55 protein-coding genes, 8 tRNA genes and 1 other RNA gene (2 of these 64 running past the window's edge) are annotated in these 57671 nt (G+C 40.2%); 19 read left to right on the top strand and 45 right to left on the bottom strand.

The window, feature by feature from the left end; all coding sequences use genetic code 11:
* A tRNA-Arg gene (locus tag A9479_RS00885) sits at positions 1–30 on the bottom strand; it reaches 45 nt to the left of the window's first position.
* A 237-nt stretch (positions 31–267) separates the two neighbouring features.
* Between A9479_RS00885 and A9479_RS00880 the strand changes: the two genes are divergently transcribed.
* On the top strand, positions 268–450 hold the full coding sequence (locus A9479_RS00880) for a hypothetical protein (protein ID WP_008110377.1): 183 nt from the start codon (positions 268–270) through the stop codon (positions 448–450).
* On the opposite strand, the gene A9479_RS00875 is transcribed toward A9479_RS00880, so the two are convergent.
* The 3 genes from A9479_RS00875 to A9479_RS00865 are packed head-to-tail and all read right to left on the bottom strand — an operon-like array spanning position 447 to position 2159.
* The gene (locus A9479_RS00875; protein WP_028834365.1) at positions 447–1250 is read right to left on the bottom strand and encodes a phosphotransferase family protein; all 804 of its coding nucleotides are present in this window, start codon (positions 1248–1250) and stop codon (positions 447–449) included. The two genes, A9479_RS00880 and A9479_RS00875, sit on opposite strands and share 4 nt — an antisense overlap.
* A gap of 3 nt (positions 1251–1253) precedes the next feature.
* Positions 1254–1877 carry a nicotinamide riboside transporter PnuC gene (gene pnuC / locus A9479_RS00870; RefSeq protein ID WP_013464158.1) on the bottom strand — a complete coding sequence of 208 codons (624 nt, stop codon included), beginning with the start codon at positions 1875–1877 and terminating at the stop codon, positions 1254–1256.
* A 30-nt stretch (positions 1878–1907) separates the two neighbouring features.
* A complete protein-coding gene (locus tag A9479_RS00865) occupies positions 1908–2159 on the bottom strand; it encodes a hypothetical protein (RefSeq protein WP_008110382.1) in 252 nt (83 codons plus the stop codon).
* 100 nt (positions 2160–2259) lie between these two features.
* On the opposite strand from A9479_RS00865, the gene A9479_RS00860 reads away from it, so the two are divergent.
* Positions 2260–2499: a DUF2960 domain-containing protein gene (locus tag A9479_RS00860; protein ID WP_004588463.1), complete on the top strand. Its 240-nt coding sequence runs from the start codon at positions 2260–2262 to the stop codon at positions 2497–2499.
* A gap of 70 nt (positions 2500–2569) precedes the next feature.
* Here A9479_RS00860 and alr read toward each other — a convergent pair whose 3' ends face one another.
* The 9 genes from alr to rpsF form a co-directional block, all read right to left on the bottom strand.
* Positions 2570–3649 (bottom strand): alanine racemase, encoded by a 1080-nt coding sequence (gene alr / locus A9479_RS00855; RefSeq protein WP_016900131.1) that lies wholly within the window; start codon positions 3647–3649, stop codon positions 2570–2572.
* Positions 3649–5028, bottom strand: a complete 1380-nt coding sequence (gene dnaB, locus A9479_RS00850; RefSeq protein WP_016900130.1) for a replicative DNA helicase — start codon at positions 5026–5028, stop codon at positions 3649–3651. Before dnaB ends, alr begins: the two co-directional genes overlap by 1 nt.
* Before the next feature lie 112 nt (positions 5029–5140).
* The gene (locus A9479_RS00845; RefSeq protein ID WP_024601519.1) at positions 5141–6079 is read right to left on the bottom strand and encodes a DUF4097 family beta strand repeat-containing protein; all 939 of its coding nucleotides are present in this window, start codon (positions 6077–6079) and stop codon (positions 5141–5143) included.
* A 9-nt stretch (positions 6080–6088) separates the two neighbouring features.
* Complete coding sequence (locus A9479_RS00840) at positions 6089–6568, bottom strand: hypothetical protein (RefSeq protein WP_064662461.1); 480 nt, start codon at positions 6566–6568, stop codon at positions 6089–6091.
* Positions 6561–7112 carry an RNA polymerase sigma factor gene (locus A9479_RS00835; RefSeq protein WP_016900127.1) on the bottom strand — a complete coding sequence of 184 codons (552 nt, stop codon included), beginning with the start codon at positions 7110–7112 and terminating at the stop codon, positions 6561–6563. Before A9479_RS00835 ends, A9479_RS00840 begins: the two co-directional genes overlap by 8 nt.
* A 226-nt stretch (positions 7113–7338) precedes the next feature.
* The gene (gene rplI, locus A9479_RS00830) at positions 7339–7791 is read right to left on the bottom strand and encodes a 50S ribosomal protein L9 (protein ID WP_008110407.1); all 453 of its coding nucleotides are present in this window, start codon (positions 7789–7791) and stop codon (positions 7339–7341) included.
* Positions 7792–7827: 36 nt separating this feature from the next.
* Positions 7828–8055, bottom strand: coding sequence for a 30S ribosomal protein S18 (gene rpsR, locus A9479_RS00825; protein ID WP_002962753.1), 228 nt, complete (start codon positions 8053–8055; stop codon positions 7828–7830).
* 12 nt (positions 8056–8067) lie between these two features.
* Positions 8068–8385, bottom strand: coding sequence for a primosomal replication protein N (gene priB, locus A9479_RS00820; protein WP_008466122.1), 318 nt, complete (start codon positions 8383–8385; stop codon positions 8068–8070).
* 43 nt (positions 8386–8428) lie between these two features.
* Positions 8429–8770, bottom strand: a complete 342-nt coding sequence (gene rpsF, locus A9479_RS00815) for a 30S ribosomal protein S6 (RefSeq protein ID WP_008110420.1) — start codon at positions 8768–8770, stop codon at positions 8429–8431.
* A 415-nt stretch (positions 8771–9185) separates the two neighbouring features.
* Between rpsF and A9479_RS00810 the strand changes: the two genes are divergently transcribed.
* Positions 9186–10385, top strand: coding sequence for an alpha/beta hydrolase-fold protein (locus A9479_RS00810; protein WP_064662460.1), 1200 nt, complete (start codon positions 9186–9188; stop codon positions 10383–10385).
* A 160-nt stretch (positions 10386–10545) separates the two neighbouring features.
* Here the strand turns inward: A9479_RS00810 and A9479_RS00805 are convergent, their stop codons facing one another.
* From A9479_RS00805 to A9479_RS00790, 4 genes are read right to left on the bottom strand one after another with little or no spacing between them, the layout of a single operon-like run.
* Positions 10546–11712: an FAD-dependent monooxygenase gene (locus A9479_RS00805; RefSeq protein ID WP_064662459.1), complete on the bottom strand. Its 1167-nt coding sequence runs from the start codon at positions 11710–11712 to the stop codon at positions 10546–10548.
* Entirely contained in the window at positions 11709–12896 is a 1188-nt protein-coding gene (ubiH, locus tag A9479_RS00800) for a 2-octaprenyl-6-methoxyphenyl hydroxylase (protein ID WP_064662458.1), read from the bottom strand. The genes A9479_RS00805 and ubiH overlap by 4 nt, the downstream gene beginning before the upstream one ends.
* A gap of 14 nt (positions 12897–12910) precedes the next feature.
* Complete coding sequence (gene pepP / locus A9479_RS00795) at positions 12911–14233, bottom strand: Xaa-Pro aminopeptidase (protein WP_064662457.1); 1323 nt, start codon at positions 14231–14233, stop codon at positions 12911–12913.
* 36 nt (positions 14234–14269) lie between these two features.
* Positions 14270–14833: a UPF0149 family protein gene (locus tag A9479_RS00790; protein ID WP_024600851.1), complete on the bottom strand. Its 564-nt coding sequence runs from the start codon at positions 14831–14833 to the stop codon at positions 14270–14272.
* Positions 14834–15371: 538 nt separating this feature from the next.
* Here A9479_RS00790 and ssrS point away from each other — a divergent pair.
* Positions 15372–15555, top strand: a non-coding RNA gene (ssrS, locus tag A9479_RS00785) — 6S RNA.
* Between the two features lie 163 nt (positions 15556–15718).
* Here ssrS and A9479_RS00780 read toward each other — a convergent pair.
* The 10 genes from A9479_RS00780 to A9479_RS00735 form a co-directional block, all read right to left on the bottom strand.
* On the bottom strand, positions 15719–18802 hold the full coding sequence (locus A9479_RS00780; protein ID WP_064662456.1) for an efflux RND transporter permease subunit: 3084 nt from the start codon (positions 18800–18802) through the stop codon (positions 15719–15721).
* Complete coding sequence (locus A9479_RS00775; protein ID WP_024600853.1) at positions 18799–19995, bottom strand: efflux RND transporter periplasmic adaptor subunit; 1197 nt, start codon at positions 19993–19995, stop codon at positions 18799–18801. The genes A9479_RS00780 and A9479_RS00775 overlap by 4 nt, the downstream gene beginning before the upstream one ends.
* A complete protein-coding gene (locus tag A9479_RS00770) occupies positions 19992–21401 on the bottom strand; it encodes a TolC family protein (protein WP_058154219.1) in 1410 nt (469 codons plus the stop codon). The genes A9479_RS00775 and A9479_RS00770 overlap by 4 nt, the downstream gene beginning before the upstream one ends.
* A 306-nt stretch (positions 21402–21707) precedes the next feature.
* Positions 21708–21783: transfer RNA gene (locus A9479_RS00765), tRNA-Phe, on the bottom strand.
* Between the two features lie 40 nt (positions 21784–21823).
* Positions 21824–21899 (bottom strand) — tRNA-Thr (locus A9479_RS00760).
* A 59-nt stretch (positions 21900–21958) separates the two neighbouring features.
* Positions 21959–22034 (bottom strand) — tRNA-Phe (locus A9479_RS00755).
* Positions 22035–22074: 40 nt separating this feature from the next.
* Positions 22075–22150 (bottom strand) — tRNA-Thr (locus A9479_RS00750).
* Positions 22151–22209: 59 nt separating this feature from the next.
* Positions 22210–22285: transfer RNA gene (locus A9479_RS00745), tRNA-Phe, on the bottom strand.
* Positions 22286–22334: 49 nt separating this feature from the next.
* A tRNA-Thr gene (locus A9479_RS00740) sits at positions 22335–22410 on the bottom strand.
* A 72-nt stretch (positions 22411–22482) separates the two neighbouring features.
* Positions 22483–22558 (bottom strand) — tRNA-Phe (locus tag A9479_RS00735).
* A gap of 306 nt (positions 22559–22864) precedes the next feature.
* On the opposite strand from A9479_RS00735, the gene A9479_RS00730 reads away from it, so the two are divergent.
* Positions 22865–25648, top strand: coding sequence for an ATP-binding protein (locus A9479_RS00730; RefSeq protein WP_064662454.1), 2784 nt, complete (start codon positions 22865–22867; stop codon positions 25646–25648).
* Between the two features lie 58 nt (positions 25649–25706).
* Here A9479_RS00730 and A9479_RS00725 read toward each other — a convergent pair whose 3' ends face one another.
* On the bottom strand, positions 25707–25979 hold the full coding sequence (locus A9479_RS00725) for an oxidative damage protection protein (RefSeq protein WP_013464143.1): 273 nt from the start codon (positions 25977–25979) through the stop codon (positions 25707–25709).
* Positions 25980–26012: 33 nt separating this feature from the next.
* Complete coding sequence (gene mutY, locus A9479_RS00720) at positions 26013–27074, bottom strand: A/G-specific adenine glycosylase (RefSeq protein WP_064662453.1); 1062 nt, start codon at positions 27072–27074, stop codon at positions 26013–26015.
* Between the two features lie 150 nt (positions 27075–27224).
* Here mutY and trmB point away from each other — a divergent pair, with 150 nt between their 5' ends.
* The 4 genes from trmB to arcA all read left to right on the top strand — a co-directional run bounded on the left by trmB (position 27225) and on the right by arcA (position 31976).
* Positions 27225–27950: a tRNA (guanosine(46)-N7)-methyltransferase TrmB gene (gene trmB / locus A9479_RS00715; protein WP_016900625.1), complete on the top strand. Its 726-nt coding sequence runs from the start codon at positions 27225–27227 to the stop codon at positions 27948–27950.
* A gap of 36 nt (positions 27951–27986) precedes the next feature.
* On the top strand, positions 27987–29012 hold the full coding sequence (locus A9479_RS00710) for a methyltransferase (RefSeq protein ID WP_064662452.1): 1026 nt from the start codon (positions 27987–27989) through the stop codon (positions 29010–29012).
* Between the two features lie 183 nt (positions 29013–29195).
* Entirely contained in the window at positions 29196–30800 is a 1605-nt protein-coding gene (locus A9479_RS00705; RefSeq protein WP_028834378.1) for an ATP-binding protein, read from the top strand.
* A gap of 459 nt (positions 30801–31259) precedes the next feature.
* Positions 31260–31976, top strand: a complete 717-nt coding sequence (arcA, locus tag A9479_RS00700; protein WP_008110444.1) for a two-component system response regulator ArcA — start codon at positions 31260–31262, stop codon at positions 31974–31976.
* 7 nt (positions 31977–31983) lie between these two features.
* On the opposite strand, the gene arcB is transcribed toward arcA, so the two are convergent.
* A complete protein-coding gene (gene arcB / locus A9479_RS00695) occupies positions 31984–34302 on the bottom strand; it encodes an aerobic respiration two-component sensor histidine kinase ArcB (RefSeq protein ID WP_013464139.1) in 2319 nt (772 codons plus the stop codon).
* Positions 34303–34509: 207 nt separating this feature from the next.
* Between arcB and folE2 the strand changes: the two genes are divergently transcribed.
* The 4 genes from folE2 to A9479_RS00675 all read left to right on the top strand — a co-directional run bounded on the left by folE2 (position 34510) and on the right by A9479_RS00675 (position 37909).
* Positions 34510–35430 (top strand): GTP cyclohydrolase FolE2, encoded by a 921-nt coding sequence (gene folE2, locus A9479_RS00690; RefSeq protein WP_016900622.1) that lies wholly within the window; start codon positions 34510–34512, stop codon positions 35428–35430.
* A gap of 102 nt (positions 35431–35532) precedes the next feature.
* Positions 35533–36129 (top strand): DUF2726 domain-containing protein, encoded by a 597-nt coding sequence (locus A9479_RS00685; RefSeq protein ID WP_013464137.1) that lies wholly within the window; start codon positions 35533–35535, stop codon positions 36127–36129.
* 109 nt (positions 36130–36238) lie between these two features.
* Positions 36239–36946, top strand: coding sequence for a 5'-methylthioadenosine/S-adenosylhomocysteine nucleosidase (mtnN, locus tag A9479_RS00680; protein ID WP_016900621.1), 708 nt, complete (start codon positions 36239–36241; stop codon positions 36944–36946).
* Positions 36947–37909 (top strand): cobalamin biosynthesis protein, encoded by a 963-nt coding sequence (locus tag A9479_RS00675; protein WP_028834381.1) that lies wholly within the window; start codon positions 36947–36949, stop codon positions 37907–37909.
* 38 nt (positions 37910–37947) lie between these two features.
* Here A9479_RS00675 and tyrS read toward each other — a convergent pair whose 3' ends face one another.
* On the bottom strand, positions 37948–39147 hold the full coding sequence (gene tyrS, locus A9479_RS00670; RefSeq protein ID WP_064662451.1) for a tyrosine--tRNA ligase: 1200 nt from the start codon (positions 39145–39147) through the stop codon (positions 37948–37950).
* 490 nt (positions 39148–39637) lie between these two features.
* On the opposite strand from tyrS, the gene A9479_RS00665 reads away from it, so the two are divergent.
* Positions 39638–40951, top strand: a complete 1314-nt coding sequence (locus A9479_RS00665) for a peptidoglycan DD-metalloendopeptidase family protein (RefSeq protein ID WP_013464133.1) — start codon at positions 39638–39640, stop codon at positions 40949–40951.
* A gap of 81 nt (positions 40952–41032) precedes the next feature.
* Here A9479_RS00665 and A9479_RS19900 read toward each other — a convergent pair whose 3' ends face one another.
* The 5 genes from A9479_RS19900 to A9479_RS00645 form a co-directional block, all read right to left on the bottom strand.
* Positions 41033–41209 carry a hypothetical protein gene (locus tag A9479_RS19900; RefSeq protein ID WP_197019864.1) on the bottom strand — a complete coding sequence of 59 codons (177 nt, stop codon included), beginning with the start codon at positions 41207–41209 and terminating at the stop codon, positions 41033–41035.
* Between the two features lie 19 nt (positions 41210–41228).
* On the bottom strand, positions 41229–42200 hold the full coding sequence (locus A9479_RS00660; protein WP_064662450.1) for an aldo/keto reductase family oxidoreductase: 972 nt from the start codon (positions 42198–42200) through the stop codon (positions 41229–41231).
* Between the two features lie 143 nt (positions 42201–42343).
* Positions 42344–43474 (bottom strand): sodium ion-translocating decarboxylase subunit beta, encoded by a 1131-nt coding sequence (locus A9479_RS00655; protein WP_064662449.1) that lies wholly within the window; start codon positions 43472–43474, stop codon positions 42344–42346.
* A gap of 14 nt (positions 43475–43488) precedes the next feature.
* Complete coding sequence (gene oadA / locus A9479_RS00650; RefSeq protein WP_064662448.1) at positions 43489–45270, bottom strand: sodium-extruding oxaloacetate decarboxylase subunit alpha; 1782 nt, start codon at positions 45268–45270, stop codon at positions 43489–43491.
* A gap of 12 nt (positions 45271–45282) precedes the next feature.
* Positions 45283–45528: an OadG family protein gene (locus tag A9479_RS00645; protein ID WP_013464128.1), complete on the bottom strand. Its 246-nt coding sequence runs from the start codon at positions 45526–45528 to the stop codon at positions 45283–45285.
* 522 nt (positions 45529–46050) lie between these two features.
* On the opposite strand from A9479_RS00645, the gene A9479_RS00640 reads away from it, so the two are divergent.
* From A9479_RS00640 to A9479_RS00630, 3 genes are all read left to right on the top strand, one after another.
* Entirely contained in the window at positions 46051–46224 is a 174-nt protein-coding gene (locus tag A9479_RS00640) for a DUF1328 domain-containing protein (protein WP_002961939.1), read from the top strand.
* Between the two features lie 46 nt (positions 46225–46270).
* Positions 46271–46462 (top strand): hypothetical protein, encoded by a 192-nt coding sequence (locus tag A9479_RS00635; protein WP_013464127.1) that lies wholly within the window; start codon positions 46271–46273, stop codon positions 46460–46462.
* 172 nt (positions 46463–46634) lie between these two features.
* Positions 46635–47102 carry a YcxB family protein gene (locus tag A9479_RS00630; protein ID WP_008115132.1) on the top strand — a complete coding sequence of 156 codons (468 nt, stop codon included), beginning with the start codon at positions 46635–46637 and terminating at the stop codon, positions 47100–47102.
* A 55-nt stretch (positions 47103–47157) separates the two neighbouring features.
* Here the strand turns inward: A9479_RS00630 and csrA are convergent, their stop codons facing one another.
* From csrA to ribA, 6 genes are all read right to left on the bottom strand, one after another.
* Entirely contained in the window at positions 47158–47349 is a 192-nt protein-coding gene (gene csrA, locus A9479_RS00625; RefSeq protein ID WP_004587515.1) for a carbon storage regulator CsrA, read from the bottom strand.
* Positions 47350–47439: 90 nt separating this feature from the next.
* The gene (locus tag A9479_RS00620) at positions 47440–48657 is read right to left on the bottom strand and encodes an aspartate kinase (RefSeq protein WP_013464126.1); all 1218 of its coding nucleotides are present in this window, start codon (positions 48655–48657) and stop codon (positions 47440–47442) included.
* Positions 48658–48663: 6 nt separating this feature from the next.
* Positions 48664–51264 carry an alanine--tRNA ligase gene (alaS, locus tag A9479_RS00615; RefSeq protein ID WP_013464125.1) on the bottom strand — a complete coding sequence of 867 codons (2601 nt, stop codon included), beginning with the start codon at positions 51262–51264 and terminating at the stop codon, positions 48664–48666.
* 19 nt (positions 51265–51283) lie between these two features.
* Positions 51284–51736: a regulatory protein RecX gene (locus A9479_RS00610; protein WP_028834383.1), complete on the bottom strand. Its 453-nt coding sequence runs from the start codon at positions 51734–51736 to the stop codon at positions 51284–51286.
* Complete coding sequence (locus A9479_RS00605) at positions 51736–52524, bottom strand: BPSS1780 family membrane protein (protein ID WP_008465956.1); 789 nt, start codon at positions 52522–52524, stop codon at positions 51736–51738. Before A9479_RS00605 ends, A9479_RS00610 begins: the two co-directional genes overlap by 1 nt.
* A gap of 353 nt (positions 52525–52877) precedes the next feature.
* The gene (gene ribA, locus A9479_RS00600) at positions 52878–53501 is read right to left on the bottom strand and encodes a GTP cyclohydrolase II (protein ID WP_008465954.1); all 624 of its coding nucleotides are present in this window, start codon (positions 53499–53501) and stop codon (positions 52878–52880) included.
* Between the two features lie 232 nt (positions 53502–53733).
* Here ribA and A9479_RS00595 point away from each other — a divergent pair, with 232 nt between their 5' ends.
* Entirely contained in the window at positions 53734–54831 is a 1098-nt protein-coding gene (locus A9479_RS00595; RefSeq protein WP_064662447.1) for a TonB family protein, read from the top strand.
* Positions 54832–54871: 40 nt separating this feature from the next.
* On the opposite strand, the gene A9479_RS00590 is transcribed toward A9479_RS00595, so the two are convergent.
* From A9479_RS00590 to A9479_RS00580, 3 genes are all read right to left on the bottom strand, one after another.
* The gene (locus tag A9479_RS00590; protein ID WP_064662446.1) at positions 54872–55324 is read right to left on the bottom strand and encodes a low molecular weight protein-tyrosine-phosphatase; all 453 of its coding nucleotides are present in this window, start codon (positions 55322–55324) and stop codon (positions 54872–54874) included.
* A 66-nt stretch (positions 55325–55390) separates the two neighbouring features.
* The gene (locus A9479_RS00585; RefSeq protein WP_064662445.1) at positions 55391–56044 is read right to left on the bottom strand and encodes a glutathione S-transferase family protein; all 654 of its coding nucleotides are present in this window, start codon (positions 56042–56044) and stop codon (positions 55391–55393) included.
* A 15-nt stretch (positions 56045–56059) separates the two neighbouring features.
* Positions 56060–56566, bottom strand: coding sequence for a DUF3087 domain-containing protein (locus A9479_RS00580; protein ID WP_064662444.1), 507 nt, complete (start codon positions 56564–56566; stop codon positions 56060–56062).
* A gap of 214 nt (positions 56567–56780) precedes the next feature.
* On the opposite strand from A9479_RS00580, the gene A9479_RS00575 reads away from it, so the two are divergent.
* Positions 56781–57671: the 5' portion of a hypothetical protein gene (locus A9479_RS00575; protein ID WP_064662443.1), read on the top strand. Its footprint extends 267 nt past the window's final position; the window shows 891 of its 1158 coding nt (coding positions 1–891); it begins with the start codon at positions 56781–56783; the stop codon falls past the right edge of the window.

Here is a 57671-nt window from a genome sequence, read left to right as displayed (position 1 = left end):
GCCACGTGATATCCATTTCACCACGAGAGCACATTTGTTGCCGCCACATCAACTCGCGATATCAATGCTTTAGCATTCGCAATAATAAAGGCATCTTTGTATAAATGCCAGCATGATTCGTTTACATGTCTATAATTTAAACTAATCACTTCACAAAAGGTAAAAAAAGCGCTATTTGTTTATATTCTATAAAAAAACAGTAACGCTTTAGACACATATTATCTATTATTGTCACTGAACGGAAAGATTAAACACGAGGAAGTAATTATGAAGTTAATGTCAACAGAGCAAGTTGCTGAATTTTTAGGTGTAAAAGCAGAGCGCGTTAAACGCCTTGCTCGAGAAAGCCTATTAATCGCTAAATCAGAAGATGATAACGGCGAAATGCAATTTGACGCTGATGAAGTAGCAAAATACAAAGAGCTTGCGGAACGCTTTGGCGGACTTTAACCCTCCATTAAAGCAATAAGCTCATCCAGTTGCGCGCGCAATACAACAACCTGATTGTTTATAGCGCGTTGCTCATACCAACCTATACATAACAGTAAGTAAACTAACTGATAGCAATTGAGTTTATGCATAGATAAATAAAATTGTTCTGATAGGGTGTGCGTTTTGTAATTGTTAAGCAGAGCCTGCTTGCCTGAAGCATCTAATTTAAAACTAACCGCTAACGCAGCAAGATCAAAATACACATCATTTGTTTGAGCATACTCAAAATCGATTAAATAAACGCCTTGCGGGTTTACCACGATATTTTCTTTGACTAAGTCGTTATGGCAAAAGCCGCTATCTACGGGCATGTTGGCTATGCTTTTTAATGTCTTGTTTATGAGCTTTTCATACTGTTTAAACACTAATAAATGCTGATAGGCTTGCAATTCCAAAGCTATATTCATTGCCTCATTATTAGTTGTATACGCATGAAGCTTAACAAGTTTAGTCAGTAGCGGCATCGCCAAATAAGACTGCGCGACGTCGCCATCAATATAGTTAAAAGCTGCGCGCTTATTTTGCTTATCAAGCCAGATGGGAGCAGAGCAAACTTGTTGTTTACTGAGCTCATACTGGGCATGTAACCCTACTTGTGGCCAATACGATTTATAACACTTTAATAAATAAGCTTGGCTGTCAGTACGGATCAAAAAGTTATCGTTGCTTAAACCGTTAACCAAATACTCTGTTGAGGTTATTGTGCTCGGTACTAAAAACGCGCTACAAATATTAACTAACTGAGAATGCTGATTCATAGATTAAAGTTGCGCCATGGGCTTGGCTTGGCTTTGCTCGTATTCTTCGTACCACGTTTTAAATCCCCATGCTGCCATAACGGTATAAAATACAAATAAAACAAGGGTTGGGTAATAGCCTTTTTCATAGTACAAATACATAGAGGCCGCATCAATGACTATCCAATAGAGCCAATTTTCTAGTACTTTTTTAGCTACCAGATACGTAGTAACCACAGCAAAGCAAGTTGTGAAACTATCAAGATACGCAAAATCTGCATGCGTATAGTTTTGCATTACATAGCCAATTGCTAATGACACTAATGTAGTCAGTACAATTAAAATAATATGTCGGTTTACCGGCCAGGATGTAATTAGTCGCTGCGCTTGATTAGCCTTGCCTTTGCGCCACACGACCCAACCAAACACCGCCATATACATATAATAAAAGTTTAGTAACGACTCCATTAGCAGCGCGCCATTCCAATACATAATGGTATAAATAAGCGTACTAAAAAAAGCCGCAGGCCAGCACCATAAGTTCTCTTTAATGGCCAGTAATAAATACGCCATCGACAAAGCAACCGCAATATATTCCCAATGCGACATAGCAGTAAAACCACTGAGTATTTGCGTTACAAAATCCATCATTATAAAACGACCGTGTTTGTTAAGAGGTTATTCGGGAGATAAATCGCCCGAAATAAATTTACACACAAATATAGCTTTACCAAATTGCTCATATGAATGTTTAATTTCTGTGCTGATCACTTGCATAACTAGATCATAATCACCAAATATTTGGGTCGACATCGTATTAGTGATCACTTTGAGTTCTTCGTAGGCATTAACTCTGTCGATAAAGCCTTTAATAAAAGGAATGTAATCTTGGTGGAGCGGGTATTTACTGATCTCTACTGATAACTTCATTTCAAACTCACCTTTTTAATTATTTGATTTCAACTAATCATTCAACGCAACTTAAATACAGTGTAAAATTACACTAACACTCAACTTAAATGAGCTCATTATGGCACGCAGAATTACCTACACTTTTAAAAATCAACCGCGCGAAATTAACTTCGCCAAAGATAAATACCACGATATGTATCAGGCTATTGCGGCTGCCGAAGGTATCGATTTAACTAACTACTTAAACATGGTACGCCAAATTGAAATGACCTCTAAAGGGTCATCGGCAGTGCGTAACTTTCGTGATCAAGAATTTGCTCGCATGGGCTTTAGCGATATTTACTTTATAAAAGAGTAACGATACCGATTAAGTGAGCATCACGATCATTCTAGCAATGTAAACTTAATGGGTATTTTTAAAATAAATATTAGCGCTGGTACTCATAACTTACGCGCGGTGTAATATTACACAATAACTCGTAAGATATAGTATCAGCACATTGTGCAATTTCTTCTACCGGCAACTCAGGGCCCCACATTACTACCTCATCGCCGACTTTGATGCCATCAGCATTTTCACCAATATCAACACTGATCATATCCATAGAGATGTTGCCAGCAATACCATAACGTTTGCCAGCAATCACTACTGGGGTACCATGTTTAGCATGACGCGGATAACCATCACCATAGCCCATAGCAACCACTGCAAGCTTAGTCGGCTGAGCACTTTGCCAACTGCCACCATAACCAACACCTTGCGCAGCATCAACATCGCGAATTGCAATAACCTTAGTAGTTAAGCGCATCACCGGCTTAAGCTGATGATCTTTGCCTGAAGTGTTAAGCATTGGTGATACACCATACATCATCAAGCCTGGACGCACCCACTCGCCATGACCGGCAGGCCAAGCAATAATACCGGCCGAATTTGCTAAACAATGTGCTTGTTGTTTGCCTTGCACTAATGAATCAAACAAAGCAATTTGCTCAGCTGTTTTGGGATCATTAACATCATCGGCACTGGAAAAGTGCGTCATTAAATTGATTGTATCTTTAGCGTTATTAGTCGCTTGCAAGCGCTGATAAAAATCATTCAATTGCGTCGGTGCAACCCCTAAACGATGCATACCCGTATTGATTTTTAACCAGCAACTGATTGGTGCATCGAGCTTTGCATTTTCAAGTGCTCTGAGCTGGTTTTCATCATGGATTATGGTTTGAAAGTTATTGGCTAATAAAATCGGCAAGTCATCTTGATGGAAAAAACCTTCCAACAACACAATAGGCTTGGTCAGCCCGCCTGCTCGAAGTGCGAGCGCTTCATCTATTCGTGCCACTGCAAATGCGTCGGCATCATTAAGGTGCTGCGCTATTTTAACTAAACCATGGCCATAAGCATTGGCTTTTAATACCGCCATAACTTTACTGTTAGGCGCAAACTGTCGCACTTGCGCTAAATTATGAGCAAGTGCTTGTAAGTTAATTTCGGCAATAGCTAAGCGCATTAGTAATCATCATCTACAGCAGGCCCCGCATAATTATCAAAGCGAGAGAATTGACCTTGGAAGGTTAGGCGCACTTTACCAATCGGACCGTTACGCTGTTTACCGATGATAATTTCTGCAACACCTTTATCAGTACTGTCTTCGTTGTATACTTCGTCACGATAAATAAACATGATTAAATCGGCATCTTGCTCAATAGAGCCCGACTCACGCAAATCTGAGTTAATTGGGCGTTTATCAGCACGTTGCTCTAGGGTACGGTTAAGCTGCGATAGTGCAACAACCGGACACTGTAATTCTTTTGCTAATGCTTTAAGTGAACGTGAAATTTCGGCAATTTCTAAGGTACGATTATCTGACAAGCTAGGTACGCGCATTAATTGTAGGTAATCGACCATGATCATACTAATACCACCATGATCGCGGGCAATACGACGTGCACGTGAACGTACATCAGTGGGTGTTAAGCCTGAGGCGTCATCAACATACATTTTGCCTTTTTCCATGAGTAACCCCATGGTTGATGAAAGGCGCGCCCAGTCATCGTCATCTAGCTGACCAGTACGTACTTTGGTTTGGTTAATTCGGCCAAGGGACGCCAGCATCCTCATCATAATTTGTTCAGAGGGCATCTCTAGTGAGTAGATAAGTACAGGCTTGTCTTGGGTCATTGCTGCATGCTCAGCAAGGTTCATCGCAAAGGTAGTTTTACCCATCGATGGACGTGCTGCTACAATAATTAAATCTGAGGGCTGCAGACCAGTCGTCATTTTATCTAAATCAGCGTAACCTGTGCTTACACCGGTAACACCATCTTGTGGTGACTGATAAAGCTCTTCTATTTTATCAACGGTTTTTTCAAGTATATTGTGAATGCTTTGCGGGCCATCACTACTTTTTGTACGTTGCTCAGCAATTTTAAATACTTTGCTCTCAGCAAAGTCGAGTAAATCGTGACTTGTGCGCCCTTCTGGGTTAAAGCCTGCCTCAGCAATTTCATTGGCGACACCAATCATTTCACGCACAACTGCACGCTCGCGTACAATGCTAGCGTAAGCATCAATATTAGCAGCACTTGGGGTGTTTTTAGCTATTTCGGCTAAATACGCAAAGCCGCCAATCCCTGAAAGCTGATTATTTTTTTCTAAACTTTCAGAAATAGTAATTAAATCAATCGGATCGCCAATTTCAGCCAGTGCTGTCATTGCCTCAAAAATAAGCTTATGGGTACGGGTATAAAAGTCCTGTGACACAACAAGTTCAGCTACGCGATCAAATGCTTGATTATCAAGCATTAAACCACCTAAAACAGATTGTTCAGCTTCTATTGAATGGGGAGGAACTTTAAGAGTGTCGACTTGCTTATCTGGTTTGGCCATAACTTCACAGTACTAAAATTGAATGGCTCTATTCTATCGACTTGGCGGGGCTGTGCAAATAGCAAAGCAGGAAATCTTTCCTGCTTTTTGTAACTTAAAATAAAATGGATGATTATTGACGCTTAAGTCCAATCGTCCCACTTATGGTATTCATTTCTACACTGGCATCGGTGCCATTAGTATTAAACTTAATTCCGCTTGCTGGGCCATATTTGGCTTTTTGCACTTGGTCGCTCGTTAGCTGGTTGTCAATTTTACCGCCGGCATGGGCTTGCACTTCAAATTGTGCCGATAAATCAGCTGGAAAGTAAAACTCAGCATTGCCACTTACAGATTCAAAACTTACATCAGCATCACTTAAAAGGCGATTAATACGCACTTCAACTTCGCCATTTACGGTGCTTATTTGTAACTCTTTGATTGCATCGAAGGTAAGATTGATATCACCGTTTACGTTTTCTAAGCGAATATCATTGGCAGTCGAGTTTGATTTTATATTCCCATTAACCGCATTAAAACGAACTTCTCCGTTAGATTGCTGATCATCAATTGCGCCATTTACAGTTTCAAATTGCACTTTACCACTGAGGTTTTTTGCGTTGATGTCACCGTTAACACTAGTAAGCTTAATATCGCCGTTAAGATCATTTACTGTAATGGCGCCATTGACTACATCAATTTCAGTGCCTCTTTTTAACTCTTTTGCAGTTACTGAAGCGTTAACCCCAACATACTCCAGCGCACTGCTTTGCGGCATGAAAATAGTTAGCGTTGAGCCATTATTGTTATTATCCCAGTTTGAAAGATCAGGCATTTTTACAATAAACTGAGTTTTATTACCTTGTGTTTTAAGAGTGTAGCCTTGTGCTTTATCATCAAGCTCGCCGCTCACTTTAAATTGATTTTTCTCCCAGCCCATAATATTTACATTGCCGCGCTGATTTTCTATATGAATAACGCCACCGTTTGGTACTTCAATTTGTTGTTCTATTTTTTCACCGGCAAATACAGCCATTGGTAATAAAGCGATTCCAAGTATTATTGCTTTCATTTATTTCTCCTAGATTTTTTGCCAACGCGGTGCATGCACCTTGTTAATTAAGTCGAGTTGTTGTTGATATACTTGCGCTAACATAGACAGTAGCGCCTTATTTTGTGGTTCATTTTCAAGTGTTTGCTTTATAGCCTGCTCAGCATCTTCAAGTTCTTGTAGCTGCACTTGCCAGTTATCTGTTAGTGCCGCTTGGCTTTGGTATTGAACAAGTAAACTTTGTTTTTGCTTAGTAAAAAAATCACTCATCGCCACAGCGGTATTTGTCTCTGGAGATGTAAAAAACACCATAGTGCTAACCAAAGCAGCCACACAACATGCCGCAATAGCAGTTAGCTTCGGCCAAACTACACTCTTAACTGTACTTGCCTGCTTATTAGTCATTATGGCGCGCTCAATCCCATCCCAGAGCTCTTTATCGGGTGTTATATTTTTATTTAATTGTGTTAGCGACTCATTTAAGTAGTCATCAAAATTTGTTTTACTCATTTTCGTACCACTGTTTTAATAATTGCCTTGCACGATGATATTGCGCCTTACTAGAGCCTACAGCCATGCCTAGCAAGGTTGCTATTTCTTCATGCCTATAACCTTCAACGGCATACAGTACAAATACCATTCTTGCGCGCTCAGGCAGCCTAACGATTAATTTATCTAAGCCATTTAAGCCATTGCAGTCATTTGCAGATTGCTCATCCATACCGCTTTGTTCAAAGCTAATAACTTTATTAAGCCAATGTTTTTGCTTACGCACATAGCTAATAGCAATATTACTGGTGACACTGTAAAGCCAGGTAGAAAATTGCGAACGCCCATCAAATTGCGCTATTTTGTGCCATACCTGTACAAATACTTCTTGAGTTGCATCTTGCGCATGCCCCTCATCGGCAATTAGCCTCAGGCATAAGCCATAAACTTTTGCTTTATGCATGTCATAGAGCGCTTTATAGGCTAACTGGTCGCCGTTTTTAACTTGATCAATAAGCATTTGCTGCACTTGATCAGTTATTGGCTGATTAGCGTCCATTAACATCGCAAATTTTTCCTGTTTATAATTATGTAATTGCAATTTAACTTATTAGACGCGAGGAGAAATAGAAAGGTTTAAATGAAATAGAAAATATTTGTAGAAAATGAAGCTTTATTTTAGAAAAGTGTTTGATTTAATCCACAGCAAACAATTTATTGTTTTGAATTACAAATTTTAGATACAAAAAAACCGTGCAAAGCACGGTTTTTTTTTAACTTAATTTTAAAAATTAAGCTTCAGCAATAACGATTACTTTAATAGTAGCTGTTACGTCTGAGTGTACTGCGATTGCAACGTCAAATTCGCCAGTCTCACGGATAGTACCTAGAGGTAAACGAACTTCTGATTTAGCAACTTCAACACCAACAGCTGAGATAGCGTCAGCGATGTCACGAGTACCGATTGAACCGAATAATTTACCTTCGTCACCAGCTTTAGATACTAATGTAACTTCTGCTAATGCTTCAAGTTTGTCAGCGCGTGCTTGTGCTGCAGTTAACTGTTCAGCGATTTTTGCTTCTAGTTCTGCGCGACGTGCGTCAAACGTTTCAATGTTTGCTTTAGTTGCAGGAACTGCCTTACCTTGTGGGAAAAGGAAGTTACGTGCGAAGCCAGATTTAACAACAACCTGGTCACCTAGGCCACCTAGGTTAGCGATCTTATCTAGTAGAATAACTTGCATGTTTCTACACCTTTTAAAAACGTGTTAATCCGCTGCTTACTTATGTAAGTCAGTGTATGGAAGAAGGGCTAAGTAGCGAGCACGCTTAATAGCAGTTGCTAGCTGGCGCTGGTATTTAGCGCTAGTACCTGTGATACGGCTAGGTACGATTTTGCCACTTTCTGTAACATAGTTTCTAAGAGTAGCTAGATCTTTGTAATCGATTTGTTGTACGCCTTCCGCTTTAAAGCGGCAGAACTTACGACGTCTGAAATAACGTGCCATGAGATTAATTCCTCAAATAATTCTTTCTATATGCTGAGCATGCAAAACCAATTGGCTAAGGCCGTTACGACCTTCGTGGCGATTTAAAAAACCACTCACTTGCAATGCCTGCCCAACGTGCAAATGTTGAGTCTGTTGTTGCATTTGCTTACCACTGGCAACTACCTGAAGCCTCACATAACTATTACGGTTAAGATCTGCTTCAACTTGCATTGATTTATGTTCTACAACAAAAATACAATGCGGTATGCCCGCGGGGCTTTGGCTAAACTTAGGTGTTTTACAAACAACCCCCGATATAACCAGCTGATTCGTATATGGGCTAACCATTATAGTAACTGCTGACTACGTGCCATGCTAGGACTCAAAACAATTAAGCAGCTGGTGCTTCTTTCTTCTCTTCTCTTACAAGAGGAGACGCTTCAGTTACAGCGTTTTTAGTACGCATAACTAAGTTACGAAGCACTGCATCGTTGTAGCGGAAAGTAGTTTCTAGCTCGCTGATTACTTCAGTTGGTGCTTCAACGTTCATAAGAACATAATGAGCTTTATGAAGCTTGTTGATTGGGTAAGCCAGTTGACGACGGCCCCAGTCTTCAAGACGGTGGATAGTACCACCTGCTTCAGTGATAGAACCAGTATAACGTTCGATCATACCAGATACTTGCTCACTCTGATCAGGGTGAACCATGAATACGATTTCGTAATGACGCATGGATATTCCTTACGGTTAATAGAGCCTTCTACCGTTTCGGCCGGTCGGTTTAAGGCAAGGAATTAATAGTTTAAAAGCCGAAATGAGCGCGCATTTTACGCTTAGTAGGATAATTAAGCAAGCAGGTTTTTAAGCTTTAATAGATAAGGGTTCGGGCTTCGGGGGTCGGGCTTCGGGCTTCGGGCTTCGGGCTTCGGGCTTCGGGCTTCGGGAAGACATTATTGGATGCTCCCTTTATATCAATAAGTAAAATAAAGATAAGTGTTTAATATTTACTAGGTAAGCGCGAGCTTGCTCGCTTGAAAAGTGGAGCTTTTAATTACTTAAGCCCTACATTTGCCCCTAAAATATAAACATTTACTCAAATCTAAAGCCGTGCAATTATTAAACAACACATTATTTAATAAGGATATTTATGAAGCTCTTACTATCGCTTGTGTTAATACTTACTTTTAGTACACCTGTTTTAAGCTATGCAGACACCGCTACAACCGACATAACCGTGGGTAAAAAGGTCATTCTACAATCAAAAATACTTAACGAAGACAGACCTATCAGAATATTCATACCTGACAATGTAAAAGACGATCAGCCGCTCTATGTTATTTATTTACTTGATGGTGTTGAGCACTTTCATACGGCGTCTGGCGTTATAAAATCTCTTGTTGATTACGAGCAGATACCTAATGCAATGCTTGTTGCTATTGATACAACCAACCGTGTTCGTGATTACTTACCTAAAGTACAAAGTGAGCCTAAAACGGAGTTTCAAACCTTTGTTAAAAATAAATGGCCTGACGCAGGGCAAACCGATAATTTTTTAAAGTTTGTGTCTGATGAGCTCATGCCCTATATAAATAGCAACTACCCAACTAATGGTTACAACACCTTAATTGGTCATTCTAATGCTGGTACATTAGCGCTTTATACTTTAGTTAATCAGCCGGAATTATTTAACAACTATATAGCCATAAGCCCAAATAGTTGGTGGAGTGATGAAGAGTTAAAAAGTAATATCACTAAATACACTAAAAACCCTAAAGGCGCTCAAGCGTTATTTATTAGTGTAGCAAGTGAAGGCGCACGCTTTTATACAGGTGCATTAAATACTTTAGTAAATTTAGAGCAACAAATGCCCACGCAGCTAAAATGGGAATATAAGCATTACCCCTCTTTTACTCATATGGGCACCATACTTCCAGCACTTAGCGATAGCCTAATTCACTTATTTAGCGACCTAATATTTAAAGTGACTGACGAGCACGGAAAATTTGCGGATGTATCATTGATTACCGGTTATTACCAAGCACTTAGTGATAAGTACGGATTTGAGCTTAAAATTCCACAAGATGTGTACGTAGAATTTGCTCATAGCCAGCAGAAATTTGGCAACACTAAAAAAGCGATAACTACGCTTAAACACTTTACTCGCGATTATCCTAATGCCGCATACTCCCACATGAGATTATCGCAAGGTTACACGGCTGACAAACAGTTTAAAGAAGCCGTAACCACTATGAAACATGCACTAAAACTTGCTAAACAAAACTCGCGAGATCCACTGTTAGTTGATGCACTACAAGATATGGTGAATGAAGCAAAAGAGAATTTGTAGCTCATTAATTTAAAAGCATTACGAGCTTCGATCGTCGCGTCAGCAAGCTGTACGCCTACACTAAAGAAAGCATTAGCCTATAAAAAAACCGATGCTTAAACTAAACATCGGTTTTTCTTTGGCTGAAAGCTGACAGCTAAAAACTGACCGCTTGTCTTTATCACTTCCCTATCGCTTCTTTGGCGAATAGGTGTTTGATTGGGCCTAGGTTATCAACGAGTGAAAGCCCTACTCCCCGAATCAGCTTTTTAACTGGATTGGCACCTTCAAATAACTCTTTTAGCCCTTGCATCATGGCTATGTGTTTTTGTGCGTCGAGCTTGCGAGTGCGCTCGTAATCACGCAATGTTCGCGTACTGGCAAATTCGTTGGTGTCTTGACTTAGTAGCTCGATTAAATAAGCCGCATCTTTTAGACCTAGGTTCATACCCAGCCCTGCTAATGGATGAATGGTATGCGCTGCATCGCCCATTAGCACCACCTTGCCATTTACCCATTGCTGGGCATAACGCATTTTAAGTGGGAACGCGACGCGCTTACTTTGCACTTCACATAAACCGCATTGGCCATCTATTGCAGCCATAACTGTTTTATTAAAAGTGGTGTCGTCCATTGCTAACAATTCATCACAATGATTAGGGCTGGTAGACCACACAATTGAATGAGTATGCTCATCGCTCAATGGCAAGAACGCTAGCGGCCCTGTAGGTAAAAACACTTGGCGTGCGGTATTTGCATGTGACTCTTTGGTTTTAACTGTCGCTACTAACGCATGGTGATCGTAATCTTTAAAGCTCAGCGCCATATTAAACTGTTTACGAATCGCTGAATTTGCACCATCAGCCGCCACCAGCAACTTAGCAATAATAGGTTCGCCAGTTTTTAAATTAATAAATACATCAGACTCGCTTTGGTGTATTTGCTGATACTCGGTATTAAACATGAGTGTGGCATTACTTTGCTGCTCAAGCTCTTTTATTAGTGCAAAGCGAATAATATCGTTTTCAACAATGTGGCCTAAATGCTCAAGCTCAAGTTGCTCGTTATTAAAGGCTATTTTTCCAAAGCTGTCGGCATCGCGTACATCCATGTGCGTATAAGCACAAGCACGCTCAGCTATTATGTGTGGCCATACATTTAACTGCTCAAGCAAAGTTTGGCTGGCAATACTCAATGCGCTTACACGTAAACCATAGTCATCGCTCGGTGGAGCTTGAGTTGGCGCTGCATCTAACACAACCACACTGATATTCGCTTTAGCAAGCCCTAGCGCCAGCGTTAAACCTACGCAGCCACCACCCACTATACAAACCTGTACTTGTTTCATAAACGTGTACCTTGTTTAACTTGTCCCATTAACTGTTTAGCCAATGGGGCTTTAAATGCGGGGAATAAATCCATTGAAAATAGCCCAATACTACGACCAAGCGCTAACACCCGTGATGAGTTTGAAAAAAGTCGAACCAGTGCATCGGTCAATGTCATTACGGTGTTTATATCATCACTGCGCTTAATTGAATATTGACGAGTAAAGGCATAACTACCTAAATCGTGTTCACTGTTTGCTATTAAGTCACTAAGCACTTGTACGTCGCGCAGCCCTAAATTAAAGCCTTGACCTGCAATTGGGTGAATGGCATGTGCCGCGTTACCTATTACCACAGTACGGTGCGCTGTTAACGATTCTATTTGCCCATAAACCAGCGGATAACTGGCGCGCATACCGACTTTTATAAATTGCCCTGCACGATAACCAAAGGTGGTTTGCAGTACGCTTAAAAAGTCTGACTCACTTAATGCCATATGCTGCTCAATATGCTCTTGACGCATACACCATACTAACGAATAACGGTTATTACTCATGGGTAATAAGGCCATTGGGCCGTTTTGAGTAAAACGCTCAAACGCATGATGGTTATGTCCACCAGCCACTTCTATATTGGCAATAATCGCGCCTTGTTCATAAGGCTGGGTATTGAAACCTAAGCCTAGCAAGTGACGGGTTGGCGATTGTGCACCGTCGGCAATCACTAACAGCTTAGCACTTAGTTTTTCGCTGCTTTGTAATGTCAGTTCATTACTTTCGGCATTTTGTTTTATCGCCGTTACGCTATTAGGGCAAAAAAGCGATATATTTGATTGCGTTAAACGTTGATGCAGCGCTCTGCCAAATGGGTTTACCTCTACCACATAGCCTAATGAGGGTTTTGCAAACTCATCACACTGTATGTGGGTTTTACCAAAGTGCCCTTTGTCTGACACACTTACTTTTTTTATGGCTGCCGCATAGGGAGCGTTTATTTCAAATAAACTGAGGCTTTGTAAATACTCCACCGACTGCTGTGCAAGTGCGATGCTTCTGTCGTCAAAACTTGGGTGATAATCTGTGGTTACTTGATTTGCTTCAACCACGGCAATATTTAGGCTGGGATTTTTTTTACTTATACTCAGTGCGCAACTTGCGCCAACTAAACCACCGCCAATAACTACAACATCAAACTGCTTAGCCACTTTTATCTCCAAGCTTATGCGTTTTTAGCGCTTTGCATTAACGCTTCTATTTCGCTAATTTTTTTAGGCACGGTAATCGTTAAGTTTTCGTGACCAGACTCAGCTACTAATAAGTTATCTTCAATACGAATACCTATGCCTTGGTATTTTTTGGGTGCGTTTGAATCTTTATTAATATAAAGCCCAGGTTCAATGGTCAGTACCATACCAGGTTCAAAAGCACGCTCTTGGTTATTAACCTTGTAACCACCTACATCGTGAACATCGAGTCCTAACCAATGGCCAAGACCATGCATGTAATATTCTTTACAGGCTCCTTGCGCCATTAGCTCATCAAAGTCGCCGGTTAAAATACCTAAATCGAGTAACCCTTGGGTTAGCACTTGCATAGCTAATTTATTAGCCTGCGATAAGTAGCCACCGGGCTTTACTTCGCTAAATGCGACTTCTTGCGCTTTAAGCACAATATTATAAAGCGCAGCTTGCTCGGTGCTAAATTTACCATTAACGGGGAAAGTACGGGTAATGTCGGCTGCGTAACCTTGTAGCTCACAACCTGAATCAATCAGCACTAGGTCGCCATTGTTTAATACATCGCTGTTTTGGGTGTAGTGCAAAATATTAGCGTTATCGCCACTACCGACAATGGTGCCATAAGCTGGATGTGGCGCCCCATTCATCGCATAGTGATGATGAAGTTCTGCTTCTAATTGAAACTCGGTTGCGCCAACGTGGGAAAAGCGCATGGCACGCATGTGTGCTCGGGCACTTATTTCGCAGCCTTCACGCATAATGTTAATTTCGCTTGGCGATTTAAATAGGCGCATTTCATGTAATAACGGGCGAAGATCTTTAATTGTACTCGGTGCTGTATCGCCTTTTTTGAGGGCACTGCGCAAAGTATTGAGCATTGAAAATACTTTGCCGTCAAAGGTAGGATACGTCCCTTGTGCATAAAATAAAATCTGTTGGCCGTTCACCAAATTCAATAATTGTTCGTTTAGTTCACTTAATGCATAAGTTTTGTCGAATAAGTATTCACTTTGCGCTTTTTCAAAACCAATGCGCCTGCCGTGCCATATCTCTGCAAGTTTATCTTTATCTAAACAAAACAATATAGAAGGCGTATCACTGTCTTTGCATAACACCAATACCGCATCGGGTTCGTTAAAACCAGTTAAGTAAAAAAAGTCACTGTCTTGTCTAAACGGATAATGAGTATCTCGGCTACGTGTGAGCTCGGTTGCAGCAGGAATTATCGCAATACTGTTGCTATCCATTGCCGCCAATAAACGCTCGCGGCGCGCTTTAAACTCTGACTTTTGTATTTCAACCATTAATAACTAACCCATTACTTTTGTTGTATTACTAAATTAATGCAGTGTTTTTTTGTTGCTTTGTGGGTTTTGCTCTTTGCCAAGTTCAGCAAAACACAGTAACGCCGATACGCGTACGTACTCAATCACTTCATGCAGTGCTTGGCTATCTTCTTCGGTTTCTTCAAAGGTTGTATCAAGGCGCGTAATTTCGCTAAAGTCGCTAATCACTTCTTTTACATCTGCCGACAGCTTGCCATAGTCTTTTTGCTTTAAGCCAAAGCCCAGCATAAACCCAGCTACCCATGATACGAGCCCATTGGCTTGATCGATGAGTGTTTCGTCATCACTCGGTAAAAACAAATCAAATTGAAACTCTTCATTGTTAAAGCTTTCAACAACTTGTTGATAAACTTTACCAAAAAACTGTTTTAAATCGTTGCTAAACGACTCGCCATCATTAAATACGTCGCTCAGTAAGCCTAAGTATTCTTTATCGTCAATGCTTAGCCCACAAGCAAGTAAACCGCTAATAACGCCATGCGCTTCAGCAGGTGATACAAATATTTCGTTTTTCTCTAAAAGAAGTTGGGCTTTTTCGTAATCTGGTAAGTTATTCATAATGACGTCTTCGCTTTGCTAATTAAAGCAATGCTACCACTCGATAAAAAGCAACTCCAATGAATTCTATGACTGAGGTCAAAAGCAAGCGATTGAAAAGCAAATTGAGTTCAAAAAGCAATCTTAAAAGTAAATACAAGATTAGGGCCTGTTGACCCTTCAAGGTTAAATTTGCAGCAGTCTGTTTGGTATTTAGGCAAGGCAGAGCCTATGTGGTGTGGTTATTCCCCATAAATAGGCGATAACGTAGCATTAATGCCAAACAGGCGCTGCCCGAAGGGTTCTGCCTAGAAACGATTTACTCTTTGTTGCCTACATGGATGTAGGTAAGGGGCGTGAGCAGGACGCGGAAGCTTTGCTTGGTTTTTACTTAGCCCACTAGGTTACAAACCTCGCGCCGCGATTAAACCGCCCCTAGTTTGAACAAATTTTAATCCGCAAAGGTCAACAGACCCTAAATTTGCAGGAAAACTGAGCGAACGGTTTAATTTTTTGCGTTTGGGGTTTAAGGATTGGAATATGTCTTATATACTAAATTTGTTCCCTGGGGTGCAGGAGCTTGGTTAAGTCCCTGAGCCGATAAATTTTATACCAGGATTTTTGTTCGTCTACTATTGTGCAAGCTCGGCATGTACCGAGAAGCCTACGGTAAACCGCAGATTTCCGCCCTGAAACCTCAAGGTTTCAGGACTGACACCGGGCACCGCATTCTCGGGGAACACCTCCAATAACTTTAATTCCCCAGCAATTACTTTTATATCCTTATTTTATTAATCACCTAGTTATTATAAAAAACACCGAACTGAATTTTTACAGTCCGATGCTTTACTTACTAGTACCTGAAACTTAGTGCCTGAAACCTCTACTTATCTATGTAGTCTGCACTTACTTAAACCAGCCTTGAAAGCGCTCCATCAGCATATAGTTAACCGGAACGAGTAATAAGGTTATAAAGGTCGCAAATATAATCCCAAAACCTAGGCTTACTGCCATAGGAATTAAAAACTGCGCCTGAGTCGCCTTTTCAAACAGCAGCGGCATTAAGCCTATAAAGGTGGTTAAACTAGTTAGCATAACCGGTCGAAAACGCGCTACGCCGGCGGTTTTAACAGCTTCCATTAAATCGAGCCCTTCACTGCGCTTTTTATTAATAAAATCAACCAATACTAACGAGTCGTTCACCACGACCCCAATTAACGCGAGCATTCCCAGCAAACTCATAATGGTAAGCTCCATAGCCATGATCCAATGGCCAATTACTGCGCCAATCATGCCAAAAGGAATAATGCTCATCACCACCAGTGGCTGTAAGTACGATTTAAAGGGAATTGCGAGCAACCCATAAATTACAAAAAATACAAATACCATTCCCCACAATAATGAACCAAACGATTCGCGCTGCTCTTTGGCTTCACCTTCTAATGAATGGCTTACACCTGGGTATTGTTGCACAAGTTCATCTAAGTAGGTTTTTAAATCAGCTTGAAGCACGGTCATATTGGTATCGGTTTTTTCTACATCCGCCGACACATTAAGAGTACGGTAACGATCAATACGGGTAATGGTTGATGGGCTTTGACCCGGTACTAAAGTGGCCACGTGTGACAGCGGCACTCGCCCACCATTAGGCGTTTGTATTAATATATCTTTTAAATCAGCAACTGAGCGCCTTTCATCTATAGGTAAGCGCACCATAACGCGCACATCATCACGCCCGCGTTGAATGCGCTGTACTTGTACACCAAAAAACGAGTTACGCACTTGTCTTGATACATCAACTCTATTTAATCCAAGTGCAAGCCCTTGCTCTGTTAGCTCTATTTGTAGCTCTTCTTTACCATCAGACATGCTATCGGCAATATCAAACACGCTTGGATAAGTGGCCAATCGTTGTTTAATTTGCTCAGCCACTGTTTGCAGTGTGCTAATAGAATTACCCGATAATTGAATATCAATTGGGTTTGAGCTTCTACCTATTTCTGCTCTAAATGTGAGACTTTCAGCCCCTGGGATCACCCCTATTAATTGCCGCCACTCTTTTACCAACTCACGCGAACCAATATCAGACTCACGTTGTTCTGCTGGGGTGATTTCAAAGCGCACACTACCCGAATTAGCCGCACCGCCTCGCCCGCCAGTGCTGGCTAAAATATTAAGGATAATACTTTGCCCTGTTTCTTCATCTTGATACTTACGCTGAAGCTCTCTGGCTTTATCTGACATATCAATAATGTATTTATTCGTGACTTCAAACGGTGTTCCCGCAGGAAAAGTTAAATTAACCCGAACTGTTTCACTGGGAATACGTGGGAAGAAAATAAACTTAGTCCAACCACTGGTTATCATGGTTAAAATAATTAAAAACACGCCCATAAATAAACTGACTGTGGCCAGTTTGTTGCGTAGCGCTAGCCCTAATACGGGTTGGTAATATTTTAAAATGGCATGCTCAAAACCATCTGCAAAACGTTGTTGGAGTTGCTCTAATTTAGAACCTTTGCCTTTTTGCTGGCGCAGTTTGATATATTTTAAATGCGCTGGCAGCACAAATTTAGATTCAATCAATGAAAACAATAATACCGGAATAACCACCACCGGAATTTGCGCAAAAATAGCGCCTCGTGCGCCTTCTATAAAACCTAACGGTAAAAAAGCGGCCACGGTGGTTAACACGCCAAATGTAACTGGCGTGGCTACTTCTTGAGTTCCTTTTATAGCAGCCTCTTCGCCCGATTTGGCGGTTTTTAAATGGGTATACACGTTTTCACCGGTAACAATGGCATCGTCCACCACAATCCCTAGCACCAATATAAAACCAAATAAGCTGATCACATTTATGGTCACGCCAAAGGCGGCCATTGCCATAAACGCACCCATAAATGAAACTGGAATACCAATAAATACCCAAAACGCGATGGCAGGTCTTAAAAATAATGTCAGTAACCCCAGTACCAAAATACCGCCCTGTAAAGCATTGCTAGTTAGGGTAGCAATACGGCTTTTTACTACCTCAGAGTCATCATCCCAATAGCTTAAATAAAACCCTTGCGGTAAATTAGCTTGCTCACTGGTAATATAGTTTTTAACTGCATCGGCCACTTCTATCGCACTTTGCGGACCAATGCGGTACACATCGATAAATGCGGCTTGTTTGCCATTAAAGCGGGTGCGCACGGGGGTTTCTTCAAAATCATCGTTAATGGTTGCAATATCACTTAAGCGAATAATAGTGCCATCGGCTTGATTTTTTATCACAATGCTTGCAAATTCATCTTTGCGGTAAGCTTGCCCTTTAGAGCGAATAAGTACATCGCCGCCCTCTGTTTTAAGGTTTCCTGCTGAAATATCAGAACTTGAATTGGCAATGGCACTGGATATTTGCGCCAAGGTTAAATCGTATTGGCGCAGCGTATCTTGGCTTACTTCGATTGCCAGCTCATAATTACGTACGCCACTAAGTTCAACTTGGGTAATCGCCGGAATACGCAGCAATTCATCACGGACTTGCTCTGCATATTCTAGGGTTTCTTTTTCGTTGTAGTCACTTGAAACAGTGACTGCTATTACTTCACGCTTACGCTGGATTAACCCTATTACTGGTTTTTCTGCATCGGCTGGAAAGGTATTAATGGCATCGACACGGCTCTTTATATCCGCTAACAATTCACGCTCGTCGTAGCCAGTGTCAACCTCAACGCTCACTTGTGATGACCCCTCAGAAGAGCGGCTCGATATTTGTTTAATACCTTCGAGATCTTGTAATGCTTCTTCTATTCGTATGGTGACCCCTTTTTCAGCATCTTCTGGGGTTGAACCACGTAAACTCACACTAATATTTATACGATCAGAAACAAACGAGGGAAACACCTCTAACGGTAACTTAGAAGACAGGCTGAATAGGCCGCCCAACACAATACTAATTAGCAGTAAGTTGGCAGCCACATGGTTACGTGTAAACCAAGCTATCATGGCTGCTCTCCTGGTTTTTGTGCTTTAAGAGTCGCATCCATTATCTGCACTGGCGTACCTGAACTCACTTGACCCAGTGGCGTCAGCACTAATTGACTACCCGCTTCAAGACCTTTACTCACAATGCCTTGCAGCGCATTTTGCCACGCTAAAGCAATATTTTTACGCTGTAGTGTGCCATTTTCAACCACATAAACATAACTGCCTTGATATATCGCACTATTGGGAATAACGAGTACCTGAGAGGCGACTTTACCATTAATTTTAGCTTTAACGTATTGCCCTATTTTTACTGGGTATTGATTATCACTGGTTGATTTATAAGGGTCATTAATTTTAGCCACCACATACAATTGCTGAGCACTTTCATCTATTGCGCCCTCAGTACGAATAAGTTGGCCTTGCCATTGTTGCTCGCCAATTAAATCTGAAGTGAAATTAACCGCTGAGCCACGCTGATTTTTAGCACCATCTCGATATTGCTCAGGTAAATTAATAAAAGGCAGATCTTTATTCTTTATCGGTAAGCGTATTTCAACACTGTCGGTTGCATAAATTGTCGCCAACTGCATATTGTTAGATACCACCTGACCTAAATCAACGCTGCGGTTTAATACTCGCCCAGCATAAGGGGCTTTAATTTTAGTACGTTCAAGATTTAGTTGCGCTTTTTCCAATTGTGCTTGTGCTGACAAAACCTGTGCTTGCGCTGCAGCTAGCTGTGGCTTTCTAAGTACTAAAATACTCGGTTCAGACTCATTGCCTAAACGTTGCCAATCAGTAAGCGCTTGTCGGCCTCGCGCTTGCTCTTCTAATAAGTTTTGCTCGGCATTGAGCAAATTAGCTTGTGCTGATTTAACTTCTGCTTTTAAATCGCGATCATCTAACTGAAGTAACACATCGCCTTTTTCAAAAAAGCCGCCTTCGCGGAACTGCTCATTTATATCAATAATCAGTCCAGAAACCTGAGCCACCAACATACTTTGAGTTCGTGGTTTAACCGTGCCAAAGCTATCAATTTCAACGGGGTAGTCAATTAACTGCAATGGTTTTACCGCTACATTAATTTTTGCTTTTGGCGGTGCTGAAAAACGTGATGCTTTAGGCGGGTTTCCTTTAATAAACATCACCAAAAAAATGGTCGCTATAATGATAGCTGCGGGAACAATTATTTTTTGTTTATTGAGTTTCATAGTGCTTGCTCATCCTGTGCGGATCTTGATTTTGCAAAGTCGCCCCCAAGAGCAACATGTAATTTAATGCGATTTGTGAGTAATTGGTTTTTAATTTCAATCAGTGAACTTTGTGCATCAAACGACCGTGCTTGTGCATCTAATACGGTGGTGTAGCTCACTAAACCACTTTGATATTGTTCAAACGATAATTGCTCTGCTGCTAAGGCATTTTCTTGTGCCTGCAAGGTGCTTTGGTAGCGTGCCTTTAAAGATTGTTGTTGGGTAATAGCATTTTCAACATCACCAAATGCATCATATAAAGATTGCAGATAGGCTTGCTCTTGCTTTTGCGTTTGTAAACTGGCTATTTCCTCGTTCGCAGCGAGTCGCCCAGCGTCAAAAATAGGCGCTGAAATACTACCAATAAGTGACCACGCAAGACTTGAAGCAGAAAATAAGTCGCTTACCCTGTTAGTGCTATCGCTTAAACCTGCCGCTAAATTTAAACTCGGAAAACGCTGTTTATGCGCATACGCAAGCGAAGCGTCGCTGGCTAATAACTGATACCAACTAGCACGCAACGCAGGTTTGCGAGTAATAAGCTCCGACGGTAAACCAAGAGGAATGTCGTCATTAATTACAGGTAGGTCGTTATTCGCTGCTATCAATCCTTTTGGATACTCCCCCAATAAACGCTCAAGACTACGTGCAGCTTGAGTCAAATTTGCTTTTTGGGTTGCTATACGGGAGCGTTCATTGTTTAACTCATTGCGAGCTAAATAAACATCTAACGCTTCATTTAAACCTTGGCGATAACCCGACTCAATAATCTCAAGGTTTTGCTGGGCGTTAGCTTCTCTGCGCTTAAACAAATCAAGTAATTGCTCTGCACTGATTAAGTTAAACCAATTTGTTATAACATCTGCAATAAGCTGTTGTTTAGTTTGCTCATAGCGAGCTTGCTGAGCAAGGTAGTTGAGGTTGTCTCTGCGCTTTGCATCAGAGAGTTTACCCCATAAATCAATTTCATAGCCTAACTCTAACGATACAGAGCTTGAGTTATTATAACTAACCGGACGATTATCTTTGCTCCGTCCTACTCGCGTTGAAATATCTAAACTGGGCCATAAAGCGGCACCGGTGACAATTAATTGCTGTTTTTGTATTTCTACATCAAAACGGTTTTGCAATAGTTGCTGATTGTTTTTTAGCGCTTGAGTAACTAGCTGCTTTACTGTTGGTGAAGCAAGTTTATTAAACCATGTGTCGTTGACAGCAACTACTGATTCAACAGCTGTTTGTTGCCACTGTTCTGGGAGTGTATTCGGTGCTTGCTCACGTAGTTGCGGGTTTAAGTTACTCGCACAACCACTTAGCAGCATAATACTTATTGCCAATAAAGATGGCTTATATTGCCACATTATGTTTAAACCTGATTAATGCTATTTATGAATGTTATTCAAGCACTTTAGCAAACTTTGCTCAATTGACTTTACATAACATTACATACTTTGCGATGAAATTATAAGTGCCGTAGATACGCCAAGTATTAACATATTGATCACAAATTAATAAACAACCTAATTTTTAGCCAAAAAAGCTGAATAAAGTTCTCAAAGAGGTACGAAAAGGACAGAGGGACTTACTGTTTATGACGTGCTGGAAAAATAGAGCAGGATAGAAAAAACTTAGAAACAAAAAAGCCCCGCATATGCGAGGCTTTGTATAAATGGTGCCTCGACCCGGAATCGAACCAGGGACACGAGGATTTTCAATCCTCTGCTCTACCAACTGAGCTATCGAGGCACTTAAACAGTGCAATAGTTAAATTAACTATTTAAATAAATGGTGCCGACTAACCGAGTCGAACGGTTGACCTACTGATTACAAGTCAGTTGCTCTACCAGCTGAGCTAAGTCGGCACACTAAACTGTGTGCTAAGGCACTTTATCAATTTTAAAGATTGATAACTTTTAATAAATGGTGCCTCGACCCGGAATCGAACCAGGGACACGAGGATTTTCAATCCTCTGCTCTACCAACTGAGCTATCGAGGCACTTAAACAGTGCAATAGTTAAATTAACTATTTAAATAAATGGTGCCGACTAACCGAGTCGAACGGTTGACCTACTGATTACAAGTCAGTTGCTCTACCAGCTGAGCTAAGTCGGCACACTAAACTGTGTGCTAAGGCACTTTATCAATTTTAAAGATTGATAACTTTTAATAAATGGTGCCTCGACCCGGAATCGAACCAGGGACACGAGGATTTTCAATCCTCTGCTCTACCAACTGAGCTATCGAGGCACTTTAAACAGTGCTAGTGAACTGCTTTAAGCAATTTCACTTTTATAAATGGTGCCGACTAACCGAGTCGAACGGTTGACCTACTGATTACAAGTCAGTTGCTCTACCAGCTGAGCTAAGTCGGCACACTAAACTGTGTGCTAAGGCACGTGTAATAACGTTTAATCTTATGATTTGAAACACTATTACTTTAATAATGGTGCCTCGACCCGGAATCGAACCAGGGACACGAGGATTTTCAATCCTCTGCTCTACCAACTGAGCTATCGAGGCACTTAAACAGTGCTAATTAAAAATCTTAACGGATTTTCAATGCAATTCCCAGCTAGCTCTACTGACTGGCTATCTGGGCGTGCGGCGTATTAAACGAGTTTTGCCCCTACAAGTCAACTTTTTTTTTATTCTTTATAATCGTTTGAACGGTTTTCAAACAACTCGAGGCTATTTTCGTTAATACAGTGTATTTATCCAACAAAAGAGTTTAAAAAACGTAGTGAATTATTTTTTTTAGGTGTTACGATTGAATAATAACTTTCGGTACAGGCTTACCGTTTTAATAATAAGACCACAGGAAAACTCATGCAGAGTAAGCTCTCTTCAGCAATAAAAGGCCTACTACCTTTATTCTTAGTTAGTAACCTTATAATAACCGCATTATTTGTAGTCGCCTTTGCGCTTTATTCACAAAGCAATGCTGATAACAATGCATCTGCTCCAGCCTCTAGTGTATCGTTAACAAAACTTGCTGAACGTCTTGAGCAGCCTTTAGTAGAAGCATTAACAATATACGGGCAAGACAAGGTCACACAATTACTCGATATCACCACCTTACTCAATGATGATTATAAATATACGCTCCACCGTTTTAATGCCAATAATCAAGCCGAGTTAGTTTATAGCAATAACAGTAAAGCAATTGCGCCTTTAGCTGTTAATAAACATATTAAAGAACAAAATACTCTTCATCATTTAATCTCATCAGAGGGACAGGTAATTGGAGAGCTTATTATTGAGCAAACACAGCCCTCAGTTGCACCATCAAATCAACACTCACCACTAAATGCCTATTTTGTTGCCTTTGCTGCACTGGTAGTGCTGTTTGTATTAGCACTCATGTTGAATAAGTACATTAACAAGCGATTACATAAAAATACTGATTCACTCACTCAAGAACTAAAAGAAATTACGCAAAATGATAACTATCAAAGCACCCTAAATGAGCAACTCGAAGGTGGTTTAGAAACGGTAGCTCAACAAATTAATTTATTACTCAAAAAGGTGAGTAAGGTTCAAGCTGACGATCAAGCGGCGAAAAAAGAATTAAAAAAATTACAAACAAGCCTTGAAACAGAAGTACAAAGCAGAACCTTTGAGTTAGAAAAACAAACGCAAAAAGCGCTAAAAGCCAGTGAAACTAAAACCACCTTTTTAGCCACTATGAGTCATGAAATAAGAACACCAATGAATGGTGTAATTGGTACCATTGATTTACTTCGTCAAACCGAACTTGATGGTGCACAGCAACGTTTAAGTACAATTATTCGTGAATCCGCATTTTCGTTACTAAGTATCTTAGATGATATTTTGGATTTTTCTAAAATTGAAGCAGGAAAGCTCAATATAGATCCGACTCCCTTTTCTGTTGCAGATACGCTAGAAGAAGTCGCAAAGGTGTTATCGTCAGTTGCAAAAAATCGTCACCTAGAACTCGATTTATCAATTGCACCCGATATTCCTAATAACCTTATGGGCGACTCTGTCAGGGTTCGCCAAGTACTTTATAACTTATGTAGCAATGCCATTAAATTTACCAGCACTAACGGCTCTACTCAAGGTAGGGTGAAAATATCGGTTGAAGTTGCACACAACACTGCCGATCATTTTACACTCCGTTTTTGTGTAGTTGATAACGGTAAAGGAATGAGTCAGTCTCAATTAAGGAAAATATTCAGCCCGTTTACTCAAGCTGAAAGCTCAATTACCCGAGAATTTGGCGGTACAGGACTTGGGCTTTCAATTTGTAAAAGCTTAACCGAGCTAATGCTTGGTACTATACATGTTACAAGCCATGAGGGGATTGGTAGTGAGTTTACCGTTGAACTGCCTTTTTCAACGGCAGGTAAAACTGAATTTGCTCATAAAAATACACTCAATAATAAACATGTTGTTGTTGTTAGTGACAATGCTGAGCGCGGCAAGGTAATTTATCGTTACTTGTCATTCATGGGTGCCAAAATAACCTATGCCCATGAGCAAAAAGATATAGAAGATCATCAAGACACAAAGGATATTATTTGGGTTGTCGATGGTATTGACGACATGAGCAGTATTAGCACTTTGCTAAGAAGTTTACTTTACTCACTAGAAGATAATAATCAGCAAATGGTGGTATTAAGTAAGCTAGATGAAGCCGTTATTAATCATGAAAATATTTTTTATATTAATGCTTCACCACTGTGTAAATCTAACTTTATGCTTTCAATTTTGGTTGCGGCGGGCTTACATAAACCTAAGCAAATAAAAAAAGCTAAAAGCATGAATCATTACTTAAATTCAGAAGAAGCACTCGCTGCAAATAGGCTTGTTTTATTGGTAGAAGATAACTTACTAAACCAAGAGGTACTTACCGAGCAGTTACACATATTAGGGTATAGTGTGGAAGTAGCGAATAATGGTGAGGAAGGCATAGAGATGTGGCGTAAAAACAGCTATTCGCTCATCCTAACCGATTTACATATGCCGAAAATGTCTGGCTACGATATGGTTGAAAAGATTAGAGAAGAAGCAGCACTGTTAGAAGCAATCGACGCCCAACCTTATATTATTGCTGTAACAGCCAATGCCTTAAAAGGCGAAAGAGAACGCTGTTTAGCTGTGGGAATTAATGACTTTATAACTAAACCGATTGAGTTAAATGCGCTTGAGGACATATTAAATCAATGGAGCGATTTAGATAATAAACAGCCAAAACAAATTAGCTCAGCTGAAAAGCCAGCCATGCCTATTAACATGGAGTCTGCCAACAAATATATAAATGGCGATGATGCTAAAAAAATTCGCTTCTTTAAAATGTACTTAGAGCAAAGCCAAGAACAAATTAAATCAATCAACTTTGCGGTACTACAAAAGAGTCAAAGTGAAATTATAGCTGCCTGCCATCAATTGAAATCTATATCAAAAACAGTGGGGGCTAATATTGTGGCTGATTTAGCGCAGTCATTTGAGGATAAGTGTAAGGCTGATGAAATCAATGCCGATGAGTTAATTGAGATGAGAGATGAGCTCGAAATTGAATATTCAAGAGCAGCACAATTTTTAAAAGAACAAATTAGAAACCACGATCAACAAGATGACTTGATTTAACTAAACTGTTCATAGGTATGCACAACAAAAAAGGGCTTTTATAGCCCTTTTTTAACGATTATTTTTCTACTGGCTTATAGCCTTCAATCTCAACCTCTTTGCCTTCAAATAAAAAGCCAACCATTTGCTCTTCTAAAAAGGTACGATGTTCTGGGTCCATCATATTTAAATGCTTTTCGTTGATCAGCATCGTTTGTTTATGCTGCCACTGTCCCCATGCTTCTTTAGATATATTATTAAAAATCTTTTCGCCAATTTCCCCAGGATAAAGTTGAAATCCAAGGCCTTCAGCTTCTTTTTGTAACTTTTGACAAAATACAGTACGTGCCATGATTTATTCTCTCTAACGCTAAATGCTGCTAGTTTAACCTATTGGGCTCATTTGTTTAACCAACTTTTTAGTCGGTGCAGCTAAACCCACCTCTATTGATTGATCAAGTGGATACCATATTAATTGCTTGTCGTTCACCACATCAGGGATTTGCTGAACATTGAGCACATGTGGGTTTATGGTTAGCTCAAAATGTGAGAACACATGGCTAAAAGGCGCTAATATCTCAAGCTCATTTTTTAGCCCTTGTTGTGCTAAAAAAGTGTCGAGCTCATTGTGCTCATTAAATTCAAAAAATCCAAATAATCCGCCCCAAATACCGCTACTTGGGCGCTTTTCCATGAGTACTTTGTCGTCATGTTTAATAATTAACTGATGACAACTTTTTTTAGGCACTGCTTTTTTAGGTTTAGAATGTGGAAACTCTTTAACCTTACCCGCATTAAAAGCACCACATTGTGTTTTTAACGGGCATGCTTCACAGTCAAAACGACTTCGTGAACAAAGGCTTGCCCCTAAATCCATCATAGCTTGATTAAACTCAGTCACATTATTTTTAGGGGTGAGTTGTTCACTTAAATGCCACAGCTGATTTTCTACCTTTTTGACGCCATACCAACCTTCAACCATGAAAAATCGTGCAAGCACTCTTTTTACATTACCATCAAGAATAGGATGATGCTGCCCCAACGATAAAGATAAAACAGCACCGGCAGTGGAGCGCCCTATTCCGGGTAAATCCATTACCTCTTCAAGTGTGCTGGGAAACTGGCCTTGATATTTGTCTCGCACTATTTTGGCCGTTTTATGTAAGTTGCGCGCGCGTGCATAGTAACCTAGACCAGTCCAGTGATGCAGAACCTGATCTTCATCAGCATTTGCTAAAGCAATAATATCGGGAAAGCTTTGCATAAACTTTTCGAAATAAGGAATAACAGTCACAACTTGGGTTTGCTGCAGCATCACCTCAGACACCCATACTTTATAAGGTGTTTTAGCTAATTGCCATGGCAATGTTTTGCGCCCATGGAGATGATACCAATCAACTACTTGGTTAGAAAACCAATCAGACTGCTGCTTTTTTAAATCCAACATATTTACTTTTTTACTAATGCTTAATGGCGGCTCAGTCTATTGTAGTTGTTGAAAAGATCAAGCTATAACGCCCTAGAGCTTGTCAACCCCGCGCGGGTCAGGGATAATATGCAACCATTTTTAAACACATTGTTTTGTCAGGCCAATAATATGAGTGAATCAAGTAACAACAACCTTGAGCAAGCTAAGCAAGAAGGTAAGTATATCCGCACTATTCGTAGTTTTGTAAAACGCGAAGGCCGATTAACCAAAGGCCAAGCCGCTGCAATCGAAAAATGCTGGCCAACAATGGGGCTTGAGCATAAAAACGGCCTGCTTGATTTAAACGCAGTATTTGGCAATGACAATGATGTAGTGTTAGAAATTGGCTTTGGTATGGGCAAGTCATTGGTTGAAATGGCAAAAAATGCACCACATCTGAACTTTATCGGTATAGAAGTACATCGCCCAGGCGTTGGCGCGTGCTTAATGGATGCCGACGAAGCAGGCGTTACTAATCTTCGTGTATTTGAACACGACGCCGTTGAAGTCCTTGCAGATTGTATAAGTGATGAAAGCTTATCGACCTTACAATTGTTCTTCCCTGATCCATGGCACAAAAAGCGTCACCATAAGCGCCGTATTGTACAAACTGAGTTTGCAGAAAAACTACGTTCTAAATTAAAAATTGGCGGCGTTTTTCATATGGCAACCGATTGGGAAAACTATGCAGAGCATATGCTTGAAGTAATGCAAGCAGCACCTGGTTTCAAAAACCAATCAGAGACTAACGACTATGTACCTCGTCCTGATTTACGTCCGCTGACTAAGTTTGAACAACGTGGCCATCGTTTAGGCCATGGCGTATGGGATTTAATGTTCGAACGTACTAAATAACCGTTAATTAAATAATCAAGTAAGGTAAAGCCATTTATGAGCGTATTAACCAATCCGAGCCTATTATTACTTCGCAACAGCGAGGAGCTAAAAGGTAAATCAATATTGGTGGTCAACTTTGTTCAAGATGGCTTTTTAAATGAGCTAAAAACGCTCAACCCACAAAGTAAAATAACGGCTTTTAGCTATAACCATGCAAATGGTGAATTTGCTAAAAACATATCGGGTATAAATGTAGAAGTTAATCACACGATTAACGCCGGTGAATATGATTTAGTAATTCTTTATTACCCCAAGTCTAAGCCCGAGCTATTAATGGCATTAGACAACATACGCGCAGTGATAAGTAAAGAAGCTGAGCTGCTAGTCGTTGGCGAAAACAAAAGCGGTGTAAAATCAATTGAAAAGCAACTCGCCAATAAAACGGCGTTTAGTAATAAAATTGACTCTGCAAAACACTGCGTTTTATATTCATTTTCAGAAATAACCCTGAATTCAACATTTGATATTAGTACTTACCGCAAAGAGTTTGTGGTAAACGTAAGTGATATTGAGTTTACTGCTGTAAGTATTCCTGGCGTGTTTAACCATGGCGGCCTTGATGCAGGCACTAAAATGCTATTAGAAAATGCACCAAATATAAAACACGGTAACGTTCTTGATTTTGGTTGTGGCGCGGGGCTTATTGCTACGTTTTTAGGGCTAAAAAATCCGGCTCTTACATTTACATGTAGTGATGTAAGCGCACTGGCTGCCTATGCAACAACACAAACGCTTAAACTTAATAACGTTAATGGTGAAGCCGTACTGAGCGATGGTTTAAACAGCATTGCAGGTAAGTTTGATTTAATTATTAGTAACCCACCATTTCATACCGGTATTGCAACTGACTACACAGTGGCCGAATCATTTTTAAATAATGCCAAACAGCACCTAACTAAAACAGGTAAGCTCACTATTGTTGCTAATAGCTTTTTAAAATATCCACCTATTTTAGAAGCCCAATTTGATAGTTATCAAACGGTGTTTAAGAATAATAAGTTTGCTGTATACAGTAGCTAAAACTAATTATTAATCCCCTATCAAAACATAAATATGCGGTATATTAGCCGCATATTTACTTTATGACGTAGATTAACTAAGAATAAATAGTGTAATTAAGCTAATCTTTTTGCTTCACTTTTTCCTGTTTTTGCTAAACTAGTATTTATTACATTCACAATTGACACGGATGACCCTCTCGCAATGCCTAAAACTGTAGAGCAAAATAGCATTCGTAGTATATTGTTTAAAACCATCATGCTTATAACAGCCATCTGTTTGCTATTATCTCTTTCTATTTCTACTTACTTAAGTACACAAGAGCAAAAAAAGCAGCTCATTAGTAAACTTGTGCTGGTGTCAGAGATCATTGCCTTTGATGCAATGCCGTCATTACTGAATAAAAATAGACCTGCAGAAGAAAGGCGGTTAAAGCTTCTTCAGCAAGTATCATCGGTTACAAACTTACATATTTATGCGCTAGATGAGCAAACAAGAAAACCAGTATTTTTTACCAGTTTTAATGCCCGAAAATCGCCACCTGTACCAATCAAAACAGACAGTATTAACGACTTTATAGAACCCCAAGTAGGTGATGAGTTTATTGAGTACATTACTCCAATACTCAATAATGATCAGTTACTGGGTTATGTGTATATTAGGGGCAGCTTGGATAACTTAAATGAGCTTATCACTAAAAAAATTATAATTGATATTGCCATTATCGCTTTAATACTTATCTTCATCTCTTTGATTATTTTAAGGCTACAAAAAAGGATAGCCAGCCCAATAGAAAACTTAAGCTTGTTACTGCAAAACATAGCTAAAAATCATAACTACTACGCCCGGGCGCCTTTAACAAACTTAACTGAAATAACCCGGCTTTCTAATAGCTTAAATGTAATGCTGGCGCGAACACAAAGACAAATAGAGCGCCACGAAGAAGATAAAAAAGAAATTAAGCTACTAAACTCAAATCTTGAAGAAAAAGTAAGCCAACGAACCATCGCGCTCAGAGAAGCAAATAAAGAGTTGCTATCTACACTTGAAAAGATGCACCAATACCAAACTCAAATTGTCGAAAACAAAAAAATGGCTTCATTAGGGCAAATGGTGGCAGGTGTAGCTCATGAGGTAAATACCCCTATAGGGCTTGGGATCACCGGTTCTACTTTACTAAGGGATAAACTCGCGGAGCTACAAATTAACTTTCAAAATAAGTCATTGACTGCCAGTCAATTTGAGCAATTTACTAACGATGGCATTGAAAACTTAGACCTCATCTACAGTAGTTTAAACCGTGTCGCAGAGCTTATTTCTAACTTTAAAAAAGTGGCCGTGATCAAAGATGATGAAATCACTAGCACCGTTCACTTACAGCAGCTCATAAACGATACATTATTGTCTATGGGGCAAGAATTAAGAATAAAAAATCCTAAAGTTCTTATAAATTGTCCAGCAGATTTAACCGTTGAAAGTAAAAAAGGGCCACTGCAGCAAGTTTTCCATCAACTAATTTTAAACTCCCTACTACACGGATTTGTAGCTGGCGGTGACAATGTAGTGCAAATTGATATTGTGGCAACAAACACAAAAACACAAATTACCTACACCGATAACGGCCTAGGTGTAGAGAGCAATATAAGAGCGAAAATTTTTGACCCCTTTGTTACTTCAAAACGCGGTCAAGGAGCCAGTGGTTTAGGCATGCATTTAGTTTACAACTTAGTGACCCAGGCTTTGGCTGGAGAGATTGTGTTAGATACTGAGTATCAATCAGGAGCACGATTTATTATTACGCTATTTTAAAAAGTGAAATAAATCCGTTGTCTGCTCTTGAATTACGACTTTATGACCATACTAAGACAGCACTCATTGAACAGTTGTACCATTAATGTTGTATTTTCACACAATTAATGAACTTAATTGTGTTTAACATATCACATACATTGATGAAAAATTGTAAAGTGATATAATTTCGTTTTGAATTAGTCTGATTATTTTAAGTATCTTTAGGTGGTTGATGGATGTATCAATTATTAAAGGGAAATGGCTTCGACTTTATAATTCAAATTATACATCCAACGTTAAGTATCAATTAAGCCGCGGTTTTTAATAATACGTCAAAGTAGGTTTGGGCGCGCAGCTGTTTTTATCTAATTTGTTTTTACTTGTTAACATTTAGATATAATCCTATAATTCTAGTAGTCGGTTTTGATGATCACACCGATTTTAAAATAAAACACACTCCAAAAAGGTTAATTAAAAATGCAAACGCCAGTCATTCTGATCGTAGAGGATGAAGACGTAACTAGACTAAACCTCGTTAGTTTATTTGAAGCCGAAGGTTACAAAGTTATTGAAGCCATTGATGGCGATGATATGCATGATAAGCTTACAAATAACGATGACGTCAATCTTGTAGTTATGGACATCAACCTGCCAGGTAAAAACGGGCTTATTTTAGCTCGCGAATTACGCCAAAAACGCAAAGTTGGTCTTATTTTCTTAACAGGCCGTGACAACGATGTAGACCGTATTTTAGGTCTTGAAATTGGTGCTGATGACTATATTACTAAGCCTTTCAACCCGCGTGAATTAACTATTCGTGCTCGTAACTTAATTACGCGTACTGCATTAGGTGGTGAAGAGTCTGCTATTGAAACAAATGGCGTGATCACCTTTAACGGTTGGGAACTTGACGAAAACAGTCGTTGCCTTACTTCTCCAAACGGAGACGCGAAACGTCTACCTAAAGGCGAATACAGAGCACTGCGTTTAATGCTTGACTCTCCGGGTCGTATATTTAGCCGTGAGCAACTAATTAAACACATGACTGGCCGAGAGCTTCGCGCTAACGACCGTACGGTTGACGTAACAATTCGTCGTATCCGCAAACACTTTGAAAGCGACAACTCAACATCTGAGTTAATCAGCACCATCCATGGTGAAGGTTACCGTTTCATTGGTAAAATCGACAGCTAATTAGTTATTACTCTAATTGCTGTAAAAATAAATGAAGGGCCTGTTGTCCTTCATTTATTTTATCTGTTAACTCCTCAAGCCACACAGCTAACACTTCATCACTTTGCTCCAGCGCCCCATGCTCCATTTGCTTTGCATGCAACTGAACATCATTAAGACCCACCGAACCAGCGGCACCTTTTAATTTGTGCGCAACCGATTTGTACTCTTCTCTATCAGCAGCGTTTAACGAAGCTAATAGCTCTTGTTGGTACTGCGGATTTAGCTTTGCGAACAACTGGCTACTGCGTTTAAATACTTCAACGCCCATCGAATTTACAAAGTCTTCAATGGTTTCAACATCCAACAAGTCAGTATTAATTTGATTTAATAACGCTTGATTGACCACTCGTTGAGGAGCCTCTGTTTGCGCTTGCTTAATGCCAAAGAGTTCAGCGAGCATATTATCTAACTTGCTTGTGTTTATTGGTTTAGCTAGTGCGCCTTGAATAGATATACCCTCAAGCTCCTCTTCAGCACTGCGTACATTGGCCGTTAATGCCACTATTGGTAGCTGATCAAAATGACTTTGAGCGCGAATTTGTCTTGCCACTTCGTCACCATTAATATCAGGCAACTGCATATCAAGTAATACTAAATCTAAGTCATCTTCAGTTTCGACAAACGATAAAGCATCTTCACCCGTTTCAGCCCACAGCACTTCGTGTCCACGTTGCTCTAGTAGGTTAGTAGCAATTTCAGCATTAAGTGGCACATCCTCCACTAATAAAATATATAAGCTACGCCCAACATAACTATGTTCGGTAGGAGCACTACATAAATTCAGCGGAATTTGTACCGTAAAGCAGCTGCCCTCTCCTGGGGTACTATTAACCGTTATTGTGCCTTTCATTGCGCTTACTAACGCTTTGGTGACAGCTAAGCCAATACCTGAACCTATGGCATTGGTGCCTTTAAGATCTGGCGCTTTATAGTACATGTCAAAAATGCGTGTTAGTTGCTCTTGTGGAATACCTTCACCGGTATCGAGTATTTTAATAATAAGCCAAGGGCCATCTTCACGGTTTTCTCTGGCACAATCTAAGATTACGCTCCCTTGTTGAGTAAACTTAACAGCGTTATTAATTAAGTTCCACACCACTTGGCGTAAACGAGTCGGGTCAAGCAAAGCATATATGTCAAGCATGCCAGAACGCTTCACTTCAAACGAAAGCTCTTTTTGCTCAGCAATAAGGCCTGCAAAGTTAACCACATCGTTGATAAAGTCCGAAACATTAATTTCGTTGGCGGCAATATCTAACTGCTCACGGTCAATTTTATCTAAATCTATAATATCGTTGAATATGTTACCTAGCGTTTCGGCGCTTGAAAACACGGTATTACACCAACTGCGTTGCTGTTTGTTTAATTCGGTATCCAGTAGCATACGCGTTAAGCCCACAATACCATTAAGCGGTGTACGTAACTCATGGCTTAATGTGGCAATAAATTTCCCTTTATCTTTATAAGCTGTTTCCAGTGCCTGCGCAGCTTCTTTACGACTAGTAATATCACGGCCAAACGCAAGTAAACCAATGTAATCCCCTTGTTCATTAATAAAGGGAAGTTTACGCAATTCAAACCACCTAATTTCACCGTTTACTGAGTACTCCACATCTATAGTTAAACCTTGGTGAGTGCGCTCAACTTGCTCATCGGTTCTGAGTACTTCTGATAAAAAGTGGCTTGGGAATATTTCTTCTGCGGCTTTACCAATAAGTTCACCACTGGTTTTGCCCATTACCTCTTCAAACATTTTATTACAACCGGCAAACACCCCGTTGTTATCGCGGTAATAAAATAAATCCGGCGAGGAGTCTACTATTGAGCGCAGTAACATGCCTTGCTGTGCGAGTTCTTGTTGTGTTTTTTTACGCTCTGCAATTTCACGCCTAAGCTCTTCTATTGCTCGGTGTTTGGCATGAAAAGCCATTTTACGTTCGTCAATTTCAATATTTAAGCGGTTAATATTGTCTTTGAGGGTTTGATTTAAAAGCTTCTCTTGTTTTGTGGCACTATCTAAATAAGCATAAGAGGCATCAAGTTGCCGAATAGAGTTTAATAATATGCTGATAACTAAAGGAGAAACAACCGAGGTAAAAAATACTACGGCCAGTATATCAACCAAGTTTACTTCGCCTATGGCGACGTAATAAAACATACTTGATAAAACCAGCGATATTGTTAGTAATAATGCATAGCAAATAGCAGCAGTTTTAAACTCACCAAAACGAGTTATTGAACTGGAAAGAACTCGAACCCACGGGTTCAAAGAAGAATCAGTCATATATCAGTTTTTCTCTTAGCTAAATGCTTAGGGTCTGTTGACCTTTCAAGGTTAAAGGCTAATTTTAGCATTTTCTATCAGCTATTTTCATGTTGTGCGACAAAAACAATAAAATTTCATGTTTGGTGTTATTTGCTGCATTTCAGCAAATCTTTATTTAGTGTAAAATGCGGCGTTTTAAATATTGCAAATAACGAGTAACGTATCATGCAAAAAACTATGCCAGATATTGCTAACACGGCTGCCGCATTACAAACAGGTAAATTAGACTGGGTAGGTATGGGCGATATAGAGCTGCCTTTTATTTTTGAATCTCTTGATTTAGCTCCAGTTACCGTTAATGCAAAAGCACGCGCCTTTGTTAATTTACACAAAGAAGATGCTAAAGGCATTCATATGTCGCGACTATTTTTAGCGTTGGATCACCTCTCAACTGAGCAACAGGTCAATCCACAAACCTTAGCACAAGCCTTAGATACCTTTATCACCAGTCATGAAGGCTTAAGTGATAAAGCACACATTGAATTTAAATTTGAATTGCCGCTACGCCGTAAGTCATTACTTAGTGGTAAAGCAGGTTGGAAAAGCTATCCCATTGTACTTACCAGCACTATAAATCAAGGCGTTATTAGTTTTGAGCTCAGCGTTGATGTGACTTATTCATCAACTTGCCCCTGTTCTGCAGCACTGGCTCGCCAATTAATTCAAAACGCATTCAGCGAAAAGTTTTCTCAAGAAACACTCACTCAATCAGAAGTTTTAGAGTGGCTTGGAACAACTCAAGGCATTGTAGCAACCCCGCATTCACAGCGTTCAATTGCTAATGTTAAAGTTAAATTAGCAAATAACATTGAACAGTTTGATGTGGTTAACTTAATAAACTTACTAGAAGATGAGCTAAAAACACCAGTACAAGCTGCGGTAAAACGTGAAGACGAACAAGAGTTTGCTCGCTTAAACGGTCAAAATTTAATGTTTTGTGAAGACGCAGCACGAAAAATTAAAACGACGTTAGAGTCAAAAGAATTTAGCGATTACTTCCTGCAAATTAACCATTATGAGTCTTTACATGCTCATGATGCAGTTGCGATTGCCGTAAAAGGTATTGAAGGCGGCTATAAAGCATAATAGTGCTCATCCCCATTCGTTAATAAAACAACCATAACAACTATTTGGGCACATAAATTGCTTTAGAAAAGCAGTGTCAATTTGTTGTTATGGAGTTACCGTATGGAATTCGCTTTATTATTAATATTAGTGTTAGTTGTTGGGGCATCTGTCGTTGCGTCAAAATTTAATGATGACGGCGGAAACCCTTATCCTTTTACTCGTAAGCAAAGTGTATTTACCCAAGTAGAAGGGGCGTTTCTGAATTTATTAGAGCGCGCTGTTGGCGATCAATATAAAATTGTTAGTCGCGTTAAACTAATCGATGTGATTGACTGTAAACAAGGCCTGTCTGTTAAATCTAAACGTGCGGCAATGGCTAAAGCAAAAAATAAGCAGCTCGACTTTGTTTTAGTAGATAAAGAAAAAATGACCATAGTGGCTGCGGTTGACTTAGTTAATAACGCCAATAAAGATGGCCACAAAGCACAGCGCGACTGGTTTGTTAATGGCGCATTGGAAGCCGCAGGTATTCCACATATTCGTATGAAAGTGAAGGCAGGCTACCGCCCAAGCGAAGTACGCGATGCAATTATGTTTAAATTAGGTAAGCCAGCGGCATCTAAACCATCACGACCTACGCGTGCTAGAGTTCATAAACCTGCGGTATTGTCTCCTTCTCAAGCAAAGGCACAATCAACAGCCCTTGCTGAAATATAATCAATAAGTTTATAAAGTGCGGGCTTTTTAAGCTCGCATTTTTGTTTGTTTTACCCCACGTTATTTTTTGCAGTATAATCACCGTATTCAAACTCAGGAATTTAACACTATGAATGTTGGTATTATTGGCGCAATGGAGCCAGAAGTTAAAATTTTGCGCGAGGCGATGCAAAATCCACAAGTTTTAACCAAGGCTGGTTTTACTTTTTACACAGGCGAGCTTGCAGGCAATACCGTCACTTTAGTGCAATCAGGTATTGGTAAAGTCGCTTCGACAATCGCAACCACATTACTTATCGATAACTTCAATCCAGATTGTGTTATTAACACTGGCTCTGCCGGTGGATTCGACCCATCACTAAACGTTGGCGATGTAGTAATTTCATCTGAAGTACGTCATCACGATGTTGATGTAACAGCGTTTGGTTACGAAATTGGCCAAGTACCACAAATGCCAGCAGGTTTTACTGCTCACCCTAAACTTGTAGAAGCAGCCGAGCAAACAATTGCACAAATTAGTGAAGTAAAAACCCTTGTTGGTTTAATTTGCACTGGCGACTCGTTTATGTGCGACCCTGTTCGTATTGAAAAAGCACGCAGTGACTTCCCTACAATGCTAGCAGTAGAGATGGAAGGTGCATCAATTGCGCAAACGTGTTTTGCACTTAATACACCATTTGTTGTTATTCGCTCAATGTCTGATATTGCAGGCAAAGAGTCGCCGCAATCATTTGAAGAATACTTAGAAACAGCCTCTATAAATTCATCAAAAATGGTCGTAGCTTTACTTGAGAAATTAACGGCGGTTACGCTGTAAATGCTCAATAATATTGTTCAAAATCATTTGGACTTTATTGTATTTATTTGTGCGCTCCTTGCTGAGCGCTTTTTACCTTTAGTAAGTTGGTATCACCCTAACCACATACTCTCTGCTATTTTTAGCGCTATAAGCCAGCGTATTTATAAAAAAACAGACACCAAGCAATATCATTATTTAGCAGCCTCAATGGCAAGTACGCTTATACTTAGTACTGTGCTTATTATTGTAGTTTTACTGCTTCAGTTTGCCTTTTACCCCGAGCTGTTATCAGGTCTTATTTTATATTTATGCCTAGAAAACAGTAGCCTGAATAAAAAAGCGATACGCATAGCTAGGCTAGTCAAAAAAAATCAAAAATCGACAGCACGCGAATTATTAAAGCCACTAGTAGCCCGTGAAGTTAATGCACTTTCAAGCCCCGGGATCATTAAAGCCATTATGGAAAGTGTCATACTTAGAACGGCGCGTCATTACTTTGTGGTAATTTTCATATTTTTAGTATTGGGCCCCGTCGCCGCTCTCGCCTATCGTTTAATCACTTTAATTCAACAGGCGTGGCGAAGTGATATAGCCCCTAACAGCTCTTTTTTGATGCCGCTTAAACTGGTTCTTTTTATTGTTGAGTACATTCCCATACGTTTACTCGCGCTGACAATTGCCTCACTAAAGGCCAGTAAAAAAAGCATGCATTATATTAAGCATTATGGCCGACACTTCTATCAAACCAATACAGGCTGGTTACTTAGTGTATGTTCTGCATCTTTGGGGGTACAACTTGGTGGGCCTGCTATTTATAATACACAGCGTTTTAATAAAATGCGTGTGGGTGTAGAGCGTCTTCCCAACGCCGATGACGTACCACAACTACTCAATACACTTAACCAAACTCGCTTTTTTTGGCTTCTGATTATTATTAGCGTTGAAGTTATTAAGGCTGTTCTCGTTTTTAAGTTCGCATAAAAAACCAGCCGTAGCTGGTTTTTATAATGTCCGAAGTTTTAAGCTACGGTGATATTTGCAAATTTGCGTTTACCTACTTGGTAAATAGCCGTTGTGCCTTTTGCAATTTCCAATTTGGTATCTGTAATTTTGTCTTCGCCGTTAAGCTTTACAGCACCTTGTTTGATCATCCGCATGGCCTCTGAGGTACTCGCCACTAAGCCCGCTTCTTTAAGTAAGTTAGCGATTAAAATTGACTCTTCATCAATATTAACTGTCAGCTCAGGAATTTCATCTGGCAAGGCTTTTTTCTGAAAACGCTGGATGAAGTCATCATGAGCAGCTTGCGCATCAGCTTCACTGTGAAAACGCGCAATTAGCTCTTTAGCTAATTCAATTTTAATATCGCGCGGGTTAGTGCCCTGCTCTACACGCTGTTTTTGCGCTGCAATTTGCTCAATAGAAAAGCTACTTAGCAAATCGTAGTAACGCCACATGAGTACGTCACTAATTGACATGATTTTACCGAACATATCTGAAGGCGTATCAGTAATACCTATGTAGTTTCCTAGTGACTTTGACATTTTCTGAACGCCATCAGTCCCTTCAAGTAAAGGCATCATTAGTACGGTTTGTGGTTTTTGACCTTCATCCTTTTGCAGCTCACGACCCATTAGTAAGTTAAAGCGCTGATCAGTCCCACCTAGTTCAACATCAGACTCAAGTGCGACTGAATCCCAACCCTGTACTAGTGGATATAAAAACTCATGGATTGCGATAGATTGACCGCCAGCATAACGCTTTTTAAAATCATCACGCTCAAGCATACGCGCCACAGTTTGACGCGCGGCTAATTTTATCATCCCCGCAGCGCCTAATTTCTCCATCCATGTAGAGTTAAAAGCGACGGTTGTTTTAGCCGGGTCTAAAATTTTGAACACCTGCTCTTTATAGGTTTCGGCGTTGGCAAGCACGTCATCACGTGTAAGTGGTTTACGGGTCACATTTTTGCCCGTTGGATCACCAATCATACCGGTAAAATCACCAATTAAAAAAATAACCTCATGACCTAAATCTTGAAAGGTTTTCATTTTATTAATGAGTACAGTGTGACCTAGGTGTAAATCTGGAGCCGTAGGATCAAAACCAGCTTTAATTTTTAGCTTTTTCCCCGACTTTAATTTTTCAACCAACTCATCTTCAATTAATATCTCTTCTGCACCGCGTTTTATCTCTGCTAGAGCGGTTTGTAAATCCACTGTGTGTTACTCCAAAAAATTCTGACAACGAAGGGGTGTAATATGCTCACGGTTTATTGCTAGCGCGTTATCACAAAGCAAATAAAACTATTTAGCTAACATAACAAATTTCCACCTAATTAGAACAACTTTTTTAACTAATCGCAGCACCAACTAAAATGCAGGGTGTACGTTCTAAAAGGGGATATAAACGAGCGATTAATAATACGCCAAAAGTGTTTATCACAAACTAAAAACAGTTTACAAATTAATCACTTCTCGTAATTAAACCGTTTTATAAGCTAATTTAACATTATGATGAAAAAGCAAAGTATCCAAGAATATAAAATAGTGTAACAGTTCAACTTTAAACACAAACAGCCTGAATACCCTATGATTTTAGCCTAATTTAACTCGAGTTTAAATCTACAAAATACTAGTATTCACAGATTATTCGTTATATCCTGCAATATAACCTATTTATTATCTTGACAGCAGAAAAAGGCACGTTATGGTTCACGTGGTTAACACGCTCCCCAAAAAACACAAAATGCTTATTCTAGGTTTGGTTTCTGCTATTGTTGCCTTAGCCTTTCTTCCTTCTGAAAAAGCCACTGCATCCAAAGACAATAGTGAAAACACACTAGAAATTGGTAAGCGCTATGAATTACAAATTAAAGTAGGTGAGAACGAAAAACTCACTGACCTAAATTCCGAGCAGGCAGCACAAAAACTTCCAGAATATGATTTTGTCGATCACCAAGTTAAAAATGGTGACAACTTAGCGATTATTTTTAAGCGCGCTGGTTTTTCTGCACAAACGCTGCATAAACTTGTAAACACCAACGCTGAAACACGTAAGCTAACTAAAATTCACCCAGGTGAAACGTTAAGCTTTGCTACCGCCGAAGACGGTTCATTAGCTCAATTACGCTACGTTATTTCTAAAACGGATACGCTATTCGTCACACTTAATGACGAAGGCCAATACGACACCTCAATTGACAGCAAAGAAATAGAAACACTGAGCAAAACAGCCGGTGGGGAAATTTCAAGTAGCTTTTGGACCTCTGCAATTGCAGCAGGTTTAAGTGAACGCCAAATCATGAACTTTGCCGATATATTTGGTTGGGACGTCGATTTTGCAAACGACATTCGCAAGGGTGATGAATTTGGCTTAATTTATGAGTCTCATTTTGTTGACGGTGAGTTTATTGGCACCGGTAAAATTATTGCCGCTGAATTTATAAACCAAGGTGAGCGTTACACCGCTATTCGTCACACAGACGGTAACTTTTACACCCCTGAAGGCCGTAGTATGAAAAAAGCCTTTTTGCGTGCGCCTGTTAATTTCAAATATATTAGTTCAAGCTTTAACCCTCGCCGCCTACACCCTGTTACAGGACAAGTGAAAGCACATCGCGGCATTGATTACGCTGCACGCACAGGCACGCCAGTTGTATCATCAGGTAATGGTAAAGTAATTAAAGCAGGCTATAGCAAATATAATGGTAATTACGTATTTATTAGCCATGGTACTCAATATGTTACTAAGTACTTACACCTTAACAAGCGCCTAGTCAGAACAGGGCAAAAGGTAAAACAGGGAGAGAAAATAGGTACTGTTGGCTCAACTGGTCGTGTAACCGGTGCGCATTTACATTATGAGTTTTTGGTTAACGGCGTTCACCGTAACCCTAAAACCGTAAAACTACCTAAGTCTGAACCATTACCTCGTTCAGAGCTTGCTAAATTTAAGCCTATTGCTGATAACTTTATCGCACAACTAGAGCGTAATCGTGAGCTACAACTAGCGCTTAGATAACCACTTCACTGATTAAATAAAAAAGCCTTTGTTGGGGTTACCCGCAAAGGCTTTTTTGTGTGTGATATTTAAGTTTCAAACTTAATTTACAAGTACATAAATTAGCTGCACAACCAAAGATATCATGACTAATGGCCAAATATACTTGCTGTATTTGGTAGCACCCTCTAGCCCCATTTTACTTTGGTACCTTTCTAGCAAAGGAATAATGATCACCAAAGCAATGACTAAGCTAATTAAAATAACAAATATGTTCATATCATCACCCTACATCAGGTTATGGTAAAGCGCAGCCTTTCGCGCTGATATATAGCTCGTACCAATGCTCACGACTTAAGTTAACATTAACAGCATCACAGGATGCTTTTATACGCTCTATATTCGTGGTGCCAATAATTGGTTGAATTGATGCTGGGTGGCGCAACAACCATGCTAATACAATCGCTTCTGCTGTTGTACCATAGAGTATGGCAAGCTTACTGACTAAAATGCTGGTATTAATATCTGCAGGCGAGGCCTTTGATAAATCACCACCAGAGTATAAGCCTTGGCATAAACTGCCCCAACTTTGAATCTGAATTTCATGCTCACGGCAATATTCAATATTGCCTGGGGTAAAGTTAATATCCTTGCCGTCGGCATTACCTACATAAACGCCTTCATCAACCCATTGATGCTTTTGTAAACTCGCTTCGATTTGATTGGCCACAATCGGCATATCTAAAGCGCGTTGTAAAAACCGTATTTGATATTGCGACATATTAGACACCGCAAAATGACGCACTTTGCCACTTTCTTTTAAGCAACTAAAAACTTGTGCAACTTCCTCTACTTCCATTAAAGGATCTGGGCGATGCAGCATAAGCACATCTAAGTAGTCGGTATTTAATCGTTTAAGTGAGCCCTCTACCGAGCGCTCAATCCAATCAGCTGAAAAGTCATAACGTTGTGGGTGTTTATCATCAGCAAAGCGAATACCACACTTAGACTGAATATACATTTGTTCTCTAAGCTCAGGACGCTCGGCCAGAGCTTGACCAAAAACATGCTCGGCTTTCCCTAAAGTATAAATATCAGCATGATCGAAAAAGTTAATTCCGCCTTCAATGGCGGCATCTATGCATGAATGAGCTTGTTGCAAATGCGCACTAGTGATCGCATCTTTATTCCATGCGCCTCCCAAACCCATACAGCCAAAAACAAGTTTGCTTACATTCGGGAGATATTTTGCCAATGGAGTATGATGCATACCAGTAACCTTTAAGAATTTAAATGAAGAATAGCTACTTTAAACAAAAAACTCTGTACAAGAAACCGCTTAAGTCAAAACAGTGAATTTTATGCAAAAAAAAGCGCAGTAAACTGCGCTAATAGGTTGAGTCTAAATTATATTTAACCCACAAGAGCGAGTAAAATACCTGCTGCAACAGCACTACCAAGCACCCCTGCAACGTTAGGCCCCATGGCATGCATTAATAAGAAGTTATGCGGGTTATTTTCAAGCCCAACCTTATTAACAACACGTGCTGCCATAGGCACAGCGGATACACCCGCAGCACCAATTAATGGGTTTATGGGGGTTTTTGATATCTTATTTAAGCCTTTAGCCATAAATACACCTGAGGCCGTACCAATAGCAAACGCCAGTGCACCCAGTACCAAAATACCAATAGTTTCTACTGTTAAGAACTGCTCGGCAGCAAGCTTAGAGCCTACCGCTAGTCCTAGAAATATGGTGGTGATATTAATAATTTCGTTTTGCGCACTGTTGCTGAGCCTATCAACTACACCCGACTCACGCATTAAGTTGCCTAAACAGAACATACCAACCAGCGGAATTGCCGCAGGTAAGAATATGGCAGTTAAAGTAAGCACCATCAGTGGGAAAATAATTTTTTCCTTTTTAGATACTTTACGCAGCTCTGGCATTTGAATTTTACGTTCCTCAGGCGTGGTAAACGCACGCATAATTGGAGGCTGAATAATAGGCACCAGTGCCATGTATGAGTAGGCAGCTACGGCTATAGCCCCTAATAAGTCAGGTGCCAATTTTGACGCTAAAAAGATAGCAGTTGGCCCATCTGCGCCACCAATAATGGCAATTGCTGACGCATCTTGTAAACTAAACTCAAACCCTGGAATAAAGTTAAGTAAAATAGCCCCAAATAAGGTAGCAAAAATACCAAACTGCGCCGCAGCACCTAATAACAACATACGCGGATTTGCAATTAAGGCACTAAAGTCAGTGAGCGCGCCCACTCCCATAAATATCAATAACGGAAAAATTCCGGTATCAATACCTACATAGTAAACATAATAAAGTAAGCCACCAGGGTCAGATAAGCCCGCCACAGGAATATTAGTTAAAATAGCCCCAAAACCAATGGGCAGTAATAGTAGCGGCTCAAAGTTTTTAACTATAGCTAAAAATAATAACAAACAACCAACGGCAATCATGATCAGCCCAGGAAATGTAAAGTTAGCAATGCCTGTGGCATGCCAGAGGTTTAAAATACCATCCATCCTCTAATTACTCCTTAAGCTAATGCAATCATTGCATCGCCGGTTGACACTGAATCACCTTCAGAGACAAGCACGTCTGCAATTGTACCGGTATGCATGGCGCGTACTTCGGTTTCCATTTTCATGGCTTCCATAATAATCACCACATCACCTTCATTTACTACCTGACCTGGCTTTACTTTAATTTTAAAGATATTACCGGCAAGTGGCGCATTAAGAGTTTCACCTGAGGCAACTGATGCCGACTGTGGAATATGCTCAGAGTCTTTTAGCGTCACCTCTTTAAGCTCACCGCCTTGAGCAACCACGACATCGTATACTTTGCCATCTACTTTAACGCTGTATTGCTCAGCCTTAACGCCTTTATTGTTTGCCGCTGATTTTTCAGGTGCTTTATTGGCGCTATCATCAGCGCTAGGAACAGGTTCAAATGCGTCAGGGTTATTGCGGTTTTTAATAAACTTCAAACCAATTTGTGGGAATAAGGCATACGTGAGCACATCATCAATTTGCTCATCAGCAAGCGTTAAGCCTTGATCTTGCGCAAGTTTACTTAATTCAGCCTCAAGCGTTTCAAGTTCAGGTTTAATCACATCTGCAGGGCGACAGGTAATTGCTTCGCTGCCATCAAGTACACGCTCTTGTAACTCTTTATTCATAGGAGCAGGTGTTGAACCATACTCACCTTTTAATACGCCAGCGGTTTCTTTGGTGATGGTTTTATAGCGCTCGCCAGTAAGCACATTAAGTACTGCCTGAGTACCAACAATTTGCGAGGTCGGTGTAACGAGTGGAATAAAGCCCAAATCCTCACGCACCCGTGGAATTTCAAGTAATACTTCGTTTAGTTTATCAGCAGCGCCTTGCTCTTTAAGCTGATTTTCCATGTTAGTTAACATACCACCTGGCACTTGGGCTAATAAAATTCGGCCATCAACACCTTTTAAACTGCCTTCAAACGCAGCGTACTTTTTACGTACGTCTCTAAAGTAAGCTGCAATTTCTTCAAGGTGGTTTAAATCAAGCCCAGTATCACGCTCAGTACCTTCCACGATTGCAGCAATTGTTTCAGTTGCTGAATGACCATAAGTCATACTCATAGACGATACAGCCGTATCGAGCATATCAATACCGGCATCAATCGCTTTTTGATACGTTGCGGTACTTAAACCCGTTGTTGCATGACATTGCATGGCAATAGGAATTGAAACCGTTTCTTTTAAGCCTTTAATCAGTTTTTCTGCATCGTAAGGCTTAAGCAATCCCGCCATATCTTTAATACAAATTGAATGACAACCTAATTCTTCAAGCTGCTTAGCAAGTGTTAGCCACATATCCAATGTGTGTACTGGGCTTACCGTGTAAGAAATCGTACCTTGGGCATGCGCGCCTACTTTAACCGCCGCTTTTATGGCAGTTTCTAAGTTACGTACATCATTCATGGCATCAAAAATACGAAATACGTCTACGCCATTTTTGTGTGCGCGCTCAACAAACTTTTCAACAACGTCATCAGCATAATGGCGATACCCCAATAAGTTTTGACCGCGAAGTAACATTTGCTGGGGTGTATTTGGCATCGCCTTTTTAAGCGCGCGAATACGCTCCCACGGATCTTCGCCTAAATAACGAATACATGAGTCAAAGGTAGCCCCACCCCAAGACTCTATAGACCAATAACCTGCGTCATCAATTTTTTTTGCAATAGGTAACATGTCGTCTAATCGCATGCGGGTAGCTAAAAGCGACTGATGTGCGTCTCGAAGTACGAGTTCTGTTATTTTTAATTTAGCCATTGGTATGCTCCTCTAATTATTATTTGTTTTGTACTGAGCAATGGCAGCACTAATTGCAGCGATGTGCTCATTTGGCACACCTTGAGATTTAAAAGATGGTGTTCTCTGTGATACTTCAAGTTCTGGCTGAGAAAATTTGCTAGCCAGCTTAGACATAACTGTCACTGCACCAATCAATAAAGAAAGAAATACAAACACCCCCACCATACCGGTTAGCATTAAATTGCCTGCAGTTGTGAGCAAAGCCCCTATATCCATAATTCTCCCCTGTTCAAAACTGAATACATAAAAAGTCAGTTTATTTAAATAAATATTCACCAATAGTAACAAAAACTATTCTTTTGTCTACACATTGTAAATTGGTAAAACCAATTAATCTAAAAGTAACATATCACCAATAAGGTTAACACCACCTAAAATAGCTTATTTAACCTATATATATAGATGGTAAAAATGTTCGTTATAAACAAAGAATATATAAAAACCCTAATATTCTGTAAAAACACATAAAAATATACCTAATGAGCTAATCCACTAAAAACTGCCAAAGCAAATGTTAATTGGTCTTACCAAAATAACGACTGTAAAAACTATTTATTATCTCATCCGACACCACTGTGAATAAGTTACAGATAAAACCGTAAAAATTACCAACCTAATATAAAGCCAAACTCAAAAAGACAAGTTAAACCATTGATTTAAAACAAAATAAAACACTGGCATATTACTCGCTTATATAAAAACAACACTTTAACACTTAGATAAATCAAGGAGATGACAATGTTACGCTGGACAATTACATTTTTGGTGATCGCACTAATCGCAGCCGTTTTAGGATTTGGTGGTATTGCAGGAGCCGCAGCAGGAATTGCTAAGATCATATTTTTTATCTTTTTAGTTTTACTGGTTATTTCACTTGTCTCTGGCGCTTTACGTGGTAAAAGCCCCAGGTAGATAAGAAACAACGAACTTTTTAAATTTATATACAAGGAATTACATTATGAAATCATCAACACTTAAAGCAGCAGCTATTGGCCTATTCGCAAGTGCATTTATTATGGGTTGTGAAGACAATCATGCAGAAGAAGCCGGTGAACGCATCGACGAAGCCGTGACAGATGTTCAAAATAAAGTAGAAGATGCCTGTGAAGAAGTAAAAGAAGGTGTCAACGCTGAAGAAACAAATTGCTAATTCAGCCCCCTTTTTAAAAAGCGACCATTTGGTCGCTTTTTTTTTGTGTTTAGTATTAGTCGCCAAGTTGCTACCCATTAATTATAAACTCTGAACTATTAATTCTTTTTATGCTGCGCATTTACCACATAGCTTGCTAAAATGATAAAAAATAGCTTTTAAGTATAGATGCATGGTATTTACGACAACCTATAAACTCGATAAACCTTACTTTTATGAATGCTTCGACCAATCGCTGCCTTATAGTAAACGCGCGCAACCTAAATATTTTTTATTAGCACTGCTTGTTGTATTGGGATTATTTGGTATTTATGGTTTAGGAGATCATTACCTAGGTACATTTTTGCTGATGCTAGCCCTACTCGAATGCATCGCCTTTTACTATCGCCGCCCATGGTGGGTTACCAGGCAAATGCTAAGCAGAGCGTCTGGTTCTGAAGTCACTCTCACCTTCGACGAAGACGGAATAAAATCAACCAATCATTACAAAAATTACCAGTTAGCTTGGCACGACATTAACGAAATTATTACTACAGATTGTGGACTATTGTTAAAAAGTAAAAGCGGTATGCAATACATTTCTAAGGCAATACTCGACGAAGAAACGATTGATTTTATAAACAAAAAAGCCACTCAATGAGTGGCTTTTACAAATGTCATAGTTATATTAACTAGCACATTTTATACTATGTTGATTAAGCATTGCCCGGATTAGGGTTAGACTTTTCAGCTTGTATGCGCATGTAAATTTCTTCACGATGAACTGATACGTCTTTAGGTGCGTTAACACCGATACGAACTTGATTTCCTTTAACACCTAGAACAGTAACGGTTACTTCGTCACCAATCATAAGGGTCTCGCCTACTCTACGAGTTAGTATTAGCATTCTCTTGCTCCCATGTTCCAATAAAATTATAAGATTCCGCACAAACATTTTAATTAAAATTAGACTAAAAAGTAAGTAAAAACTCTCAATCTATTCATTTTCTGTTAAAAATGTCTTATGTAATGCACGAACAGCCAGCTCTAGGTATTTTTCATCTATTAAAACTGAAATTTTGATCTCTGAGGTGGCAACAAACATCACATCAATGTTTTCTTGTGCTAGCGAATCAAAAAATAAACTCGCTACCCCGGAATGAGATTTCATCCCCATACCCACCGCTGACACTTTCGCCACATTGGTCAATCCGTCAATTGCCTGTGCGTCAAATTGCTGTTGCTCAGCCGTTAACAAATCAAGTGCGTTTAAGTAATCATTTAAATGCACAGTAAAAGCATAGTCGACTTTTTCAACTTTATGATTAATTTGATTAATCATATCTATTTCGATGCCATTATCAGCAAAAAGTTTCAAAACTTTTGCAAGATGTTTGGTGCCTTGCGGCATTCCATGCACCTTAATTAAGCACTCATCTCGATTAAATGCAATACCCGATACGACATTGCTTGTCACGTCGCTCTCCTCAAAACTAATTAACGTGCCTTCATCGGGTTTAAAGCTAGATAACACCCGCAGAGGAACATTGTGTTTACCAGCAGATTCTACAGAGCGAATATGTAACACTTTAGCGCCTAAACTTGCCAGCTCAAGCATTTCAGCAAAGGTGACATGACTTAAACGTCGTGCGTTAGGTTCCACACGCGGGTCTGTAGTATATACGCCATCAACATCGGTATAGATCTGACACTCATCTGCTTTTATTGCACCAGCAATTTCAACCGCAGAGGTATCGGTGCCACCACGCCCAAGCGTGGTCACGTTGCCCTCAATATCGCGCCCCTGAAAGCCGGCAATAATAGCAATACGGTTATGTTCAAGTTCATGTTTTAAACGCGTTGCCGCAACTTCTTCTACACGGGCTTTACCGAACATGTTATCGGTTAATATATTCACTTGATCGGCTAGTAAGCTTACCGCTGAATGGCCGCGTTTAATAATGGCCATCGCTAATAAAGCAATAGAGACTTGTTCACCGGTACTGAGTAATACATCGAGTTCACGACTACTCGGGCGAGAGTCGATTTGTTTGGCAAGATTAATTAAGCGATTGGTTTCTCCCGACATTGCCGAAAGCACCACCACCACTTGGTGGCCTTGTTGCTTGGTTTTAACAACAAGGTCGGCGACCGCTTCAATACGCTCTATTGAGCCTACCGAAGTGCCGCCAAATTTTTGAACTATAAGTGCCACTTAAGCTTAAGTACGCTCAGTTAACCAAGCTGTTACGCTATCAAGTGCTGCAGTTAAATTTTGTGGCTCAGAACCACCCGCTTGCGCCATATCTGGACGACCGCCGCCTTTACCACCGACTTGGCCTGCCATGTGATTAACTAACTCACCCGCTTTTACTTTGCCAGTTAAGTCTTTAGTTACACCCGCAATTAGGCTTACTTTGTCGCCACTGGCAACACCTAAGGCAATAACACCTGAGCCAATTTTATTTTTAAGGTCATCAACCATACCGCGAAGCGCTTTTGATTCTGTGCCCTCAACGTTGGCCACTAACAGTTTAACCCCGTTAATTTCAACCACTGAATCAAGTAACGATGCACCTGCCGCACTGGCTAGTTTATCGTTAAGCTGGGCAACTTGTTTTTCAAGCCCTTTCGACTTTTCAAGTAAGGCAGTTACTTTTTCAAGCACTGACGCATTGTCACCTTTTACAAGCGCTGCAACATCAGCTAATTGTTGTTCTTGCTCGCTTACATAAGCAATTGCCTCTGCACCTGTTACCGCTTCAATTCGACGAACACCAGCAGCAATACCGCTTTCAGATACAATTTTGAATAAACCAATGTCACCCGCACGCTCTACGTGTGTACCACCACAAAGCTCGATTGAGTAATCACCAATAGTCACAACGCGTACTTCGTCATCGTACTTTTCGCCAAACAGTGCCATTGCACCTTTTGCTTTAGCATCATCAATTGCCATTAGCTCAGTGTTAAGAGCAAAGTTACGACGAATTTCGTCATTCACTACGCGCTCAATTTCGCGCAGTTCTTGTTTAGTCACCGCTTCAAAATGTGAGAAGTCAAAACGGAGACGATCTGGCTGCACAAGTGAACCTTTTTGCGATACGTGCTCACCTAAAAGCTGACGCAGTGCTTCATGCAAAATATGCGTAGCGGTGTGGTTTTTCTTAATACTGTCACGGCGCGCATCGTCAATAGTTGCATCCACTTTATCGTTAACGCCAATACGCCCTTGAACTGTTCCATGGTGAGCAAAAGCATTACCCAGTTTAGTGGTATTAGTCACCACAAACTCACCGCCGGCTACTGTGATTGTTCCGCTATCACCAATTTGGCCGCCTGATTCAGCGTAAAACGGAGTACGGTCTAAAACAATAATACCTTGTTGACCATCTTCAAGTAATGATACAGCTTCGCCACCGGCAAAAATTTCTACCACTGTGCCACTGTAATGAGTGCTATCGTAGCCTTTAAAGTCAGTGTGCTTGTCTGATTTTAATTGGTCATTGTAATCAGCCCCAAACTTACCCGCTTGTTGTGCAGTTTTACGTTGTACTGCCATGCATGCTTCAAAACCTTGATGGTCAATCGTCATCTGGCGCTCACGCGCAACATCGGCTGTTAAATCAGCAGGGAAACCATAGGTATCGTAAAGCTTAAATACTAAGTCACCCGGGATCACATCCCCGGTTAAATCACTTAAGCTTTCTTCTAAAATAGCTAAACCACGCTCAAGCGTTTTACCAAACTGCTCTTCTTCAATACGTAGTACTTTTTCAATAATTTCTTGTTGCTTAGCAAGCTCTGGGTACGCTTGACCCATTTGCTCAATAAGTGCAGCAACCAATTTATAGAAAAACGCGCCTTTAGCACCTAACTTATTACCGTGACGTACTGCACGACGAATAATACGACGCAATACATAACCACGGCCTTCGTTTGATGGCATAACCCCATCTGAAATTAAAAATGCACACGAACGAATATGATCGGCTACCACGCGAAGTGATTTATCATCCATATCTTGTGCATTGGTAACGCTTGCAGCGGCCGCAATTAAGCCTTGGAATAAGTCGATTTCGTAGTTTGAATGCACACCTTGTAAAATAGCTGAAATACGCTCAAGGCCCATACCTGTATCAACTGATTGCTTAGGAAGTGGCTCCATAGTCCCGTCGCTTTGACGGTTGTATTGCATAAATACTAAGTTCCAAATTTCAATGAAACGGTCACCATCTTCTTCAGGTGTGCCCGGAGGACCGCCCCAAATATGCTCGCCGTGATCATAAAATATTTCAGAACATGGACCACAAGGACCCGTATCACCCATAGACCAAAAGTTATCGCTCGTTGCAATACGAATAATACGATCTTCAGGTAAGCCTATATCGTTAGCCCAGTAGCCAAAGGCTTCTTCGTCATCATGGTAAATAGTTACTAACAGCTTTTCTTTTGGTAGTTTTACAACCTCAGTTAAAAACTCCCACGCAAATTTAATTGCATCTTGCTTAAAGTAATCACCAAAGCTGAAATTACCTAGCATTTCAAAAAAGGTATGGTGGCGTGCTGTGTAACCTACGTTTTCTAAATCGTTATGTTTACCTCCGGCACGCACACAACGCTGCGAACTGGTTGCGCGTGTGTAAGGGCGGCTTTCAGCGCCTAAAAATACATCTTTAAATTGCACCATACCGGCATTATTAAATAACAACGTGGCATCGTTACCCGGTATAAGCGAACTAGAAGGAACAACTTGGTGTTGCTTGCTGGCAAAAAAGTCTAAAAACTGTTGCCTAATTTGTGCGGTAGTCATGTGCTGCATGTGAAAGTCTCACCTGTATTTACTGTGCTTGCATTGCAAAATTTATTTGATCATAGCTAAATCCTCGATACATTAAGTAGCGCACGCGCTTAGCTTTTTCTTTGTACTCGAGGTTTGCCGGTGTCGTTGAATATTTTTTGTTGTACGCTTCCTGCGCGAGCTCAAACCAATCTATTTCCAGCTCTTCAACCACTGTTTCAAGCAGTGCTCTATCAATCCCTTTACCCATGGCCTCACTTTGAATTCGCTTTAAGCCATGGCATTTAAATATGTGCTTTCTTACAAACCCTTCACAGTAACGCTGCTCGTTAATAAAATTGTGCTTTTCGCACCAATCTAGCAGGTTCTCTATGAACTCGTCGGTTGCTTCTCTTTGCTGTAACTTTTGGGTTAACTCTCGGCGCGAATACTCTTGCCTTCCTAGTAACCAAAGCACATAGTTTTTTAACTTTTGTTTTAACGTATCATCCATTAAGCGTCAAAGCGCCCGCTTTGCTCGCTACTTAAAGGCTTAATGTTACTGTCATCACTTGGTGGCACAACGGGCATAAAAATAGCCTGATAAGAAACAAAGAAACTAATGTAGCAAATTGGCATTAAAATCAACAGCGGTAGTAGCGATAAGAACATCGACACCACAATTAATAATGCGCAAATAATACCATAAACACTCAATGGTAAAATATTATAATAAAACACCATAAACGAACTTTTTAAGGCATTTAAAATACGTTGTTCTTTATTAAAGTAAACCAGCGGTACCGCATAGGCAAACGAAGTAAAGTATATCGACAGCGCAATTAAAAACAGTGCCACATTGGCAAACGAAATACTCTCAAGCATTTGGCTAATTGCTGTATTAGGGTCTAAGTCAGGCTGCGTCATAACCGCCATCGCATCGGCAAATAACCCATTGGCGAGCAGCGCAATTAAAATACCGGCACCCATTTGATAAAGCGCTAAGCGAAATAAGCCTAACCGATTTCCTTTTGCTGAAAAGGGCTTCAAAATGTCGGCTAACATAATTTTTCCGCCTTGCTGCTTGGTAAGCACGGCTTGATAAAAACCAGCGGTTAAAAATGGTGTAGCCAATGCTGCGACTATTTGTAATAACGGCAAAAATAAAGACAACAAGCCAACAATGCCAATAAACAAGTGCATAAAGATAAAGGTTAATGGCTGAGTTTTAAAAATTAGCCAACCCGCTTTAAACCATTTTAATGCCGCATCCGCTTTAAAAATTCGTAATTGTGTAGACATACTTGCTCTTAATTAAAACAAAACACGCCGAGTATAACTCGGCGTTGGTTGGTATTACAGAGGTGGCGGCGATAAATGCCGTTAATATTAGGGTCTGTTGCCCTTTACGGATTAAAATTTGTTCAAACTAGGGGTGATTTAATCGCGGCGCGAGGTTTGTAACCTAGTGGGCTAAGTCAAAACCGAGCAACAAAGAGTAAATCGCCCCTAGGCAGAACCCTTCGGGCAGCGCCTGTTTGGCATTGATGCTGCGTTATCGCCTATTTATGGGGAATAACCACACCACATAGGCTCTGCCTTGCCTAAATACCAAACAGACTGCTGCAAATTTAACCTTGAAAGGTCAACAGACCCTAAGGTTTTTTAATTTTCTTAATATCTAGCATATGAGAGCCATGCTTAATTTTAGTCTCTAAATACGCCTTGTTACCTGAAAGCCCAGCTTTAATGTGTGCATGAGTGCCCACAACAGAGTCCACCTCTATGCCAGCATCTTTTAATGCGTTAAGCTTTTTAGGATTGTTAGTCATTAATTTTACATGCTTTAAATTAAGCGCATTGAGCATTAACACAGCATCCGAAAAATCACGTAAATCATCAGCAAAGCCCAAATGGTTGTTGGCCTCGTAAGTGTTCATACCTTGTGACTGCAGTACATAGGCATCAATTTTATTGTATAAACCAATACCACGCCCTTCTTGGCGTAAATAAAGTAAAATACCGCCTTGTTCGTGCATCATTTCAATACACTCATTTAACTGCTCACCGCAATCACAACGTGACGAGTGAAACACATCACCGGTTAAGCATTCAGAATGCATACGAATAAGCGGAACATCTTGCTCGGTATCGGCGTTTTTAAACACTAACGCAACATGCTCTTGGCCATCTTTTAAGCCACTAAAGGAAATAATTTCTGCAGGAATATCACTATTTTTGCCAACATTAAGCTGGACTCTTGCTCTTACTTGCGCCACGACCAATCCAAATATTAAAAAACTACGACACGATAAAGTGATAATATCACAAAATAGATTAAATACACCGTAGTACAAGACTGTTTATGGCAAATATATGGCGACGGTAGCGACTATTTTCAATCTTTAACCGCAAATATATTACTAGCGAGCGTTTACCTTGATTTACCTAAAGTGATGACATATATATAAGGATTTGCTAACTTGTTATCGACAAATAATAGGGATCATTATGAAACTAAACAAACTTGCATTACTGATGGGCTTAAGTTTATCTTTATTAAGCACCACGTCATTTGCCGAGCAAGCAAATAACGCTCAAACCGTTTTCAACGACGCGTATCAAAATTATTTAAATGCGATTAAAACCAAAGAAAATGTGCAACAAGCCGCGGAGCAGGCTTACACATCAGGTAAAACTGTTTACGGTGAAAATGCTGATAACACCGCAAACTTAGCGATTAACTATGCAAAATCAATTAATGGCTATGGCAAAAAGTGGATCGAAAAGCGTTTTTCGCTATATCAACAAGCCTATACTATTTTAGCTACTAACCATGGTAAGCAATCGCCTGAAACCATTGATGCTTTAGTCGGTATGGCTAGTTTTGCCCCTTCTGCTCAAAAAGCGGATTATTATTTAGAGCAAGTGATAGCAATCGCAAACACACAAAACAACCCTAAGTTTGTGGCTGATATGAAACTAGAAGCGGCAACCATATTAGCTAATAAATTCAGCTATGAAAAATACCGAGAAGCTAAAAACTACCTAGAAGAAGCCGATGAGTATTATCTGGCTAACTTACCTAAAAACTCAGTTGAACAAATAAAAGCTGATTTTTTAATGGCGTCATTTGCGGAAGGTCGAAAAAGATACGATCAAGCAATAGAACGACTTAACCGTGTAGTAAATGTGTTTGATGAAAGCTTAAGTTACGATCACAACGCCGAGCTTACCGCACACTCAAGATTAATTGGCTTGTATGAAAAACAAGGCAAAAGCGATGAAGCCACTAAACATTGTATCGCGATTGCTAAAATGGTGCCGTGGAAAGAAAGCCAAGAGCAAACGCCGCTATACCGCGTTAACCCTAAATACCCTACAAACAAAGCGCGCTTTCGTAAAGATGGAAAAGTCGTTATGGAGTTTGAAGTGGATGAGTCTGGCTTTGTAAAAAATCCGCAAGTACTTAGTTCTGAAGGTGGCATGGCCTTTGAAAAATCGGCAGTAGAAGCATTAGCGCAATGGCGTTATGCACCTAAGTTTGAACATGGAAAAGCCGTTGCAGCAACTTCCAAAGTACAGCTCGACTTTAAAGTAAACCGTTAATAACATACCAAAGGCGCTTTAAGCGCCTTTTTAGTTTATTCTACTTTAACTTAGCTAAAATGTTATCGCTGGCGGCCTCTATTAAATCAAGTACCTTTTCAAAGCCATCATCACCGCCATAGTAAGGATCGGGAATTGCGCTTTGTGTTTGCTCGCCATACTCTAAAAATAACGCCAACTTATATTGCAAATGCTCGGGGCAGCGTGCGGTTAGATCCGTCAGGTTTTGTTTATCGGCTGCTAAAATTAAATCAAACTCGCTAAAATCACTACTGCGCACCTTGCGTGAAAAAATACCTTTAAAACTATAACCGCGTTTTTCACCAGCTTGCATAGAGCGCTTATCTGGCGGATTACCTTCATGATGACCAATAGTCCCTGCCGAGTCCACTAGCAGATCAACGCCTAACTTTTTAGCTCGTGCTTTTAATACCGCCTCAGCCGTCGGTGAGCGACAAATATTACCCAAACAAACAATCAGTACTTTTTTCAATGATAGCTCCTTTATTGTTTAAGATTTTGTAAAATAAGCGACATTCCAGTCACCAACATTAAAAAGCTACTTAAGCGAGGCTAATATTTTTTGCTCGCCTTCAAGCATTGTGTGCATGGCAGTGCCCTGTTTTACACGGCTATGCAATGCTGCAAGATTAGGCCAGCGCGACTCATCAAGTTGCTCACCACCATGCTCCATATTCATTAACTGGCAGCTCACAGCAATGTCGGCAAGGGTTAAGCTCTCGCCAACAAAAAACTCGTTATCCCCTAAATAACCTTCTAAATAATCAAATAAAGGCGGTAGTTTTTCATTTAATGCACTTTGCACTAAGGCTTCATCGGTTGGCTTTTGCATTGTGGGAGCAATAATACGTTGCTGAAACACCGTAAATGTTGCAAAAGGAGCCAGCTCGTAATCTGCGTATTTTTCTAACCAGCGAACGGCTGCACGTTGCTCTATAGTATCACCGAGTAAAGACGCTGAATTAGGGTATTTTTCATCAAGATATTGGCAAATAACGCTAGAATCCGCCAAGCTTAACTCGCCGTCTTTTAGCGCCGGAATACGCCCTAGCGGGTTAAGTTCTAAAAACCAGTCAGGTTGATTAAACGGCGAGATTATTTCGAGTTTATAGTCGAGTTTTTTATGCGCTAAACACACACGTACTTTACGTACATAAGGAGAAAGCGGGACACCGTAGAGAATTATGCTCATTGTAATTCCTATAAATTAAAACTGCTTTAAAATTGCGTCATCGTAGTCATCGGCATTTAAGGTTAAGTTGAACTTGGCCGCAACGCTATCAAGTTCGGCTTGTTTAATCGCCAAATCATCCATGGTGATGGTGTTATCGTCAAGCTGCCATAACAAGCGTGAGCCTGCATAACTATAGTGAATGGCTAATAGCGCATCAGGATTACCTTCACGTCCCGCCGCTTTAAGCTTTGCCATCTTGCGGGTAATTTTATTAAGCGCTTGTTTAAGCTCCCATACATACACCACCTCGGTCATAAAAGGATGTGTACGGTATTTATTTAACAACCAGCCAATACCAATACTAGTAACAATTACGCCTAATAAGTTCCAATGAAAATGACTACCACTTTCATCGGGAAATAATGCAATAAGCGTTTGTGAAATAGCTAAACTACCAATCGCTAAGCTTGCGGCACAACCGACTATAACGCGGTTTAAATGTTTACGATAACGAGCTTTATCTATTTGAATAAGTTGCATAGTTGCCTAAAATTAAAAAACTAAAAAATACACAGCCACCATTGTAGCTAAACCCACCACAGAGTTTCGACTCTTTTTAATAAAATACCCGTAGTTTTTGATTTAACGCCGGTTTTATACTTCTTGCAACATAAAACCAACCAACGATTTTATTTGCACCCACTTATTAGGCATAGGATAGTAGACAACAAATACGACTCAGTTTAGGACCATCATGATAAAAACACTGATTGCTGCAAGCTTAATTTTTTCTTCTTCTAATGCGTTAGCTAATTTAAACACACCGCTAACCCCAGAAGAATTGCGAATTGAAAAAGCCAGCCAAGCGATGCCTAGCGTGCTCAACGCATTTACTGGTGAAGTTAGTCAATTTAAACAACATTTCAAGTCACTCTCTAGCTATGCACAAGCCGTAGATGCCGTTAACGACTACTCAAAACGATTATGGTTTAGTGCAAAAAAACGCATTGCTACAACGCAAAACTTAGATGATCGCGCACTTTACTGGGCTCGCTTACAATCAAGCAAAATTATTCGCACCACAAAGCCTGCATTTTCGCTGAGCGCGGCGCAGCAAACAGTGTTATTAACACTTCTAGAGAATGGCAGCCGGGGTCGCACCGATCTTAGCTACTCACAAAACACCTCTAAAAAAATATTATTGACTGGATTTGACCCGTTTTTACTTGATAGAAATATAAACCAAAGCAACCCATCGGGTGTTGCAGCACTGCTTCTTGATGGCCAAGTCATTAACTATAAAGGTATTAGTGCTGAAATAAACACAGTGATGGTGCCTGTGCGTTATGAAGACTTTGATCACGGTATTATAGAATCCTTACTTGCCCCTTATTACGCACTTAATAATGTTGATATGGTGGTTACCGTTAGCATGGGTAGTAAAGACTTTGACCTTGAGCGCTTTCCAGGCAAGCGCCGCAGTGTAACAGCGCCCGACAACGCCAATGTAGTGTATGGAGGCAGTAAAACAGCGCCGCTCATTCCAAGCTTGAACGACCGCCCATTACCAGGTACTGAGTTTGTAGAATTTAGCTTACCCGTTAGCGCTATGTTAAGCGCAAAAGGCCCTTTTCCTATTAATGAT

The organism is Pseudoalteromonas sp. MQS005, assembly GCF_001661605.1.
GTDB lineage: Bacteria > Pseudomonadota > Gammaproteobacteria > Enterobacterales > Alteromonadaceae > Pseudoalteromonas > Pseudoalteromonas tetraodonis.
This window is presented reverse-complemented; position numbering and strand designations above follow the sequence as displayed.

What these genes read in the sequence shown, in the direction of transcription:
- A9479_RS00730 (WP_064662454.1), top strand. Translation starts at nt 22,865, where the DNA reads ATGCAGAGTAAGCTCTCTTCAGCAATAAAAGGCCTACTACCTTTATTC.
- rpsR (WP_002962753.1), bottom strand. Translation starts at nt 8,055, where the DNA reads ATGGCACGTTATTTCAGACGTCGTAAGTTCTGCCGCTTTAAAGCGGAA.
- trmB (WP_016900625.1), top strand. Translation starts at nt 27,225, where the DNA reads ATGAGTGAATCAAGTAACAACAACCTTGAGCAAGCTAAGCAAGAAGGT.
- A9479_RS00655 (WP_064662449.1), bottom strand. Translation starts at nt 43,474, where the DNA reads ATGGATGGTATTTTAAACCTCTGGCATGCCACAGGCATTGCTAACTTT.
- rpsF (WP_008110420.1), bottom strand. Translation starts at nt 8,770, where the DNA reads ATGCGTCATTACGAAATCGTATTCATGGTTCACCCTGATCAGAGTGAG.
- rplI (WP_008110407.1), bottom strand. Translation starts at nt 7,791, where the DNA reads ATGCAAGTTATTCTACTAGATAAGATCGCTAACCTAGGTGGCCTAGGT.
- A9479_RS00685 (WP_013464137.1), top strand. Translation starts at nt 35,533, where the DNA reads ATGGAATTCGCTTTATTATTAATATTAGTGTTAGTTGTTGGGGCATCT.
- mutY (WP_064662453.1), bottom strand. Translation starts at nt 27,074, where the DNA reads ATGTTGGATTTAAAAAAGCAGCAGTCTGATTGGTTTTCTAACCAAGTA.
- A9479_RS00710 (WP_064662452.1), top strand. Translation starts at nt 27,987, where the DNA reads ATGAGCGTATTAACCAATCCGAGCCTATTATTACTTCGCAACAGCGAG.
- csrA (WP_004587515.1), bottom strand. Translation starts at nt 47,349, where the DNA reads ATGCTAATACTAACTCGTAGAGTAGGCGAGACCCTTATGATTGGTGAC.
- A9479_RS00805 (WP_064662459.1), bottom strand. Translation starts at nt 11,712, where the DNA reads ATGAAACAAGTACAGGTTTGTATAGTGGGTGGTGGCTGCGTAGGTTTA.
- A9479_RS00630 (WP_008115132.1), top strand. Translation starts at nt 46,635, where the DNA reads ATGGTATTTACGACAACCTATAAACTCGATAAACCTTACTTTTATGAA.
- A9479_RS00790 (WP_024600851.1), bottom strand. Translation starts at nt 14,833, where the DNA reads ATGAATAACTTACCAGATTACGAAAAAGCCCAACTTCTTTTAGAGAAA.
- alaS (WP_013464125.1), bottom strand. Translation starts at nt 51,264, where the DNA reads ATGCAGCACATGACTACCGCACAAATTAGGCAACAGTTTTTAGACTTT.
- A9479_RS00865 (WP_008110382.1), bottom strand. Translation starts at nt 2,159, where the DNA reads ATGAAGTTATCAGTAGAGATCAGTAAATACCCGCTCCACCAAGATTAC.
- dnaB (WP_016900130.1), bottom strand. Translation starts at nt 5,028, where the DNA reads ATGGCCAAACCAGATAAGCAAGTCGACACTCTTAAAGTTCCTCCCCAT.
- pepP (WP_064662457.1), bottom strand. Translation starts at nt 14,233, where the DNA reads ATGGTTGAAATACAAAAGTCAGAGTTTAAAGCGCGCCGCGAGCGTTTA.
- A9479_RS00585 (WP_064662445.1), bottom strand. Translation starts at nt 56,044, where the DNA reads ATGAGCATAATTCTCTACGGTGTCCCGCTTTCTCCTTATGTACGTAAA.
- A9479_RS00660 (WP_064662450.1), bottom strand. Translation starts at nt 42,200, where the DNA reads ATGCATCATACTCCATTGGCAAAATATCTCCCGAATGTAAGCAAACTT.
- A9479_RS00635 (WP_013464127.1), top strand. Translation starts at nt 46,271, where the DNA reads ATGAAATCATCAACACTTAAAGCAGCAGCTATTGGCCTATTCGCAAGT.
- A9479_RS00645 (WP_013464128.1), bottom strand. Translation starts at nt 45,528, where the DNA reads ATGGATATAGGGGCTTTGCTCACAACTGCAGGCAATTTAATGCTAACC.
- arcB (WP_013464139.1), bottom strand. Translation starts at nt 34,302, where the DNA reads ATGACTGATTCTTCTTTGAACCCGTGGGTTCGAGTTCTTTCCAGTTCA.
- A9479_RS00605 (WP_008465956.1), bottom strand. Translation starts at nt 52,524, where the DNA reads ATGTCTACACAATTACGAATTTTTAAAGCGGATGCGGCATTAAAATGG.
- A9479_RS00675 (WP_028834381.1), top strand. Translation starts at nt 36,947, where the DNA reads ATGCTCAATAATATTGTTCAAAATCATTTGGACTTTATTGTATTTATT.
- oadA (WP_064662448.1), bottom strand. Translation starts at nt 45,270, where the DNA reads ATGGCTAAATTAAAAATAACAGAACTCGTACTTCGAGACGCACATCAG.
- A9479_RS00595 (WP_064662447.1), top strand. Translation starts at nt 53,734, where the DNA reads ATGAAACTAAACAAACTTGCATTACTGATGGGCTTAAGTTTATCTTTA.
- mtnN (WP_016900621.1), top strand. Translation starts at nt 36,239, where the DNA reads ATGAATGTTGGTATTATTGGCGCAATGGAGCCAGAAGTTAAAATTTTG.
- A9479_RS00835 (WP_016900127.1), bottom strand. Translation starts at nt 7,112, where the DNA reads ATGTTAATGGACGCTAATCAGCCAATAACTGATCAAGTGCAGCAAATG.
- A9479_RS00665 (WP_013464133.1), top strand. Translation starts at nt 39,638, where the DNA reads ATGGTTCACGTGGTTAACACGCTCCCCAAAAAACACAAAATGCTTATT.
- A9479_RS00880 (WP_008110377.1), top strand. Translation starts at nt 268, where the DNA reads ATGAAGTTAATGTCAACAGAGCAAGTTGCTGAATTTTTAGGTGTAAAA.
- A9479_RS00810 (WP_064662460.1), top strand. Translation starts at nt 9,186, where the DNA reads ATGAAGCTCTTACTATCGCTTGTGTTAATACTTACTTTTAGTACACCT.
- alr (WP_016900131.1), bottom strand. Translation starts at nt 3,649, where the DNA reads ATGCGCTTAGCTATTGCCGAAATTAACTTACAAGCACTTGCTCATAAT.
- A9479_RS00580 (WP_064662444.1), bottom strand. Translation starts at nt 56,566, where the DNA reads ATGCAACTTATTCAAATAGATAAAGCTCGTTATCGTAAACATTTAAAC.
- A9479_RS00725 (WP_013464143.1), bottom strand. Translation starts at nt 25,979, where the DNA reads ATGGCACGTACTGTATTTTGTCAAAAGTTACAAAAAGAAGCTGAAGGC.
- A9479_RS00845 (WP_024601519.1), bottom strand. Translation starts at nt 6,079, where the DNA reads ATGAAAGCAATAATACTTGGAATCGCTTTATTACCAATGGCTGTATTT.
- A9479_RS00640 (WP_002961939.1), top strand. Translation starts at nt 46,051, where the DNA reads ATGTTACGCTGGACAATTACATTTTTGGTGATCGCACTAATCGCAGCC.
- A9479_RS00875 (WP_028834365.1), bottom strand. Translation starts at nt 1,250, where the DNA reads ATGAATCAGCATTCTCAGTTAGTTAATATTTGTAGCGCGTTTTTAGTA.
- A9479_RS00780 (WP_064662456.1), bottom strand. Translation starts at nt 18,802, where the DNA reads ATGATAGCTTGGTTTACACGTAACCATGTGGCTGCCAACTTACTGCTA.
- A9479_RS00705 (WP_028834378.1), top strand. Translation starts at nt 29,196, where the DNA reads ATGCCTAAAACTGTAGAGCAAAATAGCATTCGTAGTATATTGTTTAAA.
- A9479_RS00610 (WP_028834383.1), bottom strand. Translation starts at nt 51,736, where the DNA reads ATGGATGATACGTTAAAACAAAAGTTAAAAAACTATGTGCTTTGGTTA.
- pnuC (WP_013464158.1), bottom strand. Translation starts at nt 1,877, where the DNA reads ATGGATTTTGTAACGCAAATACTCAGTGGTTTTACTGCTATGTCGCAT.
- priB (WP_008466122.1), bottom strand. Translation starts at nt 8,385, where the DNA reads ATGGTTAGCCCATATACGAATCAGCTGGTTATATCGGGGGTTGTTTGT.
- folE2 (WP_016900622.1), top strand. Translation starts at nt 34,510, where the DNA reads ATGCAAAAAACTATGCCAGATATTGCTAACACGGCTGCCGCATTACAA.
- A9479_RS19900 (WP_197019864.1), bottom strand. Translation starts at nt 41,209, where the DNA reads ATGAACATATTTGTTATTTTAATTAGCTTAGTCATTGCTTTGGTGATC.
- A9479_RS00775 (WP_024600853.1), bottom strand. Translation starts at nt 19,995, where the DNA reads ATGAAACTCAATAAACAAAAAATAATTGTTCCCGCAGCTATCATTATA.
- A9479_RS00860 (WP_004588463.1), top strand. Translation starts at nt 2,260, where the DNA reads ATGGCACGCAGAATTACCTACACTTTTAAAAATCAACCGCGCGAAATT.
- arcA (WP_008110444.1), top strand. Translation starts at nt 31,260, where the DNA reads ATGCAAACGCCAGTCATTCTGATCGTAGAGGATGAAGACGTAACTAGA.
- A9479_RS00840 (WP_064662461.1), bottom strand. Translation starts at nt 6,568, where the DNA reads ATGAGTAAAACAAATTTTGATGACTACTTAAATGAGTCGCTAACACAA.